The organism is Arthrobacter sp. 9V (genome assembly GCF_902506065.1).
Lineage (GTDB): Bacteria > Actinomycetota > Actinomycetes > Actinomycetales > Micrococcaceae > Arthrobacter.
Genome location: NZ_LR732912.1, coordinates 4,431,525 through 4,489,195, shown reverse-complemented (window position 1 = coordinate 4,489,195; position 57,671 = coordinate 4,431,525). Strand labels below are relative to the sequence as shown.

Sequence of the window (57,671 nt, the reverse complement as noted above, 5' to 3'; positions counted from 1 at the left end):
TTATGAACATCAGGCCTTCCCCGGAACAAATCATCCATGAGCGTCAATTTCACCCGGTCCACACCATGGCGCGCCGGGATGAGGCGTCTCTCAACGACAACGGGCAGCAGCCATCATGCTTGGCGTGGGATTCCCTGTTCGAAGGAGAACTCGTCGAAATCCTGCATAGCGGCAAGATAACCGGCGTCGGTACGGTCGATTCATTCATGTCTGACGGATCGACAGTTTGGATATGGATGAACGGCGGGCATGGTCGCGTCATGCTCCTTTCAGACGATGGCTACTGCCTGCGCCGACCTCCGAAGGGCGGCAGCACACAGGCCAGTTAAGCCGTCTGCCGCAGGCTCCTGCTCGCCTAACGACGACAAGGGCTGACCGCCTGACGTCTCGTCACACCGACTCATTGCCGACACCCAGAGCCAGCGACGGTGCCTGCCTTGAACGAAGTGTTGGCCCCCGCAAATCTGTGGCGCGCCATTCCGGTGGTGACCTGATTCGACGCGATTTGTTCCCGGACCATCCATGTGAGGGACGCTTCCTTCTCTGATCACGAGGGGAGATGACGCGGGTTAGATTAGCGCTGGTACCGGACTCCAGCCTCCGGATGGCGCACCAATTGCCGGGAATGATTCCCAGATCGTGGAGACTCCAATGACTAACGAGCAAATGACAGAAGTACGAACCACTTACGCTGAGCATGGGGGATTCAGGTTCGCCATATTGGCTCTCGACGGCGGAGGACGGCGGCCACCCACACTGGGACCTGCTTCACTGGCCAAACTCACCGGCGCCGTTCGAGCGGTCACCACCCAAACCATCGACGCACTCGCCATCATCGGTGCAGGGCGGGCCTTCTGCGCTGGCGCGGACCTCAAGAACATCACAGAAGCAACTACCGCTGACCAGGGCGCGGACCTTGCCAGGCAGGGTACGGAAGTTTTTGCCGAAATCGCGGCCCTGCCCCTCCCAACGTTTGCATTCCTCAACGGACTCGCACTGGGCGGTGGGCTAGAACTCGCCCTCCATGCGGATTACCGCACAGCGTCCGTCTTGGCCGGACCGATCGGGCTCCCCGAGGTGCGTCTAGGGCTGATTCCCGGTTGGGGAGGCATAGCCAGGACCCTGGAACTTCTCGGCCCACAAGCCGCAGCACAGATTGTGGTTTCTGACTCATTCGCCGGAAAGAACCTTTCGGCCAGCTCAGCGCACAAGCTTGGACTGGTGGACGCGATACTTCCGGCCAAAGACTTCCTCACCTCGTCCCTGAATTTTGCCGCGTCTGTACTCGCAGGAGACATCGCTCCAGTCCGCGAACAGCGCAACGAGGATTGGGACTCTTTAAACGGAGTCCGGGAGAAGCTCCACACCAGGCTCCACGGATCCGCGCCAGCACCCTACCGTGCCCTGGATCTACTTCAGGCACAGCGTCCCGGTGCCCTAAATGGCACGGGGGGCCCGTACCCCGACATGCGAGAAACGACTGCTAAGACTTTCGGGGGACTCCTAATTTCGGATGAAGCACGAGCCAGCATATATGCCCTGCAGCTGACACAGTCGCTGGGCAAGAAGCCTGCGGGACGCCCGGAGGACCGCCCGCTGCCCATACGCTCCGTAGGTGTCATTGGCGCCGGACTGATGGCCACGCAGCTGGCATTGGTGTTCGCTCAGCAGCTCAGGGTACCGGTCCTGATGACGGACGTTTCACAGGAACGGGTGGACACGGCACTCGAATCCATCGGATCCGAACTGGACAAAAAAGTTCAGTCCGGACGTTTGGACCCCAAACTGGCCGAGACCACGATCAGCCTGATCACGGGGACCACAAACAAGGCGGATTTCGGCGCTTGCGACATCGTCATCGAGGCCGTCTTTGAAGAACTGGCGCTGAAGCGTGCGGTGTTCGGCGAACTTGAGTCAATCGTACGACCCGACACACTGCTCCTGACGAACACATCCGCACTCTCAATCGAACAGATCGGCTCCGGACTCGCCCATCCCGAGCGGCTTGTCGGCCTTCATTTCTTCAACCCTGTCGCCGTGCTCCCACTGGTTGAAATCGTCGCCACACCGCAGACCGGAGACTCAGCGCTGTCCACGGCGTTTGAACTAGCAAAAGGACTCTGTAAGACCCCCGTACTAACCACTGACTCCGCCGGGTTCGTGGTCAACCGTGTCCTGACACGCCTCCTCTGCGAAGTCCTCACTCGCGTCGACGCCGGCCTGGACGCTGCTGTCATAGATCATGCCCTGGACCCCCTTGGCTTGCCCATGACACCCTTGCAGCTACTCCAGTTCATTGGGCCAACCGTCCAGCTACACATCAGCGAACGCATGAGGTCGGTATATCCGGACCGATTCGCTAGCATGGTCACACTCACCGCCGTCGTCAAGGCGGGCCTTCCGGGCCTCTTGGATGAGAACGGCGGAATATCGCCGGAAGCAGCCGCTCTTCTCCCCCCGCAGCGCCATGCTGATCCTGAGCTGGTCCGCGGTCAAATTCTAAGGGCATTGGCCGAAGAGGTTGAGCATATGCTCCGTGAGGGAGTGGTTGCAGGCCCGGAACAAATCGACCTGTGCATGATGCTCGGGGCAAACTTTCCCTTCCACACGGGCGGTCTGACGCCACTGCTGGATCGGAGCTGCGATGCTGCCTTCCACTCTGGCCTTCGAGTGCCATCACCACAACGAGCTGACTTAGAAGCGTATCAAAACCAGAGCTGACGCTATCCGCAACGGGGGCTGCCCGAACCCAGCAAGTCAAGCCCCGACAAGAATGGACTATATCCCCACATCCAGTGCGCAAATCCGGCTTGCCCGTCATCCGAAGGATGCCGGCAGGGGACGACTTCCGCATAGCAGCGATGATGCTTGATCCTGAGGCCAGGGGAAGGATTCTGCCTCTCCCACCCACCGGGGGTGACTTGGTGCGCCATGACTAAGGTTGGCGTGTTTCCCAACGCGATGGCTCTGCCTTCGAAACAGCCTGCCAGCGGATTACCGGTAGGAAACGCGTGACACGGTACTCGTGTCCCACGCCGCTAGTGCCGTCGGTGCTGCTGTGGGCATATCGTTCGCTCAGAAAGGACCTTCACGGGTTATTGGCGTGGCCGCTTCCGCAGCCAAAACGTGGCTACTGAAAGGACGTAGGGTTTCGATGAGGGCCTTAACGAGACGACCCTGCCCCTGAGCAGCTCGTGACGGCATCTACGTCTACTTCGTCAACATTGGGGGCGAGCATTTAAAGGCGGCCCTGGCGATGTTCAAGACAATCGTAGAGCGGCAATGTATGGCGCCCTCGCCAACTACAACAGAGTTAAAAGCGATCCGGAATCTAGGAACCTGACTGTCAAGACGGCCGACGCTCAAAAGGCTTCATTGTATACGACGATCAAGACCTCTACCCGAGGTTCCTTCGCGAGTTGGAACGCTGGGTTGAACAGGACCGCTTCGATTTCGATGAGACCGTCATGGACGGAGTCGAGAACTCTGTCGATGCGTTCCTCAGTCTGATGCACGGTGAAAGCGCAGGGAAAACTGTCGTCCGAATCATTCGGAAAACTCACCTGAATGAATGCCGCCGAACAGGAGGTCCGAGGCTGGGGCTTTCGAGCCGACGATTCCAGCTCGCGATCCGCCATCTGCATGCAACTACATATCCTTCGGTAGAGCGTCACTCTACTTTCTCTGGCCCAGGATTGATCACCCGCCGAGGCTTTGGGACTTGCCAAGCCCCTGCTCCAGCCGGAGCCCGCACGCAATATCGCAATGTTCTAGGCCGATAGTCGCTTCAGGTTTGTGCATCCGACCATGGCACGAGGGAAGGCGGTTGGGCGGTGCTGTTGCCAGCAATTCGGTTCACTGGAACTTTGCAACGGAATGGACCTGTCAGACGACGGAACGTGGGCAGGTGATGCTCTCGACTGGCAACTTCAGCACAAGTGGCGGGTTGGAACGGTTTTGCAGAGCGCCTCTCTCCCAGAGAACGTTGCGTCCCGCCGCGGGGCCGTGGACTCCACGGCGGGACGCCCTCATTCTTCTCAGACGGCGTTAGGAAACCTTATTGAGGGTGATGGTCTGCCAGTTTGTGTATTCCATCAGTCCGTGCAAGGAGTTCTCGCAGCCGATACCGGACTGCTTGTGGCCTCCAAAGGCCTGGTCTGGTGAGTACTGATGCACCTCGTTGATCCAGACGGTGCCGGCCTCGATTTGGCTGCCTATACGTTGGGCGGCTTCAAGGTCCTTGCTCCAGACGGTCGCTCCGAGGCCCCAGATCGTGTCATTGGCTCTGGCGATGACGTCCGCCTCGTCTTTCCATTTCAATAGTGGCAGGATCGGGCCGAATGGCTCTTCGACCACCAGCTTCGAGGATTCCGGCGGGTTGTCGACCAGGGTCACGGGAACGACCCAGCCTGTGGCGTTCTCATCAATCTGTCCCCCCAGAGCGAACGTGTGACCGTGGACGCGTGAATCCTCGAAGAACTCCTTTACCTTTTCGTACTGCTGGAGGTTCTGGATCGGGCCGATCTGGGTATCGTCCTCGGCCCCGTCACCTACTTTGACGGTGCGGGCGTAGGCAACCAGTGCATCCCGGACGGAGTCATAGACATCCTCATGGATGAAGAGCCGTTTGGTGGCCTGGCAGAACTGGGCGTTGTTCTGGAATGCGGCCCAGAACAACTGCGGCGCCACCGTCTCGGGGTCGACGTCCGGCAGAACGATCGCCGGGTCGTTTCCGCCAAGCTCCAGTGTGATGCGCTTGATGTTATCCGCCGCCGAACGCATCACGTGACGGCCGGTTTCTGTGCTGCCGGTAAACGAGATCTTGTCGAGCCCCGGGTGCGAGGTCATCCAGCGGCCCAGGTCGTCGTCGCCGGACACGACGTTGAGCACGCCGTCCGGCAAGACGCCCTGAGCAAGTTCACCCAGCCGCAGAGTTGTCAGGGGAGTAAACGGCGACGGCTTGACTACGATAGCGTTGCCAGCCATCAGTGCAGGCGCGATCTTCCAGATGGCCAGCAGGATGGGGAAGTTCCAGGGCGTGATCGCGCCGACCACACCGAGCGGTGTGTATCTGGTGATGACGCGGCGAAGCTTAGTGTCCTCGATGACCTCTTCGGGAAGTCGCTGCTTAGCGATTTCCCGCAGCCAATGGATCGAGCCTCCGACTTCCCACTCGGCGCCAGCACGCGGCTTTCCTTGCTCGCGCGTCAGGAGCGCCATGAACTCTTCAGCGCGCTCCTCAAGACGGTCTGCCAGTGCCGTAACAGCAGCCTGGCGCACCTCGACCGGTGAATTCGACCACGCGGGGAATGCCGAACGGCCGGCATCGATGGCCTCGTCGAGCTGGGCTCGTGTTGCCACGGGGACCTGTGCAAACGCTTCGCGTTTAGCCGGATTGTAGACGGGCAGGGTCAGTTGCGACACCGCCGACTTACCGTTGATTGTCATTGTGTAGCTACTGTCCAGCAGGCCCGGGCTCAACTCTGAGACGACAGAGTTCATATCAACCTCCATTGGTTGTCGTGTTCGATGAATCCACAGCGTGGGTTTCTTCACAGTAGTTCGCAGTCAAAAGGCCAACTGTTTCATTTAGGAACATCCGCACGGCGACCTGTTGATCCGGACGTCGCGAATGCCGAGGTTGGCTCATCGCCGGGGCTAGGGGCCCAGAGTCTCTGTCGCACGTCGTGGGGAAAGTTGTTCCCGCCTCAGGTTTAGTCTTAGCCATCTAAGCCCTCGCCGGCTTCGCCAAGGAACGCTGCGCTCCAATATATCCCCGCCATCACCGACGCTCTGATGGGCCGCTTGGGGGTCGCCAAGCGTTCACGACCCACCCGCACCTAGACCAGATCGACGCCCACACGGCCTATCGAGACTCTCATCGGGCGGATCGAGGAAGCGATGACGCCCTTTCGCACCGCGAAGGAAGTGCTGGCCCGACATACCGGGGTGCCCTCAAAGCGGCCCAGGGGATCATCGTCCAAACCGGTGCCGACATGGTCGTGTTCGAAACCCCAGGCCGGCTCGTGCCCTGGACCGGGTCCCGTCCCGGACCCAACGAATCCACTGGTCGGATCGGAGCTTGCGCATCCTGCACGCAACAAAATACCTTAAAGCAATCCCGGGCAGTGGCCTCTCCGCGTCCCCGGGCAGGGACAGCACTTGGGAGCCAATCAGCGGCGCATTTCCGCCCGGGCAGTGTCCGATAAAAGCCATCACAGACTCCATCCTCACTGCAGTCTCGCACATGCTCACCGACGGTGAATGCTAAACCGAACCGGCGCGGACCAACTTCACCCACCTGGACCCGATAAAGGCAAATTAACGCCATCCGGAGACCCAAACAGCTTCGGATTCGAAGTCACCATCACCCACCGCAGCCTGAATAGCCTCACTTTCACGTCAGCCGAATGAGTTGGACCAATGTATTTCAGGCTGCCGTCATAGCTTGCCTTCGGGTTGTTGCCCCGGCGCTACCTCCGGATACCTAGGGCATTCATCCTGCGGTACAGCGTGGTACGGCCAATGCCCAGGGTGGCAGCCGCGTGCATCTTATTGCCGAGACAATCGGCAAGAGCCCGCGTGATCGTATCGATTTCGGCCTGTTCCAGGGGGGTGAACCGTCTTCGGCTGGGCGCGGTCCGATATCTCTGAGGTAGGGCCCGCACCCCGATGGCTCCTTTTGCGCACTGGTCGACTGCGTGGCGGAGCACGGATACCAGCTCGGTCACGTTGCCTGGCCACGGGTGCCGTTCCAGGACGTGCAGAGTCTCCGCGCTTAGCCACGCCTGAGGTTGGAGATCGCGTACAACTTCCCGGGCGATCATGCAGATCTCATCTCGGCGATGACGCAGCGGTGGCAGATCAATGCGTTCAAGGCATCGCGACGAAACATCGAGATGCTCACGCCCCAAATTGTCATCGGGACCGCAGGTCATCACGAACCAGCCCTGGGCCTCGTCCAAGTGGCGGCCGAGCCGTCTGGCCGTCCGCGAGTCCAGAAGGTCGATGTCTTCGATGATTACGAGCTCATCGGAAACGGAGCTGGACCCTCTGTGAAGTCCGCGGGCTTCGGAACCGCTCACCTCCCTCGGGTCGAGAAGGCGCGTCGGCCGATCACCAGCAAGACGCTTCGCCAGATGACTCCGTCCGGAGCCTTGCTCGCCTCGGATCAGAACTGGCGATTGGAGGGCTCGAAGGCGTTTAATTTTCCTATCCATGGCCAATCCAGGAGCGCTTCGCCGTGGTATAACGGGCCGCACCCGCTCCCCGCCTCTTACTTCGACAAGGAGTGCGCCATCCGTACCTGGCACCACAGTGCAAAGGACTCTCAGTTCCCGCTGCTCGCCACTTTCCAGTCTCAGCTGCGTCTCGGTTGAGGCTCTGTGTTCAGCATGCAGCTCGCGTACTGTCCGCTGGAGCTCCGGGGTAAAGAGCTCGGTCGCGGCATCGTTGGCAATGGTAAGTCCGTTGCCCAAAGCGATGAGGGGGGCTTGCACCCGTGCCGACCTGGCCTGGAAGGCTGCAAAAATTCGCTGCTGCGAGGTCGGGCTGCCGGCAAGCAGCCGCAGCTCGACGTCGTGCGCCGCCCGTGCAAGCAAGGGGATCATTAAGGGGGTTGAGTTGCTTGCAAAGCAGGTAATATCCAGCACGCCTTCCAGGCGCTTGGTGACGGGATGGATGATCGGATGCCCGTAACAGCTCAAATCCTTCAAAATCTCAAGGAAGTGTTCACGTCCATTGACGGCGATGCCCTGACCGATCTCGAACACGGTGGCAAGGGAGTTCGTTCCAGTCCGGTCTTCGTCATAGCTGAACCCAGGCACGGCGAAGATCGTGTCCAGCTTGGCCGCGAGCTGAGATTGCCCGAGCCGTCGATCGACAATCACCGAACCCCGGTTCGCCAACAGGATGCTGAACCGGTCTCCCAGGAGTTGCTCGGCTATCGCATCAAGCACCGGGCGGGCGGCACGAAGCAGCCTGCTGTGCGGGTCGACCGGCGTTTGCGGTCCTTCGTCGATGAGCGAGCCCGGCGTCAGTCCGTTTTGTGAGGCTCGCCGCCAGGACTGCGCAATAGGATCCCGGAGGCCCACACGCTCATTATCCCAGTGCACAGCATCAAGCTCCAGCCGGCGAGGATTCGTTTGGCTGGAGCCCACGGAGGTTGCGCCGCGTAAGCTTGCCGCTTGATGTCGTTGGCAGCGTATCGACGAAGTGAATCGCCCTCGGCACTTTGTACGCAGCGAGACGTCCTCTTGCGAACTCAAGAAGTTGCTTGGCATCACCCCTGTGACCCGGGGCGAGAACGATGTAGGCGTGTGCTACCTCGCCCTTGAGCGCATCGGGTTCGCTGCCGACCGCGACCAGACCCACGGAGTCGTGTTCGATCATGACGCGCTCGATCTCGGCGGGGTACACGTTGTAGCCGCCGGTTAGGATCATATCCTTCAGCCGATCGATCACGAAGAATTGACCAACCGCGTTGCGGGTGGCAATGTCACCGGTATGCAGCCAGCCGTCGGCGTCGATCGTCTCGGCTGTGGCTTTGGGATTGTTGAAGTATCCCTGCATGAGAAGAGGGCCCCTGATCATCAACTCCCCCGCCTGCCCGTCCGGCACCGTCACACGTGGATCCTCTAGGCTCGCAACCCTTAACTCCGTGCCGGGCAGCGCTACCCCGATCGAGCCTCGCTCATTGGGTGCGTAAAGTGCGTGTGTGGTGCCTAACCCTGCGATTTCCGTCATCCCCCACAACTCGATCAGAGGAGCACCGCTCACTGCTTCCCAGGCATCGATCACCGCGGTAGATATGGTCTGTCCTCCAACCGTGCATCGGGTCAGTGAACTGAGGTCGGCTGCAGGAAGCTCGGGTGTGGTCAAGAACATCGCGTACACCGTCGGAACACCCTCAAACATTGTGGCGTTCCAGGCGCCGATGAGCCGGAGCGCCTCGGCAGCATCGAAGCGTTCCATGAGCACGACGGTACCGCCCGCCAGCAGGGTTGCATTGATGGCGACATTGCCATAAACATGAGGGCAGGGCAGAGCCGTGACGACTGTGTCGGCGCTTGAGCGTACGTGCATCGAAGCCGTGTAGGAACAGTTCAGCAGGAGCGAACGCTGAGACTGCATGGCGCCCTTGGGGCGCCCAGTGGTGCCTGAGGTGTAAGCAATGCAGGCAAGGCTCTCGGGGTCGACCACAGCCTGTTCGAAATGCTCCGCCGGTTGTTCGATTAATTCGTGAAAGCTTGCCCCGTGATCGTTTGCACCGTCCAAGGACAGCACCAGTCGCAAGGATGGTGTTGACGCCTGCAGATTGCCGAGTGAATGAAGACGCTCTCCCGAGGCTAGGAGCGCACTGACGCCGGCGTCCTTCACGATGAAGTCCACCTCTGAAGGGGTCAGCATCACGCTGACTGGGTTGACAACAGCCCCGGCTTTGAGGATTGCGTGATAGGAAACCACCCATTCCCAGCGGTTCTCCGAGAACAGCATCACGCGGTCTCCCGTGGCGACGCCGGCATCATGGAGGGCGGCAGCCAAATTGGTGGACGCCGTATCTAGTTCCCGGAAGGACAGTTCCCGCGTGTTCGTGACGAGCGCGAGCTTCTCCGGAAACCGGAGAGCCAGGGCCGGAAGGAGCTCCCCGAGGCCGTTCATCGGACACGGCTCTTGGTAGTGCTGAGCGAGTGGATCTCCATCGCATCTCCTTTGCTGGTCTGTACTGTATGGGCCGGGGCCGACTCTTGCTCCGGCATTGGCGGGGGACCGGTGTATACAAGTTCTGAGTGATTCCAGGCTGCGGCCTGGCTTTTCATGAAGGAATAGAAGAATTCGCCGGCCGGGGTGATTTCGATGAACTCCTCGAGCGCACCGAGCGGCTCCGCGCCGCCCACCATGAGGATTCGAGCGCCGCGTGGAGTTTCTCCGCTGAACAGCACTTCCCGTCCTGCTTTGTGGAGTGCATTGACGGTGGCATCAAAGTCGCGTACCGCGAATCCAAAATGGTGCAGTCCATACCCACGCTCGGCGGCCCATTCTGCGAAGATCGACCGGGAACCGGGCTGTGGGCAGACGAGTTCGTACATCATCTCCCCGGCATAGCCCAAAGCGATGCGCGCACCGAGAGGCGTCGGTTTGCCCCTATACACAAAATGCTCCGACTGATCAGAAGGCTCGGGCCCCAGGAACCACGGCCCCGCGCCAAAGGTTGAGGAGAAGAACGTCATCGCCTCGGCTAAATCTTTGACGACGAAGCAAAGTTGGATGAATTCGCGTCCGCGCTCACCGGGCGGGACGTTCGGAATGGGGGGCAGCTGAATAGACATGGTTCTTCCTTCTTTAATGATCGCTGCAACTACGGGGAAAGAGGAATGTTCAAGCCACCTGCAACCCATATCGGCTGGCCGGTGAGATAGGGCAAGCGGCCGGATGCGAGCGTAGCGATAGCCTGACCCACGTCACCGGGCTGGCCCCATCGAGGCACCGGAACTCGGCCCGATGTGATCCACTGGTCAAGAGCTGGTGCGCCCGCCGATGCTGTCATGGCCGTCTCTATGAACCCGGGCCGCACTTCGTGTACGAAAATGTTCTCGCTGGCAAGGCGCACCGCGAAGAGTTTGGACACCATCGACAAGGCAGCCTTCGAAATGCAATATTGCGCGCGCCCGAGCGAGACAAGTTCTGCGGAGATGGACGTAACCACGATGATGGAACGATAGTTGCCCGCGTCGGGCAGTGAGATCATCCGGTTGGCGATTGCCTGGGTTAGGAAAAAGGTTCCGCGCAGGTTGATTTGCATGACGCGGTCGAAGGCCTCGGCAGTCAGGTCGAGAACATCGGTGAGGGGTCTCGCGGCGATACCGGCGTTGTCCACGAGGCAGTCGACTCGGCCGAACGCTTTCCAGATCACATCGACCAGTTCCTTGAACGAGTCGATGTCGGAAATATCGGCCTGCACATAGGCGGTCGCGGCGCCGGCTTCCCTCAGCAGGTTCCGGATGCCCGCCACGCCATCATCGTCGGGCTGGAGGTCAACAATCACGAGGTCAAAACCTTCATGCGCCAACGCCTGCGCCGCTGCAAGTCCCAAGCCCTGTCGTCCCCCGGTCACGACCGCAACAGGGCGATCCTGAGGGTGTCCCTTATGGTTTTCGGGACGTTGCCGTGTATCCAGTTCAGACATCACGGAGGTCCATTCCTTTAGTCTCGCGCCAGGTTGCAACGACCCCGATGCCGATCAGGCACATAAGAATCACGTAGGAGTTGAAAATCCAGCCGGCGTCGACGCTGTAAAGCAAGGAGTTGAGGTATGGTGCTGTTCCTCCGAAGATGGCGACGGACAGGGAAATGAAAAATCCGAGCATCCTTGTGCGATAGCGGTTCGGTACTTGCTCTGAGATGACGGCAGGCTGTGAACCTGCGACGAAGCTCACCAGCACTAAGGCGACGCCCTGTGCCACGAATAGCGTCCAAGGTTGATCGGTGATCATGCTCATCAAGGGGAATGTGAGCACGGCGAAGCCGCCGAAGAAGATGAACGTGACGGCCTTTCGACCGATCTTGTCAGATAGCCAACCGGCGCCAGGAATAGAGGCGATGTAGATGAGCTGGGCGAAGACGCTGGCGAGGAAGGCATCAGCGGGGTTCATGTGGTGGTGGGTGATCGCGAAGACAGCAGCAAACGACGTCCACGTGTAGTAGACGACTGTCGTGCCGGCCTCATAAAGAAAGAGTTTCACTCCGACAGCCATGAGCTTTGCGGGCCTCAACCTGTCGCTTGGCTTGCTCGGGTCGGCGGCTTCGGCTGCGCGCTTTTCGACTTGTTCTTCGTAGATCTCACTTTCCATCATTCCGCGGCGAAGGAATAGCGTAACGACCGCCAGAAGGGCACCGATAAGGAAAGGAATTCTCCAGCCCCAGTCGCCGGCGTCCTCCGGGCTCACGTTCGAAGTGATGAGGGCGCCGGATAAGGTTGCCAGCAGGCCGCCGACAGCTACACAGAAGAAGACGGTGCTCGACCAAAGGCCGCGGTGTGCGGGTGGGGCGATCTCCGATACATAGGCGTATGAAGCGATCGATTCGCCACCGTGGGCCAGACCCTGCAACAGCCTTGCAATAAGAACGATGAGCGAAGCAAAACCGCCGATCATCGCGTAGCTGGGGACCAGTGCAATGATCAGGCTGCCTGCTGCCATCAGCAGCATTGTTGTGATCATTGTGCGCCGCCTACCATAAAGGTCGGCGAGGCGCCCAAAAATGATTCCTCCGAGCGGTCGAAAAACAAAGCCGACGGCGAAGATGCCGAGGGTAGCTAGAAGCGCCGAAGCCGGATCCGCTGGATCGAAAAGCGCCTTTGCGATGAATGGCGAAAAGACTGCGTAGATCGTCCAGTCGAACCACTCAAGGAGGTTGCCGAGGGCGCTGGCTCCCAGGGACCGCAAGCGGGGTCTCGGCTGCGTGATAGGGGGCGGCGCGGAGGCCGTTTCGAAGTTTGGTGTTGTTGAAGTCATCATTGACCTTTCTGTTCAGGAAGTAGGTGGGCTGTGGACGCCGCTGGCGGATCCGCCTATTCGAGTGGCGTGAAATCCGCGCGATATCGTTGTCCCCGGGTCTGCAACAGGTCCAACAGGCATGCGGGGCCCGGGTTTCGCCCACAGATCGCGAGTAAATCGTTGGAAGCCGGTCGAACCTTACGGAGTTCACTGTCGGCCTTCCTTGATGTGGCGGTGCGGCAGCAGCGGTATATCAGGGAAGTGTGATGGCAGGGTGGCGCGTTTCCGGCCGTCTGTGGCTGTTGCGATATACGGTCATTCGAAGTGCCGCCGGGGGTTCGCGACGAGCATCAGGTCGATATCGGCTGCGGAGACCCCCTTCGTCAGTAGCGCCGGGATCACGTCCTCACTGATGTGTCGATAGTTCCAGTTCGGGACGAGTTGTTGTTTGAGGTGGGGGTCAAAGAAGTCGATAAAGCATGATGCATCGTGCGAAAGGACAATGTTGTCCACGTATCCGCGGTTGATTAGTTCCACGACAGTGTCGACGCGGTCCGCCAACGACAGGAAACTGTCGAGGCCGAACCGATCCATCCCGAGCAGGGACCCAGAGTCTGCGAGGCGCGTAAGGTATTCGATATCTGTTGAGTCACCTGAATGGCCGATGATGACCTTGGAGAGGTCGACACCTTCCTCCATCAAAACGCGTTGCGCAATCAGGCCAGATCGGGTGGAGGCGTTCGTGTGGACGGTGATTGGTGCGCCCGTTTGGACGCTGGCGCGTGCGGTCGCCCGCATTACTCGTTCTACGCCAGGGGTGAGTCCCGGCTCATCGATTGCACACTTGAGAAAGCCCGCACGAACCCCTGTGTCCGCGATCCCCTCAGTGATGTCTCGAACGAACAAATCCGTGAGCGGTTCAGGTACGTCAAACATCAGGCCTGGGCCGGTGTAGTGAAACTGCATCGGAACGTCGTTGAAGGTGTAGAGACCTGTCGCGGCAATGATGTTCAGTTCTACTTGTTGGGCGATCGTCTTGATCCTGGGTAGGTACCTTCCAAGACCGAGGACTGTGGGGTCCATGATGGTGTCGATGCCGAGCTCTTTCAGCTCGGTGAGGTCAGCAACCGCCTTGGCAATCATTGCGCCTTCGTCCCAGTCCCGCTGATAATTCTCACGGTATTCTTCCCCAAGGACGAAGATGTGCTCATGCACGAGTGTGCGTCCGAGCGAGGAGGTGTCTACCTCACCTGTGACGGTGGAAACCTTTGTCATGGCCTACGTTCCTTGTTCATTCATAGGATTGTCATCCGGTTGGTTGGGAGATTCTGTGTCATTCGTGCACCTGCGCGGAACGCTGGTGCATGGCAGGCAGTCGGCGTTAGCGGGTGACGCTTCGGCGTCGGGCGAGGACCCCGACTCCTACACCGACGATAAGCAGCACGCCTTGAAACAGATACTGGAGGGAGGTGTCCGAACCAGCAATGGACATGGCATTGAAGGCCACTCCGACTGTGAGCACTCCAATGAGGGTGCCGACAATGTGGAATTTCCCGTCCCTTAGAATTGCCGACCCGAAGAATGCCGCCGCAAATGCGCTTAGGAGGAAACCGTCGCCGGCGTTGGTGGAGCCGCCGCCTGTTCGTGATGCGAGGTAGAATCCGGCAATTGCACAACTCAGTGAAGCAATGACATAGACGAAGACCCGGATCCCCTTGATTCGAATGCCGGAGAGCCGTGCCGCCTCCGCATTTCCACCGACGGCCTGGATTGCATGCCCGACAGGGGTTCGGTTGAGGACGATCCAAAGCGCAACGCCGACGCCGACCATCAGATATATCGGGATCGGTAGACCGAGAAAGCGGCCGAGGGAGAGCCCGACGAAGGCGGTGGGGTCGCTGAGACTAATCGGTATCCCTTTGGTGTAGGCAAAGCTCAATCCGACTACGATCGTTCCTACGCCCAAGGTAGCGACTAGGGAATTGATCTTGAAATGTGCGACGAGAACCCCGTTCAAGAGGCCGATAGCCGCAATTGCCGCGACCGTGATCAGCAGGGCGAGCGGGATGCCGAGCCCCTGTTTCTGCATGAGTCCAACGCAGAGAACGCCGGCAAGACTGGTCTGATACCCGATGCTGAGATCGAATTCTCCGGCTGCAAGGACGACTGTCAGCCCCATGGCGACAATGGCTGGGAGCGCGATCTGATCAAGTACATTGACCGCGTTACTCCATGTCGGAAACGCAGGTAGCGTCAACGAGAACACAATGATCAAAACAACCAGGAGCGCGATCGCCCCGTATCTTGCAAAGATTTGCCATATGTCAAGTTTGGGCACAGCAAACTCTTTGTTCGATGTTGTGGCGGTGGTCATTTCATTCCTCCGGGCTGTAGCAAAGTGTTGTTAGGGTATCGACGGTTGCTTTTTCCCCGTCGACGACGGTCGCTATGCGGCCTTCACGCATGACGGCCACGCGGTCGCAGATCTCGAGTTCCTCGAAGTCGCTTGAAATCATGAGGACGGATGTTCCGTCTTGTGTGAGGGCACGGACTAGTTCGTAAATCTCAGCCCGGGCTCCGACGTCGACGCCAACGGTCGGTTCGTCGAGGATGAGAAGGCGGGGCTTGGTCCGCAGGAATCTTGCGAGGATTACTTTTTGTTGGTTTCCGCCGCTAAGGTGGGCTACGTTCTGGCGGGTGGAGGAGCTTTTGATGGATAGTTCCTGCACATATGCGTCCGCCGCATTACTGGCTCGGGAAGCGCTAAGAATCGGAAGCCAGGGCGCCAGTCTGTTCTCGTCGAGGGTTGCAAGATTGATGTTGAAGTCAATGGATTCCTCAAGAAAAAGCGCCTCGGACCGTCGCTCTTCAGGAACGAGTACAACCCCTTGCTGGATGGAGTGGCGAGGTGATCGGGGCGAGTATGGATGCCCGTTCAGTTCCATATTTCCCCCGGAGATCGCGTCCGCTCCGGCGATTGCACGAGCCAGCTCTGTCCTGCCGGAACCAACAAGGCCGGCGAGACCGAGGATCTCGCCCTGACGAATCTCGACGGAGGCACCCGTAACCCGGCTTCCAACCTTAACGTCGTGAAGCGCGAGGACGGGTTCGGATGCGTCCTCTGAAGCGGCCGCCGGGCGTCGGAAGGTGTGCATAGCGAGCACTTCCCGACCGACGATGGATTCAGTAAGCTCGGCACGGTTCACATCCCCCTTCTCGTGTCTGCCAACGACACTTCCGTTGCGGAAGACGGTTATCTCATCCGATAGCGCGAGCACTTCATCCAGTCGATGGGAGATATAGAGGACTGCGACTCCGCTGCCGGTCAGCGCGTGGATAACCTCATACAGTTTTTCTGCCTCGGCGGCCGTGAACGATGCGGTGGGTTCGTCCATTGCGATAACCCTGGCATCCCGCATCAGCGAACGTCCCAGCGAGACCATCCACCGATCACTGACCGAGAGTTGGCTAACGTCAGTGTCCATCGGAAGGCGCGCCCCGAAGCGGTCCAACACTTCTTTGGCACGCCCACGTACGGAGGACCATCGAACCAGGCCCGCCGTTGTCGGCAAAGAGTAGCCCATTGCCATGTTCTGCAGGACGGTGAAGCCCGGTACAAGATTGAGCTCCTGGTGGATAAAGCTGAGGCCGAGACTTGCGGACACTGACGGTGAATCAATGGAAACCACATCGCCATCAATTTGAATCTCACCCGCGTCAGGATGCACAAGGCCTGCGAGAATTTTGACGAAGGTGGACTTTCCCGCGCCATTCGCGCCAACGAGTGCATGCACAGTGCCAGCCTGCAGTTCCAGGCTTGCCCTGCTTAGTGCGGGCACACCTGCATAACTTTTCACAATTCCCCTCGCCGCGATGACAGGGAGCGTAGCGGGGACGCACGGTTCTAAGTGCAATTTCCATTTCAACCTTTTCATTCAGCAGGTGTGCCCACACACTCAGCAAGCCTTCATCATTGGGTGCAAGTCGACGGTTACCGGTTCAAAACCTCTGCTGGGAACGCCCGAACTGCGTCAAGCTCCGGCCTCTCCACTGCGCGTGGGTCTGCACCGCAATGGGCAGGCACGTTCCGTTGCTGCAATCGCCGTGCTTGGGGTTCGCCCCAGGTCGGGGACGTTCGATTTCCTGGCCCCGGCGCCGGGTAGGATGACATCGGTCTGACACCGGATCTGTTGAAGATCCAGCGACGCCGCCAAGATGTGCCGGGCTGAGGCGGCGCCGCCGTTCGTGTTTAGTCCTTAAGGGCTTCCGGATGCTGGGACACGAACGCCTTGATGTTGTCCTTGGTGACCACGGTGAACGGTGCGACTTTATCTATGGTCTTGACGCCGTCGACCCCGTTCTCCAGAACCTCGGGAATCGCCTCTGCAGCGATTCGCCCCGCTCCCGTTGCGTCAATCCAAACGGTGCTGGTCTGGCTGCCGTCCTGCACTGCCCGCAGATTCACTGCTGGGCCGTCTAGTCCGTGAATCGTGACATCTGTGCGGCCGGCCGCTTTCACAGCCGCGATCACTCCTTGCGCAGGCTCATCAAAACAAGACCATATGACATTCGGTCCCGAGTTGGCCGGGTGCGCCGCCAGCCAAGCCTGGGCATATTGCTGGCCGCTCTGTACCTGGCCCGGAATCGTGACCTGTTGGAAAGTTAAATCGATGTCCGTGTTTGCGGTCGCCTCCTTCATCGCCTGACCGCGGCCGCCGCATGGTCCACCTAGGTCGTAGCCGAGCGCGAGCAGGTTGCCTCCCGACTGCAGGTCGTTCAGGACCTCCTTAGCGCTGGCCACTCCCTGGGCGTAGCCGAAGTCCCAGGTCGCCTGTACTCCGTCCGAGAGTCCTCCGCCCGCCGTCAGGACGGGGATGCCCGCAGCCTTAGCCGACAAGACGCCGGCCGCCATGGCATTGGCCGGGAACACTGTGTAGAAGATGGCATCGACCTTCTTCGCGACAAGGTTTTGAATGGCGGCGATGGCCTTGTCCGGGGCGCCCTGCGCGTCGACCAGCGTTGTATTCCAACCCTTTTTATCGGCGACTTCCTGGAAACCCACCAAAATGTTGTTGCTCGTGGAGTTGGCCTGCGAGAAGGAGACCAACCCGATCGAATATGCGCCATCTTTTTTTGAGGCTTCATCAGCCGGAGAGCTGCTGCTACAGCCGGTGAGGCCCAAGGCAGCAGCGACTACCGCGGCTGCCATGAGTTTCTTTCGAGAAAACATCTTTGTTGCCTCCTGTGAGTGTGCAGATTAGCGATGCAGATCACTGCGGCAAGAAAGGCGCCCGTGGCTCGCTAAGGTGACCAAGCTATCAAATGCTGCAATTGATTTCAATAGTTGATCTCACGGGATTGTGCCGGACCAGTGTGGCGGAACTCCTTGCGGGGAGCGTAGCGGCCTAAGTTGCCAAACCCGAAGGCCCGCTTTTACGGCACCACGGTGACTGAGCGGGCACCAACCGGGTGTCGGGTCTAAAGAACAGCGGGAACTGCTTGTCATTGGGCAGGCGGGCTGACTCCAGACGCCGGTGAACTGCGAATCGTCCATGGGTCCGTGGTAGGTACGCGAGATAGTGAACTCGTCGAGAGCAATGCTGGCCACCTGATTCCAAAGGTCTTGCCAGCGAGGATCCTACGGACTGTGATCACGTAACGCTCGCCTCCGACCGCCTCAGGGTTCTCGACTTTATCGTCGACCCGCATGCGCGCACGTGAAGGCTTGGGGCGAACGCGCCGACCGCCTCAACCTTTACGCGCTCCCGCAAGGTGGGCATCTCATGATAATTTCATAATGTGAAACCTGTTTCGAACGCCTCAAAGCAACCTACCCTTCAAACGGTGGAACGCTCGCTCTCGTTCCTCGAGTTCGTCGCGTCGAGCGACGAGCCGCCCACGGTGCAGAAGGTGGCGGATGCGCTGAGCTTGAACATCACGACCTGCTATCATCTGCTCCGCACCCTGGTCGCCCGGGGCTACATCAAGCGCTATGACAACCTCACCCTCTCGCTGGGCGAGCAGGTGGGGGTGCTCTTCCGCTCCTACCAGCAAAAGATCGACATCGACGATAGCCTGAAGGCACTGGTGGACACATTGGCGTCGAAGACCTCTGAGACCGCGTACCTCTCAGTGCTGGACGGCAAACGCGTCGTCCTTAAGGTGCTTGTCGAGGGATCGCAGCAACTGCGGGTGAGTGGGCTGTTCGTCGGGCAGTCCGGCAACGAGCATCTTCGCTCATCGGGCAAGGCGGTGCTCGCCCATTTGGACGACGAAGCCCGAGCGGCGATGCTGGCGGACGTCGTCGAGGGCCTGTCAGCCTCGGAGGCAGAATCGCTGCTGGATCGCCTCGGCTACGATCTCGACCAGACCCGCAAGCGCGGTTGGTCGATGGACGAGCAGGGCTCGGACATCGGGATCTCCAGCATCGGTGGCCCGATCTTCGATGCCCGAGGGCGCATATACGGAGCGATTGGGATCGTAACCCCGACCACGCGCATGGAGCGAATGCAGGACCACTACGTTGAGTGCGTGCGGGCTGTAGCAGCTGATGCGACCGCCCTCCTTGGCACCGCTCTGACAGCCTGATGGTGAGCCGACCGGGGCCGCTCGACCGGGTCGAGACCGGGCTACTCATCGTTGGGAGCTGGCGACCGTCCTTGTGGATGCAACCCTCGCCGTGCGCGACCCCGCGACAGAGGAGAGCATAGCCTGTGGCGGATGATGTGGTCGCTGCATTTGGCGGCCGCGCCTTCGAATTCGCGGTCGGTCGCGGTGAACAGCTCGCCGGCTAATCACGCTCGAGCAAACCCCTCGCCGAGGCCCCGCGAGGTCGCTTACGACGCAGAATTCCTGCCGTGGTTTTCGGTAGAGGCTGACGGGATCGCGGGCGTTACGGGCTCGCGCCCGCTGGCCGATCTCTGCGGACCGTTGGCGGCAGGTCCGTCGGCCTCTGCCTATTGGTCACCCTGTAAAATTTCCAACTGGCGGTGGCGACACGCCAGATTGCCCCGGTGGTCGCTGCAGGCTGCACGATGGTGCTGAAGTACGCGGAACTCTGCCCATTGCCCCGGACTTCGCTACCATTCTGCTGGAGGCAGGCTGCCATCCGGCGTGCTGAACGTCATTCAGATCACTCATCCCGGCGGGAGTCCGACCGATGTGCGACGATGGCTGGTCCAGAAAGCTCTTCACCGGCTCGATGGCCGTACGCCGCCATTTGGTGTCCCGTGCGGCCCCCAGGGGGCTGCCTACCTCAATGAAGCTCGGCGGTAACGCGCCGTTTGTCGTGTTGCCACACGGAATCGGTTCATCCTTCAGGCGGACATTACCGAAGCGTTCACGCGCGAACTGGTCCGGCCCATGGCCGAATGTGTGCGGCTGCGGGGAGCGATGCCAGGTCGATCGTGGGCCCCTGATCGACGAGGACAGCCGGAGCAAGATCGCTGCACTCGTCGGTGATGCCCGGGGTAGGGGTACTCGTGTGCTCGCATGCGGAACCGTTCCCCGCCGGCCAGGCCACTCTTACAACCCAACCGGTCCTCGTCGTCGTACGTCGCGGCGCTGCGTGCTGTGCGAGGAGATCTTGCCCAGTTTCTCCTGTCGTGACATTCCGCGAGGAGAACGTGGCTGCGGCGATCGCGAACAACACCGAGTTCGGTCTCACCGCCTACGTCTACGCAGGCAACATGGCATGCATGATGCGTATGACTGACCGGGACGCCGGCATGCTCGGGATCAACCGATGGGGTCTCGAATCCGCCGCCCGTTCGGCGGCCACAAACAGCGGGTTCAAGCGCGAAGGCGAGTGGAAGGATCAACGAATATCTCTCGATCCGTGAATCCGGAATCACATTGAGCTTCATTATTTGCAATGAAAATCATATATTGACATCACTTATTTCAGTGGCTATTGTCGAATCGCAGCCCCTCCGGGACTCACAACTACGAATGACAAGGACGTTCTTCGATGACAAACCACACACCCGCACCGGTCGTCTGTCTCCACTCCCTCTTTCTCGACCCGCGTATGTTCGACGGCCTGGCCTCAGCGGGCGATGGGCGTATCGAAGTGATCGCCCCCGAACTGCTCGGCCAGGTGTCACGCGTGCACGATGTGAGGCAGACGGTGACGATGGACCAGGTGACCGATGACGTCCTCAGGACGATCGATGAGCTCGGCCTCGAGCGCTTCTCGCTGGTCGGCCAGTCCATGGGCGGTGACGTGGCGATTCGCATCGCGGCCCGGCGCCCCGCGGCGATCGAGAAGATCGTGCTCCTGGGCTCCTCGGCCCGGGCGCAGTCACAGGAGGACCTCGGCGAGTTCGCGACGCTCCCGGACCGAATTCAGCGCGAGGGGTTCACGCCCGAGATCGTCGACATCGTTATGACCATCATGTTTGGCGCCAGCACGCTCGTGGACAGCGATCGTCTCGACATCCGCGAAACATGGCGAAGCAGGATCGCCGAGCTCTCGCCTGATCTTGTGCACGCCGTGCGCGGCGTGTTCGAGCGCGAGGGCTGCGTCGATCTGCTGCCGTCGATCAAGGCCCCGGCGCTCATTGTGTCCGGCACCGAAGATCTCGGGCGCCCCCCGGCATGGTCCGACGAGCTTTTCGACGGGATTCCGGATGCGCGCTTGCTGCGTCACAAGCACGGTCACAGCCCCATCCTCGAGCTGCCCGAGCTGGTCGTTCCACTGGTGCTGCAGTTCCTGGATCCGCGATGATCGAGACGTTCACATCGCCTGCAGCAGTCCCGCTTAGCGACGAATGGTGGGCGGCACTGGCCGAGCGCGTTAATGCCGACTCCCGCTGGCGTCTGGCCTCAAGGTACTTCGACGGGCGCATCCGGTTCGAATGGGGGACCGGGGCTGTCGTCTTCGAAGTGCGCGGCGGTCGGATCGCTGCGGTCGGCTCTGCAGCTCCGCGCGGCGACACCGTCACCCTCTCGGGCCCCCGATCGGAATGGGAGGCGCTCATCGAAGGTCGCACGGACTGGTTCAGGGCGACCACTCCGGGGCTGGGCGAACTCGTGATCTCGGGCGATGTAGTGACGGCGATGCGCAACTCAAACACCTTCTGGCTACTGTTCGAAGCACTGAGCGAGGCGCCACGCGGCTCGCGGAGTGACGACGCACCGCGATCCCCTGACCCCCTCGAGGTGACGGCCGACGTCGTCGGCCGCTACGCGCTGGTCGACGGCGTCCGCACCTACTACGAGCAGGCCGGTGACGGGCCGGTACTCCTGTGCCTACACGCAGCGGCGCAGGACACACTGATGTACCGGCATGTTCTCACCGAGCTTTCCGACGAATTCCGGGTGATCGCCTTCGATGCTCCCGGGCACGGCAAATCGTCCCCGCCAGCCGAGGGTCTTTTCACCGAGACCAGCCAGCAGGCCGATTTCACTGAGGCGTTCATCCGCACCCTCGGGCTCGAGGAGCCTGCCCTGCTCGGCTGCTCGTTCGCAGGGAACGAGGTGCTCCTCCTCGCCGCACGCAACCCCGAGGCGTATCCCGCGATCGTCTCTGCCGAGGGCGCCGACTACACACCCCGTTTCCCTGATTTCGTGCTGGACATGTTCGCCACCGACGGACACCAGCTGCTGAACGGCTGGGCGCGGTCTCTGTCGGGCCAGCGTACTCCCGAGAACCGGCTTAGCGAGGTGGTTTGGCAGATCAGCCGGAGCACCACCGACGTGATGAAGGCCGACCTCACCGCGTACGGTTCGTTCGACGAACGAGCAGTGATGGACAACATTACGGCGCCGGTGCTCCTCGTGCGCGGCGAGGACGACTGGCTCGTCACGGACGAGCAGGTCGAGCAGACTCGCTCCCGCATCGTTGGTAGTCGGATCGCACGATTGCCGGGCACTGGACACTACCCGATGTTAGAAAACCCACGCGAATTCAATGAAGTCGTTCGCGATTTCCTCCGGAAGGTAGGCAGGAGGTGATGCCACGACGGCGATGCTGGAGATCGGACGGACCGGGTGCTAGCGGTCAGAGCTGGCGAGCGGCCCGTTTCATGCGATCCCCGAACTGTTGCGTTAGCGATCTCATCCGCAGTCAGTCCCCGGGCCGTGCGTGACAGTACGATCGTGCTTTCGGTCATGCCAGGCCGGGTCCACGGCCAAGCAGACAGTCCACGACAAGCACATTGGCAGGAGTGGCAGAGCGTTCCCTTTTTATGTACGCGAGGAGGCGTTACCTCTTCAGGCGTCTACGGTCAAGTCCTGGACGTAGAAAGTCTCGGCGTGCCTGTTCGATATTGAAATCGCAGCCACGGCTTCCCGCCCAATCTGGCTATCCGGCACTTCTGCCGCACGACTCCCACGCTTGGAGAACCTATGTCCTTTTCTGACTACACCACCGCCCTCGTCACCGGGGCTTCCGCCGGGATGGGGGCCGCCATTGTGGAGAGGCTGGCCAAGAGAGGCCTGACCGTACACGCTTTGGCCCGTAACGAGGAACGCCTGGCTGACCTTGCCCAGCGCACGGGCGCCGTACCCCACGTCGTCGACCTGACCAACACTCGGCAGCTGACTGAGCACGTCGAGGAACTCGATGTCGACGTGCTCGTCAACTGTGCCGGTGTATCCCGAACCGGAAATATCCTGGACTCGTCCGAGCACGATATCGACGAACTAGTGGACGTGAACCTCCGCGGCCTTCTGCAACTCACACGGCTGGTCCTGCCCGGCATGGTCTCCCGGGACCTTGGCCACGTGGTCAACATCAGCTCCATCGCCGGCATCTACAACTTCTACGGCCACACCGTGTACCACGCCACGAAGGCCGCCGTCCACCAAATCTCCCGGCAGCTCAGGAACGACACCGTCGGCAGGCGGATCCGGGTAACGGAGATTTGCCCTGGCCGGGTGGAAACCGAAATCTTTGGACGGAACATGGGCGGCACTCCCGAGGCCATGAAAGAAGCCTGGAAGACATACTACGAAGGCTATGAGTCGCTGACCACTGACGATATGGTCAACGCCTTGGACTACGCCATTGATACGCCCCGCCATGTCAACATCGGAATGCTCGAAATCATGCCGACCTTGCAGGTGCCGGGTGGATTGGTCTTCGATCGCCGGCAACCGGCCATCGAGGAAGTTGAATAGTTCCGGTGGAACCGCACTGGACGTGGCTGATCGGCGCCGAGTATCTGTTCGAGCCCGACGTGCTCGTCGAGATCGAAGCAACCGCCATTTCGCACTAGCAACATGAGGCGTCCCGACAGGCTAACGTACCGCGGGGCACTTTAACGAAGTCCAGCAGCGATGACGGATTGCCCCTTTACTGTGGACCACGCCCTGGACACGGTGGGGCTGCCGATGACATCCCTGCGGCTCCTGCAATTCATCGGCGCGCAGGTCCAACTGCATATTTGTGATCCTCGGGGCCAACTATGCATTGCATACCGGAGGCCTGACCCCGCTGCTTGACCGGGAAACCGGCAGCAACTTTAAAACGAATCTGCGCGCAAGAGTACCCACACGGGCATAGCGACCGTGCCGAACCACTATTCCACTACTTACAGGAGAACTAATGAACGATAGCCGGGATTCAATAGGAATTGCTTTGTGCAGGGGCTGCGACGTTACCTCTGCGGGTCAGCAAGTGTCTGAGTAGACGATCAGAGCGCCACGTACAGGCGGCCTGCTTGGCCAGGCGCCCCCGACGTCAGGTTGGGGTGTGCCTCACTGTGAAGGACTGTAGCGCTTTGAAACCAGGGGCAAGGAGGGTTATCGATACGGCTGGGTTAAATGTTCGCAGCGGATAGTACAGCCCTGCCAACCGTTTTCACGGCGGAAATTCGAGCACCTCGTTCATAGGAGAGCTAGCCGAATTATGCTTTGATCTGAAGCCTAGTAAATGCACGTAGAGTAATCGAAGACTCAGGTCGTCATCGAACACTCAATTGCGTCACCGGCTCGAGTTCGTTTCAATGGAAGTTTCGAAAGACGCTTGCTTCATGAAGGCTTTCTTGCTTCCTTCTTCGGGTACGGGTGACTCAAAGCAGCTGGCGAGGTGTAGCAACTACCTGCGTTTTCCTAACGACAGCAGAGCCAGATCGCGGGCAACAGCTTTCCGGGCCTCTGCACGACCTATTTGGCCATCTCTCCTAGACTTCCTTAGACCACGTCGTGGCCAAGGGAATCTCTTCGCCGTTCTTACTGGGCGACAGCGGGTCATAAAAGACAACCTGCTGGTTTTGCTTGCCAGCGCCCACACCAAGCGGTAGAGGTACCAGGTCAAGCTGGTTGTTAGCTTCACCAAACTGTGGGAGGACACTTGGATACATCACTCCGAGGACAACCACCGCCACTTTTCGACTGGAATTGCGGCGATCGAGGCCTGAGACAGGGGGAGCGGTTGTCTTCATCAGGCTCAGGTTCGTTTCCCTTCCCACTCGCTGCATTGAAGCGCGTCTCCCTTCTCATCAGTTGAATGGGACTTCTTCGCTACCAGCTGCTTCATGACGGTACGGGGACTCCCTAGTTGTGCCACATGGCACTTCGGGGTCAACGCGAACGGTGTACTTGCCATAATCGCTTTGTATGATCAGGATTCCCTGCTTACGCTCAAGAGCGGCCGGTATGAGCCGGCAGATGGCACGGTTAAGTTTCTCGTCTTTGCTTTGGGGCTCCTCCGAAGCGAGGACTTCAAGCGCAAGAGGAAGCACCGGGCTTGGGAACAAGACGCAGCCCGTTATTGAGAAGGCAGCGCTGAATTCCGGTTCTTGCGCGTTGTAGGACACAAGTGCTCCTTTACGAGGTCGACCGTTGTGTGCGGTCGGGATTGACGTATGTCTGGTTTTGCCGAATTACACGACCTGTTTGCAGTCGCCTCGTTGGCAGAGGAAGTTCCCACCCGACTGCAAGATAGGTTGAGTTCCTCGCACTTGTCCTGAAAGGAATTCAAGGTCCGGCCGAGGGGCGTCAAGTTGGGGTGTAAATGAATTTAGGCCGGCCAGCTTACCGTCTGACCCGAGCATTGTGGTGAAATATGGGTCATCCGCGCGGACTAAGGCCGATTGTGTTGGTCGTCGCCCTGCCGCTTGTAGCTGTCGCCATTGCCCTAAAATTCGGCAGTACACCGGTAGTGTAAATTAGCTGCGCCGAACCGCGGTAAAAGGCGTCCACTAGGGGAAATAACCGGGGCAGCCCGTGAACATATCACGGCCTGCCGTGATTGAATTGGGTACTACGCCACACGTACCCCGGAAGCCAATTGCAAGGCAACGTCGACGATCATGTCTTCCTGTCCTCCGACATATCCCGCCTTGCCAATCTCCTCAAGGATCTGCCAAGCAGGCACCCCGTAGCGCTCGGAAGCCCGTTCAGCGTGAATGAGGAAGGATGAGTAAACGCCGGCGTAGCCCTGCATGATCGAGGCGCGGTCCATGATGGGCATGCGGGTGATGATGGGTTTCACCACGTCTTCGGCCGCCGCCATCACGCCATGGACGTCGACGCCGGTCTTGATATCCAGGCGTTCGAAGGCAGCGGCCAGTACTTCGGTGGGGGAGTTGCCGGCTCCTGCCCCGAGGGCGAGCAGGGTGCCGTCGATTTGCTTGGCCCCGGCGCGTGCGGCGTAGACGGAGTTCGCAACACCGAAGCTCAGGTTTTGGTGGCCATGAAAGCCTACTTGGGCGTCGCTGCCCAGTTCGCTGATCAAACCACTCACAACGACCCCTAAACCATGGAAACATGCATTAGATGCAGGAAACCTACAGGTGCAAGGGATCCGGGCGCAAATTCAAGTCCGAGCCGAGAACACTTTCTTCCTCGTCAATGCGTTCTGACCTGCGCAAACGTTGGATACGTCGCGGGACGGGAGTTCTCGCAGCTACTTCTACTCCCGTGCTTTAAACACCGATAACGGAGATTATGTCAAGTAAACCAGCGATTATTGCATCCGCTGCACAATTGCTCGCCCAACCGTCGCCTGACATGGGAAACTCTCCGTCACACATCTGCCCCGGCGTCCAGTGGAACCTGCAGCATAGCCGTCGTCGGTCTGAGACCCGAGCGGACGCTGTCGCTGGTCAACGTCGCAATTGTCCAAAGTGGTTTGGACAATTGAGCTGTCGGCCGTTTTCAGGGTTCCCGGTAGTGTTGTTGCGTGTCGATGATCGAACCGGAGCTGCCCAACGGATACAGCGGAACACTGGCCTCATTGAAGGAACTGGTGACAACAGCTCAACTGCGCGCCCAGCAAGCAGCCAGCACGGCGATGGTGGAAATGTACTGGGCCATCGGAGCTACGATCCTTCAGCGCCAAGCCCAAGAACCATGGGGTTCGAAGATCCTGCAACGCCTCGCCTCTGACATGAAGGCTTCGTTCCCGAATATGCGCGGGTTCTCCCGATCCAATTTGTTCTACATGCGCTCCTTCGCGGCCGCTTGGGACTTTACTGATCCAGACACACGGGAGCGGATCAGTGCGCTGGCCTGGGGCCACATCATCGAGCTGCTCAAGCTGAAGGACCCAGAAGTCCGTGACTGGTACGCCGGCATGGCCATTGAGCAGAAGTGGAAACTCACCGTCCTTGAACACCAGATCGCCACAGGCCTGCACAGGAGGATAGGAGCCGCACCAAACAATCTTGAGGCTCGTCTTCTGGCCGATGGCGCCGAATTGGCCCAGAACGTCGCCAAGGACCCGTTGGTTCTGGACTTCCTCGGGCTGACCAGTGAGGCCGAGGAACTGGCCATAGAAGAGGCCATGACCCAACGCATGACCCAAACCTTGGCTGAGTTCGGCCGAGGCTTCGCGTTCTATGGCCGCCAGTATCATCTGGACGTCGAGGGTGAGGACTTCTACATCGACCTACTGCTGGTGCACGTGCCCACAAACCGGTTCGTCGTTGTGGAACTAAAGGCCGGCAAGTTCCGGCCAGAGCATCTAGGGCAATTGAACTTCTACGTTGCCGCAGTCAATGACCTTGTGAAGTTTCCCGGCATGGCGCCCGCCGTTGGGATCCTGGTGTGCGGGTCGAAGCACGAACCAACGGTCCGTTACGCCCTGGACGGTTCCTCCCAGCCCATCGCCGTCACCTCCTACACCTACGAAACGCTCCCGGCCAAGGAACGCGAAGCACTCCCCTCCCCCGCAGCCATCACCGCTGCGCTGGAGCAAGGAACCGTGGGTGACCCTGGAATCACGGACGAGTAGGTTTCAGATCGTGGCTTCAACGACGTGTCCAGTTCTCCGGCACTGGTCACTGCGCTAATTGTCCAAAGCGCTTTGGACAATTGGTCCGAAAGCCTGGGGTATGCGGCGTCGCGGATCAGCTGCTGCAGCGTCGCTTTGCCGCAGATCGTGCCGGGCAAATCTGGTTGATTTTCCCCACGTATGGCAACTAGGCAGCGTTTAGGCCGACTTCCTGGCATCGGTCGTGCCACGCACAGCTTTGCCAGTCAGAGTGAGGGAACCGCTGTCGGTTGTGAAAGAAATGAGGCCGTCGTCGCGGAGCCTGGTAAGGGCGTATCGGGTTTGGGCGCGGTCCCAGTTCATCACGGCGCGGATCTCCGACCATGTGGGTCCATGGCCGCGACGTGTCCAGGAGGCACGGATCATCCCGGTGAGCTGGTCAACAGCGGCAGGGGAAAGCTCCAAGAAAGAGGTTCTAGCGTTGCGGCGCAGCCAGGCGTTTTTGCGGGATTCGTAGCGTGCGGCGACTTTCTCGATGGTAGGAACTTCATTGTTTCTGACCATGGCGTCGGCAATGAGCTGATACTTGGTCCCGGGCCGGTACCTGTCGACAACCTCTGCCAGCTCCTCCACGCGGTCGTCGGTGATCCGTTCGGGCGGGACGATGCGTTCAAGCCATTCCCGGGCGTCCCGCTGCCGCTTGGCCAGGCTTTTGCGCTTCCAGGTGCCCTTGTTCTTTGGCTTGATCGTCTGTGCGGTAGGTTCCCCATCGGCCATATCCCCAGCGTACCTTCGAAGCCCCCGCCAATCCGGCAACCCGATCCAGCGCGGGTCTTATCGCTGTAGGGCCAACGGATCTCGGACCAGGCAGCGCCGCCCTAGGAATAAGACTGGACTAGGTGACTTGAGCGAGATAATGATTCACTCCCAAATCCGCAATCCGGACCAAGATCGTAACGACGGGCCCTCCCCGCAAACGGAGGCAGATAGCGGACGTTATGTCAACCTGTAACGACTCTAAGTGCCTTCCGCGCACACCGTGACGATATGGGAAACGCGGCGCCGACCTTCGATTTTGCCTTGACGGCAGGACTATCGTGTCCCGAAGACGTCCGGTGTTGCGTGCTCGTTGGCACTCAGTTTGCAGCCCAATTTTCGATGGAGGCAATCTCGCCTAGAGCTCGAGGCGTGGGCGTAGCACGGCTCAAATGGGATATGGCCGAGTAGATGAATTTTGCAGGAAATTGCAGTGGCTTCTCTAGGATCCTCCGCGCTGTCGCATCCGCTAAGTGCTCCCAAGACAACTGCTCATGTTGATAGTTCCACTGCCAAGGAAGTTCCCCGTCCTCCACCCATCCCAGTCGTTCGAAGTCAGACACTAACGAACGCCACTGAGCCTTACTGGGGTTAAGGCCCACTGGCCGCAGCATCCAGTCAATGATCATGGGCTGCGTCCATTTGGGAATGACCACAGCTCCCTTTCGAACCATATCCAGTATCCGCTGCTGGGCGAACTCGTCCCCTCTAAGCGCAAAGACGTAAAGACTCCTAAACAGTCCCTCCGCCGTCGTTCCCAGCCATTGTTTCTTGGCTGTTCGAAGTCGACGCGATTGTGGGTTGCTCGCCACTGCCCGCGCGACGAGGCGGAACTGTGGATCTGTCATCTCATGAAGGGCAGACTGGAGATCTCCCATGAGATCCAGTATCGATTCCCCTGCCCAAACGCTCATGTGCAGAGCCCAGGCCTGACGTTGAGATTCCGTCCCCGCAGCGTCCAATTGTCGCTTCCAGAAGTCTGTTCCGTTGGGACGCATTCGGGCGAATCTGACCCGACGGGTCAGGGGGGAGGACTCATCAAAAAGTTCGCTTGCTCCACCACCCCTTTGCGACGAAGAGCGGATTCCGGCCGCAACGTTTGCGATCACATGTGCCATGAATGGTGCGCATTGATCTTCAGATGCAAGCAAGTCCACCGCGGCTTGCCAAGGGCCAAGATCGTTTGCCACCAACGGATTATCTGTTAGAGCGGACTCCAGCGCATCTAGGAGGGCTGCCAATTCTGGCGCCATGCGAGCGGAGGGTGTCAACTTCAGATCGTCTCGGAGGGAGTTACCGAAATCGCCGCTGAGGACGTTGTTCAGATAGGCAGGGCTGAGAAGAGCAGCTAAACGCGTCCATTCACCGCCAAGACCGGCGAATACGATGTTTCCCTTCAAGGCTTCCTCAACTGCTGCGAACTGGGAGGACGAGCTCACCAGCACCGCCCGGCAACCAGCAGCTACTAGTCTATGCTCGAGATCCTTTACTTCCCGCCAGCTGTCCCGTAGCCCATCTATCTCATCAATCGACAGCTTGTCCAAAACACGCAACGCCCTACCTACAGCCAGGTGTCCATCTAAATCTTCTGGAGCGACACCACGGGCCTGATCAAGCCACATGTCTATCAGTTCGTGCTCCGGGATGTGCTTTCGGACTACTCCTGCAAGTCCCAACCCCGGTGCTTGGCTCAGGCATTTGTAAGCAAACTCCCCCAGAGTCCTTCCTCCACAATCGCCGGGGAGATTAAGAGAGAAATCTGCATACCTAACCTGAGAACCAACAGATCCCACACGAATCGTGAGCTCGTCTACTGCGGCTGTGACTACCTTGCGGGTCCAGCTGGGTTGCTGATGGAAGACCCAATCACTGAGGAGATTCACGCTCAGCATGCGTACATACAGCGGCGAATTTGAGCGCACCTTTTCCAACCGCTCAATCAGCTCAATGGCCAAGCCAGGGATCTCCCCAACAGAATAAAAGCCGGCGAAGAATCTCAGCACGTTCTGCCAATAAGGATTCTCTATGAGAGCGGACAAAATCTCTGGCTTAGTCCCGGATTCCGGGCGTCCAGGCGGGCTGTAGGGGGCCGTGTGGTAGAGATGGTGCGCCGCGAAGTACTCACGTAGAGGCTGCACTTCAAACTCAAAAGTGCCTTCAACTCGACTAACGATCGCTACGATCCTTTGAACGATCCCCTGAAAGAGTTCATCTACGGTGTCTGTAGGATGATCGCGCCGCGTTAGCCAATCCCTGATAAGCATCTGCAATTCGCTCGCGGTCAGACGTCCGTCACCGCGTGACTGTTCCGCGTTGGAATGCATCTTCCACGCCAAGTAACCATGAAGATCTATGAGGAGTTGACGATTGTCCCTTACTACCGTCGTCTTCTCCGCCTCGCGATTGAAGAAGACCTCGATGTAGCTCTCGTACAGGGCGGTTCGCTGATCAGGAAGGGACTGACCTCGGACATGAATAAGTGATAGCAGGATGGTGAGCTGCATCGGGTTTCGTGCCAGATCACTCAAGTGAGGAGCCTTTATCTTCTCAGCCAGGATTCCAGTCACCTCCTGCTGTTCTTGGGGAGTGAGACTCCGAGCTGAGCCCCAGCGTCCGGCATATTCCAAAGCAAGCCTATTTGTTATGGATGAAAGGGCGATCGTCGTCCACGTAGTTCGTCCAAAGGTTGGAGAATCCGGCATAGCGCTCGGGCGTGAGGTAACAATTGCCTGCACCGAGAGCGCACCATCAGACAAACGCAGAAGGCCCTTGTCAATCTCCTTAACAACCATTGACCGTTGATCAGGAGTAGCAATCTCATCGAAGCCATCCAACACAATGACAATTGGGGTAGTTGCGGCTAACTCGTGGAGATCGCTAACAGAGAACTCTTGTCCGCCAGATAGGAAGCGGACCTCGGCGGCTATGAACGCTTCAAGTGATGCGGGCAGCCCGTGTTCGACTTCTGTAGATACCTTCCTAGGATCTAATCCGTCCAGCCACGAGGCAAGATCACGTAGATCAATTTTGAAGGGAATCCTAGTCGGCGTGAGCCGATGCGGAGCAGGAATCCGAGCGAGATCTTCTTCCCTCGCGAGGAAATGCATTCGATGGACTTGGCACAGATACTGAGCCAAAGTTGACTTACCCTGGCCGGGAGCACCCTCGACCAGGACGCGTGGAAAGCGCTCCGCTGCTGTGGGATGCAGAAGAAAACTTCCAGCAGGGAGCGCTGGGACGCCAAAATAACCGATGTCGCCATGATCGGCCCATGCCTGGATGCTCCAGTGAGCATGCTCATCCTCAGCATCATCCGTATCTCGAAGAATTTCGAAAAGCATCTTTGAGACGGCGCTGCGTGCAGCTTGCGGCATCTTTAGCTGAGGCGGAAGGTCTCCGGGAACATCGATGAACAAGTTAAGGAGGTCGCTCGCTTGCAGATCCGCCTGCTTGAACTTCACAAAGGCATCGGTTTCGTACTGCGAACGAATGTAGTCCCCTACCGCCTTTGACCGGCGTCTATTGCCTTCCCCGAACCCGGTCTCAAAGAGGCTGCGAACCACGTCAGGAGTGGCCAAGATTTCGGAGTAGAACCACTTGAGATCATAATTTCCAGAGAGGCGAGCATCAAGATCATCGCGCCACAGAACTTGAAAAGGTATATCGAAATGCTCATCAAGAAAGTCATTAACCTTGTCCAGTAGGCCAACATCTGCCTTTCCCGTGGTCGGAACGTTGGTTATCAGACGATATTCCTCTGCTCCCCGAGCCACAAGTCTGTCAATATTGTCCTTTTCACCAAGCACTGCCTTCTTAATCCAAGAGAAATAATCCTCATTAGCATTAATCTGACGTTTGAACTTAACCTGCATGACGATGGAGTTTTGGCTGTTCTTACCTGGTGCAGTACCGTCCCGGCCACCGTCAGCTTGACCCACGGGGAACACTTGGTAGCCCGGATATTCTTTCACCAGCAGCGCTGAGCAGAAGGCTTGGAATCGATCCGGCGTGAACCGCTCGTAGATGTAGTCCCCCATGGACGCTCCGTCTCCTTGATATAGAGGGTGATCCCACGATTATCCACTGAATCAGCAGCACCTTGGCACGCGGCGCCTGACGAAGAGTCTCGCGTTGCACGATAGGTGATCGCCGTCCTCTGCACGACAGCCCGGACCGGGCACGGCGCAAACGTGACACTTGCGGAGTTAGCAACTCTAGACGTGAAATTACGAAATATGGAAAGCGACGACGGATGGGACGCCAACGAGGCCTGATAAGCGGCACAATCGCGGATTCACTTTTGATGCCAGCCGGCAACCCAGGCTCGTCGCGCAATCAACCGCGGGTGGGTCGCCAGGATGGTGCAGGCGGCCGGAGTGCTGCAATTTGCACATCATTCGTGAACCTGAGTGGCTCGCCGTCCTGCTGCGCCGTAAGGTAGAACATACGTGTGGATGTCGCGTTTGTGGGTGTACCTGTGACCTGCTGAAACACTCCATTTCCCCATTGGCCTGGGCTCTATCATCCTCTTCAAATTACGTTGCTTGAGCCGCAAACGGAGATTGTGTCAAGTAGTACTCTGCGTATCTCGTGAGTTGAATCATCCGGGTCCTCTCCGGCGGAGTTCCGCGCCATTGGGTGCGACTGCACATCTTATTCGGCTTCAGGCTTACGGCCTTCTACGCGTTCTCTACCACAAGCGGAATGATCGGGGTTCGCCCAACTTCTGCATGACTGACTGTGACCACTCGGTAAGAGACTCAACGATCTGAGTTTTCAGGAAATCATCCGCTGTTCGGAAATCGCCCGAATCGCTTTGACCCAGCAAAACCTCGAGCCGGTCCAGATGAGAGGCAGATTGGCCCATAAACCCCGCTACCGCGGGTATTTCTCGACACGCAAACTCCGAGTTTTCCACCGCCAGGCGGACTGTTCTGAGGTCGGAACTTCGTGGTATCGGGGCTGTCGGTTGAATGATGAACCCGTCCCTCAGCTGCCCGGCCTGTTCCCGCACTACAACCTGAGTGTCCCAGCAGCGTTGAATCCGCTCCCGTTCCGCGGCGTCGGCATCAATTCTTAGTGGTACGAGGACGCCAATCAGCAGGCCGGAAATCACAAATCCCAAAAATGAGGAGACAACGGAGGTTCTCCTGCTCTTGAGATCAACCCATAGACCTGGCCAAAACCTCTGTCGGCGGGTAAGAATGTTGACCTCAGCGGGCTTTACACTTGCTTTCATTGAAGCGGACCGCGAACTTGGACCTTGAGAACCGAAAGTTTAGACCCATTGTTTGTGTGAGCATACATTTCAGGATACCTATAAATCTGACCATTCGTTGTGAAGTCGTGCCCAGGAACATCCTTAATCATAATTGAAAACTTAATGTAGCATGCTCCTCCTGGACTGTAACTACCAATATTTAGCTGCCCAGGAAGCAGCATGTTGGCAGTTTGTTCCGATACAGATTTATATTTTCCATTTGTTGCACTGTTTGCAATTCTCATGCTGTTGGATACGAGTTCCATTCCATCCGGGAGGTTTAGATCCATTACAACATCGTTTTGGAGCGTGGTTCCGGTATTTTTATATTCGCCACGCATTTCTATCGTTTCTCCCACACGAGCCGCAACGCTGAGCGACAGCGCGTCGCTCTTGGGGGATGCGCCCAGGCTTGCGACAGTGAAGTTTGGCTGATCCAGAATGAAATCGAAAGTTATGTATCCTGCGCACGCTGCATCCTCGCCAACCAATTGCCCATCCAGTTGGTTGCAGCCGAGTGGCGTCCCTGTCGTGTAGAGATCGTCCGGAAGCGTCAAGCCGCTGACCCGCCCCTTCGAATGAACGACAGCACTGCCGGGAACGTATCTCAGGGCAACTTCCGACGACGGATTGTCTAGCCTGATAACAGCACTGTCCCAAACCTCGTGAGGATTCGAGTTTGAGGCGGCAAGGAAAGCATTTAGCTCCCCCACCCCTTTGATCGAGCCTGGGGCCATAACTCGAACCGTGGTGTTCGTAGACGGAGCGACTACCTGTGATGAGGCAGCATTTTTATACATAACAATGGCCGTGTATGTCTCCCCAACCGCCACCACTAGTTCATCTGTATATTCCGAATTTGGCGCTTCCTTGTTTTTCACCTGTACGAAGTTCCGCTCATCTCCCCAAGAACTTCCGATGAGTGAGTTCAAAGTGACGTAATCGGCCAGAGCATCTGCGGCAAAGGTAGGTCTATCCGGCCCCCAACCGCCTAGTCCTTTCGATTCCTCGACGTTGTCATCAGCGGGGCTACTCTGTGCCGAATCCGACGACTCGGCTTGCGGAGCCTGGGCAGTGCATGATGGCACCAGGGCGATCAAGAGGAGGAACATGATGTAACGAATAATTTTCATCATCGAAGATCTCCCAAGTTAGTGGCAGTGCCTAGACAAAGAGTAGATCGTGGAGCACTAGCATGGGCGCGCGAACGGAAGACGTTTCACTTTTGGGTGCCATTGTTACGTAGTAGGCTTGTGCCCAAGGGGACGTCTTCATGCGGTCCAAGTCCAAGAGCAATGCTTCCATATGCCGCTCTCCGCCCCTTGTTCGTATACCCTCAGAATCTCCATTCTGCTCAGATTCGTATTGGATGGGTGCGCATTGGTCGATAAACGTTCTCAGGAGAACTTGAAATCGTTAGTCTGGATTGGGCGACCCGATTGGTCTCGCGACCAGTCAGCCGTGTCTTTTGGAAGCCTCATCGTAGCTGCGGGTGCGCTACTACTCTCGCTGGTCATCGGGGTGCAGAACTGGAATGCAGCTAAGAGCGCCTCGGATGGATCAGCTCAGCAGCTGGCCGAGCAAAAACGAGCAAATGACATCAACAGCGACATGCTTGACAGAATCAACCAGTCCGCTTTGAGCGGAGCGAATCCTGACCCCACTGATCAGACGGCAACGCCACAATCCACGGGATGCTCAAGCGGTGGAACCCCCATCCCCGTTGGCTGGGGTCCAAGCCGACCCATATTCACTGATACAGCAACGCCACAATATGCGCTCTTTAACTCCGTGCGTGACAATCCACACCTAGGAGATGAAAGAAGCTTCTACGCCATAAAGGACGCTAGCGACGTCGATGGCTTGTGGAGAAAGCATGTGAAGGTTGAAAAAGGACACACATATTTCATTCGTATTTATGTGAGAAACGATGCCGGTGATACGCGGGCAACGGCCACGGGAACGACGGTTATGGCGAATCTTCCTACATGCACAGGCACGTCCATCGCAAGCAACGCCTGGATCAGATCAAATGACGCCTTCCCGAACGAACTCTGGGACGGTGTCTCTATGCTTTCCGATACCCTATTTAATGTGGCCTATGTAGACGGTTCCGCAGCCGTCTACAATTCGGGAAGTAGTCCATTCAAGCTCACCTCAACAGACTTTCTTGAGCTGGAAGGGCAGAAGATAGGCTCTGACAGCTTGGACGGTGTCGTGCGGCCCGGCTATGGCAACGTCGTCTACATAGTGTTTGAAGTAAGGCCGCAATTCGCTTCCTAAGCAAGTTTGTGCAGGCAAGTTCGGGCTCCAGCCGCTCACGTCAGGAGTCGTCCGCTCTCGTTTCATTCATCAGCTGCTCGATGTCGGGGCAGGTAGGACAGTCATGCTTCCACGGCGCCTTGAGTTACAGAGAGCTGCGTGACGACGCCGACTTTTCACGCTCCTGCCTCCGCTCGAGTGTTCAGCAATGGGCACAATCGATGATTCCCGGACGTTCGTCCCCAACCAGCTCAAAACTGTAAAGGAAGGGGTTGGCCACCTCGCGGTCTCCCCTTTCGTCAGGCGCCTCCAGCCCAAGATGCGCGGTGGATTTCCGCCAGATTTCCCGGTGTCTGCTTTCCCCTAGTACGCTCAATTTAACTTCCGCCGTTCTGGAAGCATCTCGTAAAGGTGCGGCATGGATTTCGGAATAGTTGCGCGGGTCATCGCTCTGGTGACCGTATCCCGCCAGAGCTGGTCCGTGAGGCAACAGCTGCCACAGGCGGATACCCCTTCCTGATCCAACTCATCGGCTACTTCCTCTGGAGAGAAGCGGAGAAGAACAACGGACACCTCTCCCCCGCAGCAGTCGGCAGAGCCGTAACCGCCCGAATCCGACGCAACGAAGGCGTCATCATCGGAGCAGCCCTCGCGGCCGACTCAGCCAAGGACCGCGAGTTCCTCCATGCCGTGTCCATCGACGACGGACCCTCAACGGCAGCCGATATCATCCACCGCACAGGATCCCGGCTAGCCCTCATCGCGAAATACAGGAACCGCTTCCTTGACGCCGGACTTATCGAATCGTCCGGACACGGCAAAGTTGACTACGCTCTTCCCGGCCTTCGAGAGTACCTACGCAAGAACCCCGACTCCTAGCTTTAGCCACAGGGCTATGGGCGAAGTCGGGGCTTCCCGCGCCGCACTCCCCCAGGACGTAATACTGAGCCGTACGGTGGCGGTGTCGGAAGTGCTTGGGCTGATACCTTCGAGCAAAGCCGTCTTGGACGCTGCTGGCATCACACACCACTCGAAGCCCACCAAACATAGCCGGCCGCGCGCTGGGACGGCCGGCGAATGGCTTTCGAGTTGCTCACCAGCTTTAACTTGTTCGAACCACTACCTGGACGGGCCAAGTTGACGTACTCCTCGGCGACCGGCCGACTCTCCCTTTGGATTGAGCTCCCAGCCTTCACGTTTTCTGTACGGACGACGGCTCTCACCTTTGAAAATGCCGGGTTCTGCGGTGATCCATCACGTCGGCGCCCAAGTCAATCCCGTTCGTTAGTTTCTCTCGGCTTCAACCTATGGACAGGGACTGACAACACAGGCCGACACCACTAGCTGCTACCGGCTGGGGTTCCCGGTGCCGAAATTGGCGAAGCCCCGGTCAAATAGCGGTTGACCGAAGCTTCGGTGGCATTATGCCCACCCCAAGCTTGAGGTTGGCTGTGAGGACACTCGACCACCGTGGGTACGTCTGCCTTGAGTTCGCGTCCCTGGTCGTGCTGGTTTGTCGGGCGTGGGCCGCTTTGGGTTCGGCCTGCTGCCCAGATTGGATGAGCTTACGGGTGTGCGCTCTTGTGCCGTCCTGTGGAACCGGGTCAGCCATCCAGGGTGGCGATGAAGGCTGTGAATCCGTCGTCTGTGGAAGGCTCGGACTTGGGCCGGGGGTCCTTGTGCGTGGGGATGCACGCCGAAAGACCCCAGTTGCTTTTGGTGATCCGCGCCATGGCGGGCCACAGGATCCGTTCGTGCCAGTACGCGGGGGCATCTTTGGGGGTGTGGTGGCCGTAGTAGGCTGCCCGCCAGGCGATCCACACGCCGATAAGTTCTTCCAAAACGGGGCCGTGGCGGTACCAGCAGCCTAAGATCCTGGAATCGGTCGTGACACCGTAGCGGCCGTTGTACCAGTCAACCCATTGACGCAGTTCTGTGAGGAGGGCTGCTCTGCCGGGGCCGTCCAGTTCCTTACAGTTCCAGGGCGCCGGCTTCTCGGCGGGCGGCGTCTGGAGAAGATCCCCGACCAGTCCAACTAGGCCGTCGACGTCTGCGCGGAGCTGGCCCAGCTGGTCGTCATGGTCCAGGACTAGTTCCTCGACGGAGGGCAATACGCCGTCGCCGTCAACGCCAGCCGGAGCGTTGCCGGGTGCCCCGGCTTGGTTGCCTGCACTGGTGTCTTCCGGTGCAGGGTCCTCGTCCGGTAAGGGGATGTCGGCGTAGAGGTCTTCGCTCATGCGGTGATCCGGCGGGTTAGGGCCTCGGCGGCATGTTTGTCCTTTTTGATCTGCTCGACGTCATCGCGTTCCCAGTACGGGGTCAGTTCCACGACGGCCGGGCGGACGTTGGTGTAGTGCATGAAGGCCTTGCCTTGTTCCAGTTGCTGGATCTTGTGGGCGCGGATTGCAGGGCGTTCCTCTTCGCTGGTGGTCTTGGACGAACCGCCCTTGCCCCGTGACGTGGAAACACGCTGATGGGTGGTCGGTCCGGCGGCTTTGGCGATGGTTTCGAGTTCGGCCATTTCTTCCAGGCCGGGAAGGAACAGTCGAAGGGAGGATGTCCCGCGGATCGCTTTGGCCCCGTCGTCTCCCCAGCGGGCGCGGTTCTGGGCGAATGATTGGCTGAATCCGATGATGCGGATACCGCGGCCGCCGGAGTCCGAAAGGGCACCGGCCATCTTCGGAAACGCTGCAACGTTGGGTGCTTCATCCAGAACCATCGTGAACACCGGCCACAAACGACCGCCGGCGCGGGTCTGGGAGATCTTCTGGGCTTTACGAAAGACGTGGTCCGCGAACATCGTCACCAACGGAGCGACCGGGGAATCTTCCCCGTCCGTGAGCAGATACAGGGTATTTGCCCCGGTCAGGAAGTCGTCCACGTTGAACCCCTGGTCCTCGGCAGGGGTGAGGAATTTCAGGGCCTTAGGCGAGGACAGAGGCTCCAGCAGCCCGGCAAGGGTCTCCTGGATCGAGTCCACCGTTTCGCCTGCACGGGAGGAAGTCAGCGCCTGAAGGCGTTCAGCGAACGCGGCAGGTGCCCCATGTTCACGGAGAATTTCCAAAGGTTCGGGATCCGCGAAGTTGTTGGACCAGCGCACGACGTCCTCGATGGTGCCGCCATCGAGCGCCGCGGCGTGCAAGAACCGGCCCAGGATGGCTGCGGCCTTGGAGTTGAACCAGTCCCCGTTCTTCACGTTCCCCATCGGCTGGGCGCCTGCCCAAGCTTTACCTCGGGCGAGAGCTTCATCCGGGTCTTCACAACCGGCCACAGGGCTCCAGCTAATCGTGTCGGGCCACCCGGAAATGTCCTGTAAGTCAAAGACCCGCGCGCGGCCGTGCCGCTTGCGCGTCACCGCCGTGTACATCAACAGGTCGTTTTTCGTGGACGTCGCCAGCACCGGGCCCGGGGCATCCAATACGATTCCGACAGCGATATAGAGGGTCTTTCCTGAGCGTTGCGGTGCGTAGACCCACATGGAATCTTCGTGCTGGACGTAGAGGACTTTGCCGTCGAGTTTGAACGCAGGGACGATGATGTCCGCTTCGGTCGCATCTTCGGGCAGGTGGAGTGACTGCCGGGCTTTGGCCAAGGCTGCCTTCTTGCCCATCCGGGGCTCGAGGTCCTTGTACCGGGGCAGGCCGTCGTCCTTCGGCTTGTTGCCCCCGAGCACGACGGTTAGGAACGCGATGCCCAGGAAAGCGACCAAGGCGAGGACGATCAGGATGTATGTCGCCGCTTGCGGCCATGCGAAGGTGCCGTGTTTGAACCGGGCCACCAATTCCGTGAAGTTGGTCCAGGGCATCCCGGTTGGTGTCAGGAGCTCACCGAGGAATGCTGAGACCCAGGCGAGGCCCGTCAGCACGACAACGAAGCCGGCGAGGCCCATCTTCATCAGGGTGTCTGTTGAGGTTTGCTTGCTCATGCCGGGATGACCTCCATGGCTTCGTCGGTGGATTCTTCGGTGAACGCGATGGTGGAGGTGGATTTCATGGCACCGTCCGTGTCGGTCAGTTCGACTTCGAGGGGGCTGCGTACGTGGATGGCTTCGAAGGGGTCGTATTGGTCGATTTTGAACAGGCAGGTGCCCTTGACCAGTTTGGTGATCACTTCGGCCGTCCCGACGGGGAGGGTGAACATTTCTTCGCACGCCAGGGCGTCGGCGCTCTTTTGCTGCTTGTAGAGCAGGACGGTGCCGCATTCTTTGAGCATGGAGATCGCCGGGCTGTCTGCCGGGATGTCGGAGATATGGTGGAACGCGAACTGGCAGGACAGGGACAGGGCGCGAGAGAGTTTGGTGTTGCGGCGGGTCACCGTGGTCACCGACCCTTGGACGGTGTGCCAAGCTTCTTCAATCAGCAGCACCGTCGGGACTGCTTCTTCCTGCCGGTAGAGGGTGTTGGCCAACCAAGTGTTGATGATCGTCATGACGATCGGCAGCGCCGGACCATCTTCTGGAAGCAGCGAGACGTCAAAGACTGTCAGGCCAGCGTTGAGCTGAATGTCCGAACTGGTTTCCCCGTCGATCAGGCCTGCGAGGTCATCTTCGATCATGCGTTCAAGCTCGAAGGCCGGATCCTGACCCCACTCGCGCAGTTCCTCCACCGTGAGGTTCGTGGCCTTCGCGGCGTCTGCGTTAGGCGCGTAGAGGGCTTTAAGGACGTGCCCGATGTGCGCGACTTCCCCGGCCTTCTTCGCATCCGTCAAAGCCTGCCGGTGCGCCATACGTACCGCCTTGCCTTCCTTGGGCGTCATCGGCCGGCGAAGGGCTTCTTCCATGACAGCACGGACCAGCATCGACTGACCGGCCGGGGTGCGGAACGCTTCGGCGCTGTCGTGGGTTTCCTCATTCAGGCGGGCAGCGATACGGGGATCGAGGATGTTGATCCGGGATCCACCGCCACCAATGCTGAACCGCACCGGAGCGACGCCGAGCTTCCGCGCAAGGGGTGTGTACTCGCCGCCGCCGACGTCCTTCTGGTACTTCTTATCGATGACCACGACGCGGCGGCCGAGGATCAGCTGACGCAGCACACCCCAAGTCTTCATGGCCGAGGACTTCCCCTGGCCAAGGTCACCGATGTAGCAGACGTTCGGGGATTCGAGGGTGTCACCGTAGGCGGTGAACGGGTCGTGGACGATCATCCACCCGGACCCGGCGTCGACGCCGAACACCAGACCGCGGTGCGACGTCGGAGGGGAGGCAATCGCCATGTGGGAGAACTCCATCTGCCGTGTCGAGGACGCGATGCCCGGCGCTGCCGGGTCATAGAACCCCAGCTTCGACGCGAACGCCCACTTGCGATCGTGATGCCACCGTGTCTGGGCGTTCGCTTTGGCCTCGGCCAGCTCACGCTCCTTGGCTTCCTTCTTCTCAGCCCTCTTCACAGCCTTCTTCGTCAGCGGCTTCTTAGGGCGCAAACCATCGGCCGTGGTGTCCGCTGCTTCCAGCTCAAGCTTCCCGGCACGGACCTGGGCCTTGAGGGACCGCTTGGATTTGCTGGCCACAGCCCAAGGCAGACTGAGACGCTTGACATCGTTCGTGGTGCTCATCGGATTCCCCTCGTGAACGGCATGGTGGCGATCAGGGCAAGGTCGTTGCGGTGATCCAACCAATCAATGAACTCGATACCGGCATCGGAGGCAGCTGCCTCAACAATGTCGGTAGTGGACAGAATCTCGTTCGCGTCCTCCACCGCGAAAGAGATATACAGCCCGTAAGCCGCGCCGTGATGGCCGGAACCGGGCTTCAGATCCAGGAGGCGCTGGGTGGAGGCACCCATCAACACTTCTTCGGTGCCGTCGGTGACGACACCGGACTTGGCCACCTCGTTCCCCTTTGCCCGGTCCATCGCGGCATCCGAGCGGGCCTTGGACCGGGCACTGCGCGCATCTTCAAGCTCCATGACCATTGACACTGAGTGCACGACCGCGGGCTGGATGCCGCTAATGATCGCTTCCAACGCCTCGACCGGGATGGGTGCGGGACTGAATGCAGGGGCCGGCACGTAGCCGGTGCGGATGTGCCAGTGGTCATTCACTACCACCGAGATGGGCGACGCTGCGCCGTCCAGGTGCTGCCAGCAGTCCATCAGGTTGGCGCCGTCGTAGTCGTCAATGTCGAAGTCCGGGTCCTGCAAGTGACGCAGCAGCGCGGCCATGGCCTCAGGTCCAAGGGGCCGCGAGTTCGTGATCGAACCCATCATGGACGCCTGGGCCATGGCTGAGCGGATTTCCTGATAGATCGCCTGACCGATAGCTTCATCCCCTGCCCCGTACGCTTCCGCGCGGCGGTAGAGTGCCGGGGAGCCGGGGATCCGGAACGTCTCGTAGGTACGGTGCTGTTCGGACCGTGAACGGGTCGTCTCGCACAGGTCACCGTAGGACTCCAAGAGGATCCGTGGAACATTCTGTGCGACGCGTTTTTTGACCCACAGCAGGTGGTCGGCCGAGTCCATCGGCACGGCGCGGGCGAGGGTCTGGACATGGGTGACCAGGGACTGTCGGCGGGCCAACCGGGCGAGGTACTGGCCACGGGCGACGTGTCCTGATTCTTTCCGGTATTCCTCCCGGATTCCCGAGGAAGAACCCATGACTTCCATCGTGGCCGTGTAGTAGGACTTCTTGACCTTGCCCTGATGCCGGAAGATGACCAGCGGACCTTCCGGGGTATCGATGGAGAAGTGGCGGACGGTGCCGACCATGAGCGGGGCGTTGTCCTTGTGCCGGATCGGTACCTCGATCATGCCGTTCGCATCGGCGCGGTCACGGTCCTTTTTCCCGGCTTTGATCATCCGCGTCTGTGGACGGTCCTTGACCGGGACGTAGACCAGGGACTTGTTCTTGGCCCGGATCTTCTTGTGTCGGAGTTCAACGAAGAGAGCGCCCAGGGAGCGGTGGCCGGAGAGCTTGTTGGGTGTGGTCAGGATGACCCCTGCCAGAACCAGCACCACGGCGCTGATCCACGCCACGACATTGCTGCCACCGGCGAGCACGATCAACAATCCGGTACCGACGGCCACTGACAGACCGATCCATTCCGGTGCCGTCCGGTTTCCGCCGAACAGGCCACGGCTCTGGACCTCGCCGCCGACAACAACCATTCTTCCCATGACTACCTACTCCTTGCCGTACTTCTCTTACCGGCCACTGATGTGGTCGGTATCCGGAGCCATCGAACGCGCTGAGCGCTGGCCGCGCATGGAGGCCTGACGCGCCGCTTCCCGGCCCGCCAGCAGGAACGCCGTCGCGCCACCGGCTACGACCTTCGCCGATCCCCGTCCCACTGCCCCGGCCCCGGTCTTCAACGTCTGTGCTGCCTTTGCACCGCCGGTTCCGGCGCGGTCGGCTTTTTGCAACTCCCCGATCGTGCGGGTCTCCGGATGTCCCTGTCCTTGCGCCCGACCGCCTTGATGGTCCTGACCCGAGGGTGCAGCACCCTGCTCGGTAGGAACCCTGGAGGCCGCACTGCGGCGTCCTGAGACTCCCGAACCGTTCGATCCCAGCCCTGAACCGCCCTGACCTTCTGATTGCGTTGCCACCGACGAGGGGCCCTTCGTGGCGGCCCCGCCCCCGTAAAGACTCCCGCTCCGTCCGCCCGTAGCACCGGACTGTACCTGTGCGGTCCGGCGCTGCCTGATCGCCGAGGAAATCGCAGCGCCCGCGCCGGCGACCATGGCCGGCCCGGCGATCGACTGACGGCCCTCACCCAGGCTGGTCGAGGATGACGGCAGGATCGGGACGTACTTGTAAAGCATCGGCAGGGCGAAAGCCAGAACACACATCGCGGCCGCGGCCAGGAACACCGATGTCGCGTTCACCATGCCATCGTCCACGCCCTCGCCGCTAAACGCCGGACGTGAGGCGATATAGCTGAACACCGCTCCCATGAGAAGCAGCAGCAACGGCTTTGACAGGGAAATCCCGAGCCACAGCGCTCCGATCTTGCCCACGCGTTCGCGGTACTTCGGGTGGATCATGAACCCGACCATCAGTGCGATGCCCAAGCCCAGCAGGTATAGGGCCAACGGCTGGAGCGCGAGCAGCCCAAGCATGGCCCAGGCAGCGATGAACAGCAGCCCGAACAGCAAGACCGCCGCCAAGGGACCGAACGCACCGCTGGATTCGTACGACGCGAACCGGGAAATGGCGACCCCGAAGTCCGTGACCCTGCTGGAAGTCCAGAATGTGATCCCTTCAGTCAGCCCTGTCATCCATCCGTTGATCACGTAGCCGATAGCCGGCCCGAACAGCACCAGGAGCATGGACAACGGCCCGTACCAAAGCAAAGACGTCCGGGCGGAGTCCATATCGATCTCTTCGTTCGCAACGTCCTTCCAGAGCTTGAAATACATCAAGCCCATGACCAGGATCCCGATCCCGGCGAACACAGCCCACGTGGCACGGAAGGCGTCATCAATCTCGAATACCGAGATCTTCAAGAGGTTGTTCAGCACCTCGTCGGTGGACTTCACGCCCTCTGCCTTGACGGTGTTGGCGAACTTCTCAAACCCGTCCTTCGCGTTGGCGATGAACGCCACGGTATCGACCGTGCCCAGGACAACCTGACCGCCCGGCATTGCCGAGATGGTCGTCCGCATCACCACACCGGCAATCGGAGCGTACTTCTCCCACAGCGCTGAAGCCACGCAATAGGACACCGCCGCGTTAGGAGCCCCGGTTGTGGAAAGGCCACTGCAGAAACGAGGCTGTGTTCCGTCGTAGTCCAAGGACTGTTCGGGGGTGGTGAGAAATGCTCCGAAGGCCTTGGCAGCAGTGTTCTCACAGTTGCTTCCGCCCATAGTTCCGTAGAAGACCACGTTGCTGCACGCCTTCTTACCGTGCTCAAGGTTCAAGCGGTCCCTGATACCGTTCCGTTGTGCTTCCGGCAGCCCTGCAAGGCGTTTGAGCTGGTCCGCGTTTAGCTTCTCAGTCGTGTTTACTTCGTCTGCTGCCTCAGCGGGTCCAGCGAAAACGACGCCGAAGCCAAGGAACAGCGCCAGCAGGGCTGCGACGAGGCGTAACGCCCGGCTAGCGCTTAGCGTTTGCATACTCGACCCACCCCTCCTTGCTCTTGCCCTCGAAGACCCAGTTCACTAGCGACTCGTCCAGAACCGGGATGGCACCCGTTGGGCCTTTAGGGTCTTGCCCTCCAGGCCCTGCATCCTTGACCCTGCCTCCGAACGACGGGTCGTCGGCTTTCGGCGTAGCGTCCGTAATTTTCCAGTCGCCATCCCATCCGAGCTGCATCGTGACAGTTCCGAAGCTTGCCAACGGGACGCTGTCAGTTCGGCCATCAAGAGAGCCGGTGAAGACCTGGACCACGGCCTTCTTCTTTTCTTCGCAGCCCGCCAGCCGGTACATGCCCCCAGCACTAACGTCGGATCGCTGTATCCATCCACCTTCAAACGCTCCAGGAGGCTGCTCTTTCAGTCCGGCCAGGGTGTCCCCAGCCAAGGTGGCCGTAGCAAACCATGGACCAGTTTCTGAGAGCTCCTTCAGCGTCTTCTTCTGTTGGGCCCAAGTGGTGACGTTGACGTCCCTGAGAAGGTGGGTATAGTTGGCGGCTGCTTGGGCGGCTGAGTCGCAGCTGCCGTTGTAGCCGGTGATGGTCTTGCCGTCACTGGCGGTTTTAGTCCCGCCTTCACCGATCTTGATCCCGGAGACAGGGAACCCGAACTTCCCGGACGCCTGCAGAGAGCTGGGGTCATCCGGCTTGGCCGCCGGTGCCGGTGGGTTCAGCAGGACGACGGCAACAGCGATGACCAGGATCACCGCCCCCAAGGCTGTGAGGAGTTTCCAGTGTTTCCGCATGGGCTAGGCTCCTGCAGCCGTGGCGAGGGCCAGGATGCCGCCGATGATAACGCTGGCTCCTGCTGCTGCACCGAAGGCGATGCCGGTCTTCTTGGCCCCGGCTGCGCCGTCTTCAAGGTCGTCGGAGTGGCCGCGATTGCGGGCGATTCCCCACTTCATGAGGTTCCAAATGAACGCCCCGGCCAGAAGAATCAGAGCAAGAGCCCAGAGTGCGCCGAGGACCATTTGGACGGCTCCTTCGAATTTCACGCCGAGGACGTCAATGCTGGGTGTTACGCCGTCCAGCGGGTTGTCGATCAGGGGCACAGCTGTGCGGATGGTGATTTCGTTGCTGATGGTGCTGAACATGTTTTTCCTGCTCCTTAGAAGTTGGTGGTCTTGGTAGATGTGGTGCGGTCAATGGCAAGGAGCCCTTCAGCGATTTCCGCTGAGGCACGTTCGAAGGCCCGGCGGGCCGGGTCACCGACGAGCTGCCAGTCGATGATCGAGCCGGTATCCAGCGCACCGTCATAAGGGATGTCGATCAGGACCCGGACCGCGGAGGCCAGGTTCTGGCGAAGCTCTGCCTGCTCGGCTGCGGAGACTTTCGCTCCGCCGCCCTGGGTGACCAGGACTACGGCGTTGCTCACCAGGTCTTTGTAGTGCGGGTTGCCGGTTCGCTCGGACATGGATTCGAGCTGTTCGATCATCCGCAGGGCGGAGACGACAGCGTTGCGCTTCAGCGTTGTGGGGATCACCAGCTGGTCGGTGACCTCGATCGAGGCGAGCCAGTTCGCTGAGCGGGTGTTGTTCCCGGTGTCCACGATGATGGTGTCGTAGAAACGGCTGACCACCGTGTGGATGCGGTTGAACTCATCGGCACCAATGGACTTCATCCGGTCCGCGTCCTCGTCCGCGACCAACACGGAGAACTGGTTGTTCCCCTGATGACGGGTGTAGTAAGACAGCTCACCCTTTCGGGCGGTGACGGTCTCGAAAGACTCCAGGACGTTCAACAGATCCCAGACAGTGCGGGTGGAATCGTTTGCGTTGGTGCGGACGCCGGCGGTGCCCATCATTTCGTTGTTGTCCCACACCAGCGTCTGCTGACCTGAGTGGATCCCGAACGTGGAGCCCAGCCCGACGCTGCACATCGTCTTGCCCACCCCACCCAGGGGCTGGGCGACCATGATCTGCATCGGACGGGAGTACACCCGCTGGATCGCGGACAAGTCCGCCCGGCGCGCCAACTCGGCCGCGCCCACCTTCGGACGGATCAGACCGAAGCTGACCGCCCGCAGGAATGCCTGCCAGCCGGAGGCCGGCGGCAACTGGTCGTTCACGTTCTCCTTGCGCAACACAGCTGCGCTGCGGCGGCCACTGACCAGCGGAGCTTCGCGGTGATCAACTACCGTTTCAGCCTTCGGTTCGGCTGCAGCCGGTTCGGAGTCCGGTACGGCGTGGATGATCGTGGCCGGATCCGTTGCAATTGCTTCGGGTTCGGTGTCGATCAGGCTGATGGGTGCGCGGCTCTTCCGTTCGCTCCCTTGCCAGTTCGTGCTCATCGGATGGTTCCTCTCGCTCGGTTCAGGTTCGGTCGTTGGGTTCATGACGTCGGTTCTTGCGGGGAGATCGCTGTGACCAGCCAGGGCTGCTGCTGCCCGGACCGGTGCAGGAGCATCGTCCAGCGGCCCGCATCCGTGGAGAACGTTGCGGTAACCGTCAGCGGGTTGCCGGCATCCCGGCTGATGGCCGGCCCGTCCGTGACTTTGCGGCTGGGCACCCTGGCCGGGTCGATGTACTTCGCATCCTCGGCATATTCCGGTGCGAGATGCGGGGCGAGGTCCGCGAACCACGCTGTCTCCGGAACATCGGGACGGGCAAACAGGCCCATAACCTTGGCAGCGGTGTCCTTAACCGACTTCTCCGCGGCGGCATCCCACGTCACCTCGGGGACGCCGTAGTGCTCATCGGCGCCGTGGTCGTGGCCGTCGTCGGCATGGTGGCTCTCCTGGCCGGCCTGTCCTGTGTTCACCGTGGGGGTCGAACCGGTCGCGGGTTCGGTGCTGGCGTTTCCGGCGCAGGCACTCAAGGAGAGCGCGGCGGCAAGTGCGGCTGTGAGTGCGAGGTGCTTGCGCATCAGAGAAGGCCTTTCTCTTTCATGATCGGGGCCGGGTCGATGGTGGGATTGATCGGGACCATGGGGTTGGGCAAGGCGCCGGCGAAGAACTCCATGTGGAGGTGGCGGCCGGTGACGTTGCCCGTTGCGCCTTCGGTGCCCAACGGTGTTCCGGCGGCCACGGTGTCGCCTTCCTTGACCTTCACCGACCCGGCTTCCATGTGGTACATGCCGATCGTGAGCTTTCCATCCACGGTCTGCCCGGTCACGCCGGTGCCGAACAGGCCATCAAGATTGCGGACCTTGACGATCTTCATATCCGTCAGGGCAACGATCGTTCCCGGCCCTCCGGGATGAAAGAAGTCAATGCCGTAGTGGAAGTTGGCCAGCACTCCCCCGGCAGTGCCGGGAGGTGCAGGACGGGGACCGTAGCCGCTGCTGTTGATCGCCCCTTCCATGGGCTTGACCCAGTTACCGGCCAAGTCCCCGACAACCTGGTTGCCTTCAGCCGGGCACACACCAGAAGGGTCCACCGCTGCGCCGGACTCTCCACCCAAGGCTTTGAAAACTTCCGTCGCCTGTGCCCGGAACTTCGTGTAATGGTTCGGATCAGCGTTCCGCTGCGTCCGGTGGATAGCGATGGTCGGCTCCATGGTTTTCCAACCTTGGACGCGCTGAAGGGCCTTGAAGAAATTCGTCGCCGAAATGGTGGGATCCATCCGGTCCGCATACGATCCCCACGCACCGTTGGCACGCTGCTGGAACAAACCACGAGAATCCGGGCCTGCCCCGTCACCGTAGTCAACGACGCGGAGTGTGGACTCACCGATTGCGGTTTGTATCCCGATCAGCTGCGCCGCGACCGGGAGCTTTAGTGACTTGGCGGCGTTCATGATCGCCTGGGCGTTCTTCATCTGCTCGGCATCAAACCCGGCCACTCCCCCGGCAGGGGCAGGACCAGCAGCCACACCGGCAGGTGCCGCGCACGATGATGCCGCCTGCGCCGGATCACTGTCATCCAGAACAACAGTCACCAAACCAGCCGTCAGCAGGGCAACGATCGAGGCACCGGTAATGACTTTACGAGTGGTCATCGCTCCACCACCGAGCGGTGCCTGCGGCAGTTAGGCAGTGGCGCGTTTAACGGCCGCTGTGTACCGAATGGCAGCATGTTCTTCAAAACCTGTCCCTCCCCCATGGGCATTGCTTCTTGTCTACTGCCAGCTACTGGCAATCAAGTCCGCGCTGCCGTGCCATTTCTTCTCTTGCTCCAACCAAGATGCTTGTCACATCGTCAGCATGAGACGCATCTCGTCCTTCGGCAGGATCCCCTTCGAAGGACGTTGCGCCTCTTTCTTTCGAGTAAGGCCTACAACTTGACTGTAGCTCAAAGTTAATCATTTAGCGATACACTTGGATCTGCGACTCAGAGCTATCCGAATAATCGGGCAAGATAGACGCATGCCGCGCCTCATCCAGCCCAATCATCCGCAGGAGGTTGAGGCAGCCATCGAAGTTCTCGGAAATCGAGCCCACGCGGCCATACTGCGTTACCTGCATCAGAACGGCCCCTGCACCACCGGCGAAATCCTCAAGGGTATTGTCCTGGACGACAACAGGAAGCTGACCCGACCCAGTCTTCAACACCACCTGGAAGCCCTCGAAGCTTCCGGTGTCGTCACGGCCGACTTTCCCGCAGGTCAACGGCATGGCAAGCGCGTGAAGTACGAGGCCAATATTGATGCCGTGGAGTTCGAGATGCTTCCTGCCTATGTCAACTACCTCCGCGGTAGATGAACGCCGCAGTCATAACAAGCCTTGTCAAATAGCAATACCTTCTTGTTTCACTAAGCACGTTACATGCCTGTAGTGAACATGTGCAACGCTTGTAGTGAGCATGTTCTACGCCGTCACCAGGCAGTAAGGGACGTTACGATGTCTGGGTCCCCTTTCCCCTTGATCCGCCTTGGAGGACGAAGACCCAATGCTGACGAAACGGCGCATCCTGAGCTGCCTGGCGTTCCTTGTGCCGGCCGCAGGACTATCCGGGTTCGCCGTCGTCATGGCTCGGAAAATCGTCAAGCGAGGCCCAAAGGACTACCGCCGGGCAGAGATGGTGGACGGCGGACGTCGCGTCCGCATTGACTTGGACGACTACACCAAAGCCCCAGGTGACTTCGGCGTGTTCGACCCAGTGACGGCCAAATACACGCGCGTCGGTGAGGTCACCCTGATCGACGAGGAACAAAAATTCGTAGAAAGGCTGCTCGATCAGTCAAGCTCTACGCCGGGAGGTCTGGGCCCAATCGTCGATTGGACCCCCGACGTTTTCTTCGAGCCCGCTGCCGTCCGCGGTCACTATCAAGAGGTGGATGTCCCCACCGAGTACGGCGCGGCGCCGGCATGGCTATTTGAGGCCGCAAATCAGGACGTGTGGGTGATCCATATCCATGGCAGCTGGACGGACCGCTCGATCATGTTCCGAGACGTCCATGCATTCAGCTCCTTGGGATTCACATCTCTGGTTCCCACTTTTCGCAGTGACGTCGAGGTCAGCCCGCCCCAGGCGGAATCGAGTCACCTGGGGCAAACGGAATGGCGTGACGTGGAAAGTGCCGTGTCCTACGCCGTTGCTCAGGGAGCCAAGCGCGTCATCCTCTCCGGCTGGTCCATGGGTGGGACCATGGCCCTGCTCACGGCAGAGCGCAGCGCCCACCGGGACAGGATCATCGGGCTCGTCCTGGTGGGTCCCGTCACCAGCTGGCGGAAAGCCATTACAGCAGGAGCAGTGCGGGCCCGGGTGCCGGCGGTTGGTGTCGGCCTTGTTATGCGCCTGTTGGGTTCCCCCTTGTTCGCGAGGATGCTCGGGCTGGAAGAACCGATTGATTTCGATGCGCTCGATTGGGTGGACGTAGCCAACAGGGTGGATGTCCCTACCCTGGTCTTGCACTCGACCGCTGATCAAGAGGTTCCTTGGGAGATCTCGGCCGCGTTCCAACGCGCGAATCCGGCCACCGTCACCTTGATATCACTACCCGAGGCTCACCACACCCAGGAGTGGAACGCCTCGCCTTCTACCTTCACCAAGGAACTGACCAGGTGGGTCAGGGACACGATCTTGACCGATCAGAGCTAGGTCCGTGCGTCGAGCTTGGCTTCGATGTGGCTGATCCTGCCTTGAACAGAATCCGGGAAGTCCATCAAGTTCACCCGCTCGTAGTTGTGCAGAACAATGAGGCTTTTGTAGACGCCGTTTTCGAGCGTTTCGTTGAAGAGATCCCAGGCCGGACTGACTCGTGACCGATCGGCACGGACGCGCATCCTCAACGCGGTCAGCCACAGGGCATCGATCATCCAGAGACGCAATCTGGGCAGCTGCTTCGACAGGAAGAGAATCAACCATCCCGCGGCGGTCACTGAAAGGCCTACATAGAAAAGACGGTCAAACCAGGCGCCGATATCCCGGGCTAGGGCGTCCCAGGGCGAGAAATAGAACAGCACCACGTATGTGATGTGGCACGAAACGGCGACCGCAACCACCAGCAGGCCCGCTGAGAATGTGGCGTACAGTCCCTTGGCTTTGTGCCGAAGCATGTAGATGATCCTGAGGACGGTGAACAACAGCGCCAGCATGTACATGCCGCTGTACACGGCGGTAGCGAGCTGGTCCATGCGGGTATCAATGAAGTCCGCGGCCGTTGGAGCTTTGTCCTGGATCAGGGCGAAGCTGGCAACCATGATGGGAATGCTCAGCAACGGCGCGTAGTAGGTCCATCTGATCATGGGTACGTTCGCCAGACGCCGCACGCTGTCATTGAAGAAGAAGATTGCCAAGAGCGCGAAGGCAGCCTGGAGCAGGTTCGTCACATTGATGCCACCGAGGTAGCGGTCAATATCCTCCAACGGTGTAACCGTTCCCAAAACATAGAGTGCCGCGAGCCCGAAGATCGATGCCACCCACGAGGCCCGGGATTCCGCGACCTTGACCACCGAGGGGATCCGAAGGAGGCATAGGGCGCTCAGCAGCCCAAAGAGCAACAGTTTCATGGTTTATCAGAGGAAAGGATCAAGATCGGACGAGCTGCGTGAACGTGTCTTCTTCGACATCTCGAACGCGAAATCCTCCACCCACCGCTCGACAGGGTGGTTCGGAACCGACCGGCAGGTGATGCTAATCGCGTCCGCGGTTTCCCTCAGCATTTCTCCAGAGAGATCCGGCAGGGCAAGGGCTACCTGAAGGCTCTCCAGGTAGATGTGTCCGAGCTCGTGATAGATGCAGTGGAGCTTGTACTGCTGGGAATTTTGCGGCGGGAAATACACGTTGATGCGATCTTCAAATTCGGCCTTGAATGCCGTCAGTGAACCCCAGGACTCGTTGTACTCGATCAGATTGATCGGTTTCTCGCAGATCACGGTCAGGCGTTCGACGACTTCCGCCATCGATGTCGTGCCGTCACCGCACAACTCCCGAACCTTGTCCTGGACAGGTGGGAGGGTCATTCATCCTCACCGTTCATCGACGAGTCGATAATCCTCGTGATCATCCTCAGTGTTTCCGGTGACGTCGCGCCCAGGTTTCTCGCGGCAAAGTTCTTCACCTTGAGCTTGCGCATCTGCACAAGGAACTCCATCCGTGCTTCTACCTCGGGAGGAGTCTCACTGTTGAGGTCAACGAGATAGCTTGCCGGCACTCCAAAAACGAACTCCGCGACGCCCTTCAGAAGTTCCTGATCGGTCACCAGGCTGCCCGTGCCATTGATCAAATATGACCACCGTGTCCGCGACAGGTGGATCCCGTTGGCAGAAAGTGATTCCTCCACGTGATTGTACGTAAGCGCCGCGTTGTTGTCTGACTCCCAGATATCCACCAAGATGCCCATTCGATCCGCCAGGCGCTCCTTCTTCTGCTGTTGCGTAAGGAACACGCTACGACCCCCATTTGCCATCTCAAAGCTCCTTCAGCCAAGGTCAGCTGCTTATGATGCGACTGCTACAGAGCAGGCGGACAGCCAACATCAGATTTTACCTGATGACACTCGTAGCATATAGGCCATGAGTTAGAACCGGGTTGTACATGTGCGAAGCACGTAGGTAGGCTGTCGCGTACTTGATTTCTTGGGGGAATCAAGTCGCCACATGCCGCGGGATGTGAACGTCTGCAACTTGTCTGAAGCCGGGTTAGGGTGATGCGAACATGGACCTATCAAAGCGTTTGCGGACGCTTGAAATTAGATATGCCACGCTCAGCCCCCTTTTCTGTCCCAAGGGCTCCGCGGCGACACGCCCAACGCGGGTCTGCATCGCATGTTGTCCATAATCGGGCGCGCTGACGCTGCATGGAGACCTCCATGCAGATGGTTCCGCCATTAGACCCTGTTTCTGTTTCAACACGCCGGAGGGTGTTTCTGTTTCAATGCCACTGCCGGAAGACGCGCGATGGTAGTTTCAGTTTCAGAGAAGGCCGGTTGTATAGCAGCCGCCTACTTAGGGCCAGGTGGCACTTGGTTCGACCAATCTATTGAAGTAGCGGCGGCCTCCGCAGCCGAGTTCAAAGGACAGGGATGATGGCTCCAGTTACACGTACAGGCAGACGCTCCAAAGGCGACCGCAAATTCGTCGGATTCCGCATCGCAACACCTAAAGCGGATGCAATGGACCAGATTGCTAAGGCAGAGGGCTACCAGTACGTAAGCGACTGGCTGTCAGATTTGGTTGAAGAACGCCTGGCCAATACCAAGCTGCACGCAGTTCCCCAGCAGGAGGAGTTCCCGCTTGGGCGCTTAGCCTCATAACGAGGAAGGCCCGCATTAGGCGGGCCTTCGAAGCTAGTGACTTACATTCTGGATTGCTTCCCGGCGCTCAGACTGTAAGTCGTGAAGGTTGATCTTTTCAGATTCACCTTTGTCTTGCTATAAAACCGGTCTTGGCGGGCCGGCCCTTTGTTGTCCCTCTGACAGGACCTCCTCGAAAGGATTGCTCTCATCGTACAACAGCACGCTCGCGTGCTGCCAGCAGTCGTACCCGCTGGCGTGTCTCGCGACCATTCCCCGACCGCTGCCGCCGCGCAGGCGTGGGCCTCACTGGCGCCTCTTCTCGCAGGTCAACCCCGTATTCGCATATCCCGAGACGGCGGTAAGACCTATCCCCAAAAGCACGAGCGCGCTCTGACTGAGACGCTCCCCACGTTTCCTGCGGCAGTTCGGATCTTCGGGAAAGACGGCAGCTGCTCTGCCCTCTTCCTGGATTTCGACTCCTCTATTGCAGGTATCGACTGGGTGGAAGCAGACGTGAAGTCCCTCCAATCGTGGCTGCACAGCTGTGGCGCTCGGTGGATTGAAGATCACTCGCCCAATGGCGGCCGACACGTCTACATACCACTGGAGAAAAGGGTTTCCTTTTCAGAGGCACGCGATGTTGTCGAGGCACTCGGCTCTCGCTACCGGACATTGGATAAATCTCCGCACCAGAACCTTCTTCACGGTTGCATGCGTACACCAGGATCACCTCACAAGCGCGGCGGCCACCAGGTACTCGCCATGAGCCTCAGCATGGCGTACGACATTGCAAAACGCCCAAACACGGTTCGGGTCTGGGACTCAATACGCCAAGACTTGAGCGATGAAATCGCCAGTGTACGGGCCTTGAGGCTGGAACAGCCGCTTTCCTGGGAAAACAGAGACCCGGACGCACCGCAGACGATCGGACGGATGTCCAGGCTAATGCAGCAGATGGCGCTGTCGGGTCTGTACGACGCGAACCGGTACGCCTCGGACTCGGAAGCCCGTCAGGCTGTCTTGACCGCAGCGGCCGCCGCTGGAATGAAACTTGTCGAGGTTCAACGACGGTTCCTCCAAGGCGTCTGGCCCGGACTCGCATCGTTCTACGCCCGCTACGCTCCCCATCACCGGCTCCCCTCCCTGAAGCGGGACTGGAACAACGCGATCGACTACCTACGAAAAAACCAAGGCCCAAGGACTGGGAATAACAATGCCCGCAAATCCCCCACAAGCCGGCCAAATACACAGCCCCTACTAGGAACACCCTCAAACCCAGATTCGAGTAGTGAGCACCGTTACCTGCGATCTTGGAGAAACGCCCTGTCCCTGAGAGAGCCTGCATACGCCAGCTCCCGCACCGGCCTGGCACGTCGGATGGTGTTAAGAGCGTTGGGCGCGGCCGCCCACATGACAGCGTCTCGATTTGTTGAGTTTGGTGATCGATCAATCGCGGTGGCGACTGGACTGGATCACACAACTGTGGGCGCTCACTTGCGGGCTTTGCGTGCTGAGAATGACCCGCTGGTGACGTTGGTAGAACGTGGCCGGGGAACTAAAGGTGATCTGTACATGCTGACGATCCCCGAAGGACTTCGCTCAGCAGCAGAGGATCTAACCTGGCGAAAGGGAAAGATTCATTCGCTCAGGCCGGTTTTCAGGGAGCTGGGTTTGCCGGCGGCATTCGTTTACGAAGCCTTGGAGAGCACGCCAGGGCTCACAACGACGGAATTGGTCGCTCAGACAAAGCTGTCCAGAACCGCCGTTGGCGAAAGCCTCGAGGTCCTGGCAGCATGGAATATGATCTCAAGGAATGGCGCCCGATCTTGGGTGATCGTAGCTGCGACCTCCCTCCAGGAGCTCGCAGAATGCTTTGGTGTGGTGGAAGCTGTAGCTGCCCAACTCCAGAGATATCGCATTGAACGAATAGTGTGGCGGGAGTGGCTTTCAAAGAACGTGAACACAGTAGCGGAGCTCCTCTCCCCCACAGATGATTACCCTTGGGAAGCCTTCGAGGGGCCACCTGATGAATGGACCCTAGCTGATATGGCCTTCACCAGGGGGGTGTAAGCAGCTGCCGGATGATCCTGGCAACTGAGAAAGGCGGGGCTTCCTAAGGCATCATAGTCGTCAAGTTTATGCCACAGTTAGCGCCATAAGCCACATTGGAATGCTGCTATGAATCGCTCGGTCCAGGTTTCCGGGAATACGAGTCGCTGACCTGCGAACTCACTTGGCGTAGAAGTAAGGTACCCGCCATCCGTACGGTCTTCCCGGCCACGGATGACTGAGTCGGCGTTGCCTATGACGCCACCGAAGGGGCAAGCACTCCCCTACCCGGCCGGTACTGCTCGGACACCGGCAGTAGCCTCAGCGCGTGTTCTATTGTTTGGGTGGAGCTGGAAAGTCTGCGCATGAAGGGTCGCGAGTGACACCCTCTAGTTTTTAGCCGACTGTCCAGGAGTCCTTGATGACTACCTTTGCTAGATCTGCCGTAACCGTCGCGAAGGCCGAGCCTGACATGCTTGCCTGGACCGGTTCTTGCAGGTGCAGGTCGAGGAAGCTGGCGTTTGCGACTCTGAAGTGGAAGAACGCTGGCCGCCCTCGACAATCACGCACACTTTTTGTGTGCAGAGTGAGGAACACTGGGCAGTACCGAGTAGGAATGGCGTGTTTCGGCACGCTGCACAGCTATGGCTCTAGCCATGGTCCGTCTTTCAGGAGCCTGGTGTTAGGATTTCCACCGCTCATGAGCTGATTGTCTGCTGACTTCTAGCGCGTGTCCGATTCGGGCCCAGGAGACGCCCGCAGATCGCGCCGACTGCACTCCCCTGCTCACGCGCGCCTCTGCTATCTTCAACACTCGGAATGCGGCCTGCAGTTCGGAAATTGCTGAAGCGGGAATTGCATGGGCTGTCCACTCAAGGCGCATGGTGTCCTCAACAATGACGGATGGCACGGCCACACCAAGAAGGGGTACAAAAGCACGGCGCTTTGAAAGGCTAGCTTCTGAGGATGTCGGAACTCGTTTCCAGAAGGGACCGAACCAGCCGCAGGCACATAGTGAACGCCAGCCTACAACTCTGTCATCTGAGATAATCTCTTGGTCAGCGTGAACTGGATGTCGTGGGAAACTGCCCGAGATACCTTGAACCGAAGGGCTGCCCGTTCTGATGTCTCCTGTGATGCGCCCGTCTGGAGCAACGGCGCCTGGCCATCCTTCGTGAATCCCATCCTGCATATCCCAGTTCATACGTCTGCGCCCCTCTATGTTCCGGCGTGGTTTCGACTTGAGTCTGCCTCAGATGATGTCAGGAAATCCTGACATCAGAATACTGCAGCAGCTCTTAGAACTGTCTTGGGTGGGGCAATTACTCGGTCGATGTAGCCGGGTAATTGCTGGCCATGGACCCGCTTCTGGACCTTCAACGGGAGTTGTGGACTGAAGGCGCACCACCGGTAGCAGTTTGATACTAATTCAATATTGAAGTGATATCAGGTCGATGCAGGTACATGGCCTCTCCCCCATCGCTACCTTTGCTTGTGCAGGCGAGGTCCTGGCCATGGCGGCTACTGGCCGCAACCTGATAGTAGTTCGAAAGTGATATCAAAATGCTATCGCGGCGGTACTGGTTTGATACCGTCCTTCCTCTTGTTTCCTTGGTGTGGGGCCCATCGGAGGAGTATTGAACTACTAGCTTTTCGATAGTGCTTTGATAGCACTTTCAAAGTGCTAGCTGTTCCATACCAAGGTCGGCAGGTGGGTGGCAACGGGAGGAGGTTCCGGGATCTCGATCTGATAGCGATTTGATACCACCTCGAAAGTGATATCAAAATGCTATCGCGGCGGTACTGGTTTGATACCGTCCTTCCTCTTGTTTCCTTGGTGTGGGGCCCATCGGAGGAGTATTGAACTACTAGCTTTTCGATAGTGCTTTGATAGCACTTTCAAAGTGCTAGCTGTTCCATACCAAGGTCGGCAGGTGGGTGG

Annotated in this window: 45 protein-coding genes; 15 read left to right on the top strand and 30 right to left on the bottom strand. The window is 59.3% G+C overall.

The window, feature by feature from the left end; genetic code table 11:
* Positions 1 to 2: 2 nt before the first annotated feature.
* Together BACI9J_RS20625 and BACI9J_RS20620 are read left to right on the top strand one after the other, a co-directional pair.
* Entirely contained in the window at positions 3 to 329 is a 327-nt protein-coding gene (locus tag BACI9J_RS20625) for a hypothetical protein (protein WP_159736007.1), read from the top strand.
* 322 nt (positions 330 to 651) lie between these two features.
* Positions 652 to 2,721, top strand: a complete 2,070-nt coding sequence (locus BACI9J_RS20620; RefSeq protein WP_159736006.1) for a 3-hydroxyacyl-CoA dehydrogenase NAD-binding domain-containing protein — start codon at positions 652 to 654, stop codon at positions 2,719 to 2,721.
* 641 nt (positions 2,722 to 3,362) lie between these two features.
* Here the strand turns inward: BACI9J_RS20620 and BACI9J_RS20615 are convergent.
* From BACI9J_RS20615 to BACI9J_RS20565, 11 genes are all read right to left on the bottom strand, one after another.
* Positions 3,363 to 3,644, bottom strand: a complete 282-nt coding sequence (locus BACI9J_RS20615; RefSeq protein ID WP_159736005.1) for a hypothetical protein — start codon at positions 3,642 to 3,644, stop codon at positions 3,363 to 3,365.
* A 403-nt stretch (positions 3,645 to 4,047) separates the two neighbouring features.
* Positions 4,048 to 5,502 carry an aldehyde dehydrogenase family protein gene (locus tag BACI9J_RS20610; protein ID WP_159736004.1) on the bottom strand — a complete coding sequence of 485 codons (1,455 nt, stop codon included), beginning with the start codon at positions 5,500 to 5,502 and terminating at the stop codon, positions 4,048 to 4,050.
* Between the two features lie 971 nt (positions 5,503 to 6,473).
* Positions 6,474 to 8,093, bottom strand: coding sequence for a sigma-54-dependent Fis family transcriptional regulator (locus BACI9J_RS20605; protein WP_159736003.1), 1,620 nt, complete (start codon positions 8,091 to 8,093; stop codon positions 6,474 to 6,476).
* Between the two features lie 25 nt (positions 8,094 to 8,118).
* Complete coding sequence (locus BACI9J_RS20600; RefSeq protein ID WP_159736002.1) at positions 8,119 to 9,660, bottom strand: class I adenylate-forming enzyme family protein; 1,542 nt, start codon at positions 9,658 to 9,660, stop codon at positions 8,119 to 8,121.
* Positions 9,657 to 10,328: a VOC family protein gene (locus tag BACI9J_RS20595; RefSeq protein ID WP_159736001.1), complete on the bottom strand. Its 672-nt coding sequence runs from the start codon at positions 10,326 to 10,328 to the stop codon at positions 9,657 to 9,659. Before BACI9J_RS20595 ends, BACI9J_RS20600 begins: the two co-directional genes overlap by 4 nt.
* Before the next feature lie 29 nt (positions 10,329 to 10,357).
* Positions 10,358 to 11,185: a 3-ketoacyl-ACP reductase gene (locus tag BACI9J_RS20590; protein ID WP_159736000.1), complete on the bottom strand. Its 828-nt coding sequence runs from the start codon at positions 11,183 to 11,185 to the stop codon at positions 10,358 to 10,360.
* Entirely contained in the window at positions 11,178 to 12,512 is a 1,335-nt protein-coding gene (locus tag BACI9J_RS20585; RefSeq protein ID WP_159736582.1) for an MFS transporter, read from the bottom strand. The genes BACI9J_RS20590 and BACI9J_RS20585 overlap by 8 nt, the downstream gene beginning before the upstream one ends.
* Positions 12,513 to 12,809: 297 nt before the next feature.
* Positions 12,810 to 13,769 (bottom strand): phosphotriesterase family protein, encoded by a 960-nt coding sequence (locus BACI9J_RS20580; RefSeq protein ID WP_159735999.1) that lies wholly within the window; start codon positions 13,767 to 13,769, stop codon positions 12,810 to 12,812.
* 106 nt (positions 13,770 to 13,875) lie between these two features.
* Positions 13,876 to 14,868 (bottom strand): ABC transporter permease, encoded by a 993-nt coding sequence (locus tag BACI9J_RS20575; RefSeq protein WP_159735998.1) that lies wholly within the window; start codon positions 14,866 to 14,868, stop codon positions 13,876 to 13,878.
* Position 14,869: 1 nt separating this feature from the next.
* Positions 14,870 to 16,429, bottom strand: a complete 1,560-nt coding sequence (locus BACI9J_RS20570) for a sugar ABC transporter ATP-binding protein (protein ID WP_268891984.1) — start codon at positions 16,427 to 16,429, stop codon at positions 14,870 to 14,872.
* A gap of 314 nt (positions 16,430 to 16,743) precedes the next feature.
* Positions 16,744 to 17,676, bottom strand: coding sequence for a sugar ABC transporter substrate-binding protein (locus BACI9J_RS20565; RefSeq protein WP_159735996.1), 933 nt, complete (start codon positions 17,674 to 17,676; stop codon positions 16,744 to 16,746).
* 662 nt (positions 17,677 to 18,338) lie between these two features.
* Between BACI9J_RS20565 and BACI9J_RS20560 the strand changes: the two genes are divergently transcribed.
* The 6 genes from BACI9J_RS20560 to BACI9J_RS20540 all read left to right on the top strand — a co-directional run bounded on the left by BACI9J_RS20560 (position 18,339) and on the right by BACI9J_RS20540 (position 23,618).
* Positions 18,339 to 19,082 (top strand): IclR family transcriptional regulator, encoded by a 744-nt coding sequence (locus tag BACI9J_RS20560; RefSeq protein WP_159735995.1) that lies wholly within the window; start codon positions 18,339 to 18,341, stop codon positions 19,080 to 19,082.
* A 395-nt stretch (positions 19,083 to 19,477) separates the two neighbouring features.
* A complete protein-coding gene (locus BACI9J_RS24795) occupies positions 19,478 to 19,756 on the top strand; it encodes a hypothetical protein (protein WP_442858663.1) in 279 nt (92 codons plus the stop codon).
* 198 nt (positions 19,757 to 19,954) lie between these two features.
* Positions 19,955 to 20,335: an aldehyde dehydrogenase family protein gene (locus BACI9J_RS24670; protein WP_268892002.1), complete on the top strand. Its 381-nt coding sequence runs from the start codon at positions 19,955 to 19,957 to the stop codon at positions 20,333 to 20,335.
* A 128-nt stretch (positions 20,336 to 20,463) separates the two neighbouring features.
* Positions 20,464 to 21,222 (top strand): alpha/beta fold hydrolase, encoded by a 759-nt coding sequence (locus BACI9J_RS20550; RefSeq protein ID WP_159735993.1) that lies wholly within the window; start codon positions 20,464 to 20,466, stop codon positions 21,220 to 21,222.
* Positions 21,219 to 22,451 (top strand): alpha/beta fold hydrolase, encoded by a 1,233-nt coding sequence (locus tag BACI9J_RS20545; RefSeq protein ID WP_159735992.1) that lies wholly within the window; start codon positions 21,219 to 21,221, stop codon positions 22,449 to 22,451. The genes BACI9J_RS20550 and BACI9J_RS20545 overlap by 4 nt, the downstream gene beginning before the upstream one ends.
* 393 nt (positions 22,452 to 22,844) lie before the next feature.
* Entirely contained in the window at positions 22,845 to 23,618 is a 774-nt protein-coding gene (locus BACI9J_RS20540) for an SDR family oxidoreductase (protein WP_159735991.1), read from the top strand.
* A gap of 1,004 nt (positions 23,619 to 24,622) precedes the next feature.
* Here BACI9J_RS20540 and BACI9J_RS20535 read toward each other — a convergent pair.
* The 3 genes from BACI9J_RS20535 to BACI9J_RS20525 all read right to left on the bottom strand — a co-directional run bounded on the left by BACI9J_RS20535 (position 24,623) and on the right by BACI9J_RS20525 (position 26,187).
* A complete protein-coding gene (locus BACI9J_RS20535; RefSeq protein WP_159735990.1) occupies positions 24,623 to 24,883 on the bottom strand; it encodes a hypothetical protein in 261 nt (86 codons plus the stop codon).
* Between the two features lie 57 nt (positions 24,884 to 24,940).
* A complete protein-coding gene (locus BACI9J_RS20530) occupies positions 24,941 to 25,258 on the bottom strand; it encodes a hypothetical protein (RefSeq protein ID WP_159735989.1) in 318 nt (105 codons plus the stop codon).
* A gap of 446 nt (positions 25,259 to 25,704) precedes the next feature.
* Positions 25,705 to 26,187, bottom strand: coding sequence for a hypothetical protein (locus BACI9J_RS20525; RefSeq protein WP_236558793.1), 483 nt, complete (start codon positions 26,185 to 26,187; stop codon positions 25,705 to 25,707).
* 444 nt (positions 26,188 to 26,631) lie between these two features.
* Here BACI9J_RS20525 and BACI9J_RS20520 point away from each other — a divergent pair, with 444 nt between their 5' ends.
* Positions 26,632 to 27,678, top strand: coding sequence for a PDDEXK nuclease domain-containing protein (locus BACI9J_RS20520; RefSeq protein WP_442858662.1), 1,047 nt, complete (start codon positions 26,632 to 26,634; stop codon positions 27,676 to 27,678).
* A 198-nt stretch (positions 27,679 to 27,876) separates the two neighbouring features.
* On the opposite strand, the gene BACI9J_RS20515 is transcribed toward BACI9J_RS20520, so the two are convergent.
* The 3 genes from BACI9J_RS20515 to BACI9J_RS20505 all read right to left on the bottom strand — a co-directional run bounded on the left by BACI9J_RS20515 (position 27,877) and on the right by BACI9J_RS20505 (position 34,869).
* The gene (locus BACI9J_RS20515) at positions 27,877 to 28,434 is read right to left on the bottom strand and encodes a hypothetical protein (protein ID WP_159735987.1); all 558 of its coding nucleotides are present in this window, start codon (positions 28,432 to 28,434) and stop codon (positions 27,877 to 27,879) included.
* 359 nt (positions 28,435 to 28,793) lie between these two features.
* Complete coding sequence (locus BACI9J_RS20510; protein ID WP_159735986.1) at positions 28,794 to 32,510, bottom strand: NACHT domain-containing protein; 3,717 nt, start codon at positions 32,508 to 32,510, stop codon at positions 28,794 to 28,796.
* 1,198 nt (positions 32,511 to 33,708) lie between these two features.
* Positions 33,709 to 34,869 (bottom strand): hypothetical protein, encoded by a 1,161-nt coding sequence (locus BACI9J_RS20505; protein ID WP_159735985.1) that lies wholly within the window; start codon positions 34,867 to 34,869, stop codon positions 33,709 to 33,711.
* Between the two features lie 325 nt (positions 34,870 to 35,194).
* Between BACI9J_RS20505 and BACI9J_RS20500 the strand changes: the two genes are divergently transcribed.
* Entirely contained in the window at positions 35,195 to 36,016 is an 822-nt protein-coding gene (locus BACI9J_RS20500; RefSeq protein WP_159735984.1) for a hypothetical protein, read from the top strand.
* 390 nt (positions 36,017 to 36,406) lie between these two features.
* Positions 36,407 to 36,874: a hypothetical protein gene (locus tag BACI9J_RS20495; protein ID WP_159735983.1), complete on the top strand. Its 468-nt coding sequence runs from the start codon at positions 36,407 to 36,409 to the stop codon at positions 36,872 to 36,874.
* A 725-nt stretch (positions 36,875 to 37,599) separates the two neighbouring features.
* On the opposite strand, the gene BACI9J_RS20490 is transcribed toward BACI9J_RS20495, so the two are convergent.
* The 10 genes from BACI9J_RS20490 to BACI9J_RS20445 are packed head-to-tail and all read right to left on the bottom strand — an operon-like array spanning position 37,600 to position 49,000.
* Positions 37,600 to 38,232: a hypothetical protein gene (locus BACI9J_RS20490; RefSeq protein WP_159735982.1), complete on the bottom strand. Its 633-nt coding sequence runs from the start codon at positions 38,230 to 38,232 to the stop codon at positions 37,600 to 37,602.
* Positions 38,229 to 39,920 carry a type IV secretory system conjugative DNA transfer family protein gene (locus tag BACI9J_RS20485; RefSeq protein ID WP_159735981.1) on the bottom strand — a complete coding sequence of 564 codons (1,692 nt, stop codon included), beginning with the start codon at positions 39,918 to 39,920 and terminating at the stop codon, positions 38,229 to 38,231. The genes BACI9J_RS20490 and BACI9J_RS20485 overlap by 4 nt, the downstream gene beginning before the upstream one ends.
* The gene (locus BACI9J_RS20480) at positions 39,917 to 41,548 is read right to left on the bottom strand and encodes an ATP-binding protein (RefSeq protein ID WP_159735980.1); all 1,632 of its coding nucleotides are present in this window, start codon (positions 41,546 to 41,548) and stop codon (positions 39,917 to 39,919) included. The genes BACI9J_RS20485 and BACI9J_RS20480 overlap by 4 nt, the downstream gene beginning before the upstream one ends.
* Positions 41,545 to 43,107 (bottom strand): hypothetical protein, encoded by a 1,563-nt coding sequence (locus BACI9J_RS20475; protein WP_159735979.1) that lies wholly within the window; start codon positions 43,105 to 43,107, stop codon positions 41,545 to 41,547. The genes BACI9J_RS20480 and BACI9J_RS20475 overlap by 4 nt, the downstream gene beginning before the upstream one ends.
* A 27-nt stretch (positions 43,108 to 43,134) precedes the next feature.
* On the bottom strand, positions 43,135 to 45,045 hold the full coding sequence (locus BACI9J_RS20470) for a hypothetical protein (protein ID WP_236558792.1): 1,911 nt from the start codon (positions 45,043 to 45,045) through the stop codon (positions 43,135 to 43,137).
* Positions 45,026 to 45,808: a hypothetical protein gene (locus BACI9J_RS20465; protein ID WP_159735978.1), complete on the bottom strand. Its 783-nt coding sequence runs from the start codon at positions 45,806 to 45,808 to the stop codon at positions 45,026 to 45,028. The genes BACI9J_RS20470 and BACI9J_RS20465 overlap by 20 nt, the downstream gene beginning before the upstream one ends.
* Positions 45,809 to 45,811: 3 nt before the next feature.
* Positions 45,812 to 46,156, bottom strand: a complete 345-nt coding sequence (locus BACI9J_RS20460; protein ID WP_159735977.1) for a hypothetical protein — start codon at positions 46,154 to 46,156, stop codon at positions 45,812 to 45,814.
* A gap of 14 nt (positions 46,157 to 46,170) precedes the next feature.
* Positions 46,171 to 47,352, bottom strand: coding sequence for a MinD/ParA family ATP-binding protein (locus tag BACI9J_RS20455; RefSeq protein ID WP_159735976.1), 1,182 nt, complete (start codon positions 47,350 to 47,352; stop codon positions 46,171 to 46,173).
* Between the two features lie 41 nt (positions 47,353 to 47,393).
* Positions 47,394 to 47,927: a hypothetical protein gene (locus BACI9J_RS20450; RefSeq protein WP_159735975.1), complete on the bottom strand. Its 534-nt coding sequence runs from the start codon at positions 47,925 to 47,927 to the stop codon at positions 47,394 to 47,396.
* Positions 47,927 to 49,000 carry a M23 family metallopeptidase gene (locus BACI9J_RS20445; protein WP_159735974.1) on the bottom strand — a complete coding sequence of 358 codons (1,074 nt, stop codon included), beginning with the start codon at positions 48,998 to 49,000 and terminating at the stop codon, positions 47,927 to 47,929. Before BACI9J_RS20445 ends, BACI9J_RS20450 begins: the two co-directional genes overlap by 1 nt.
* Positions 49,001 to 49,367: 367 nt before the next feature.
* Here BACI9J_RS20445 and BACI9J_RS20440 point away from each other — a divergent pair, with 367 nt between their 5' ends.
* Positions 49,368 to 49,703 carry an ArsR/SmtB family transcription factor gene (locus BACI9J_RS20440; protein ID WP_159735973.1) on the top strand — a complete coding sequence of 112 codons (336 nt, stop codon included), beginning with the start codon at positions 49,368 to 49,370 and terminating at the stop codon, positions 49,701 to 49,703.
* A gap of 187 nt (positions 49,704 to 49,890) precedes the next feature.
* Positions 49,891 to 51,042 (top strand): alpha/beta hydrolase family protein, encoded by a 1,152-nt coding sequence (locus BACI9J_RS20435; protein ID WP_159735972.1) that lies wholly within the window; start codon positions 49,891 to 49,893, stop codon positions 51,040 to 51,042.
* Here the strand turns inward: BACI9J_RS20435 and BACI9J_RS20430 are convergent.
* Genes BACI9J_RS20430 through BACI9J_RS20420 form a run of 3 tightly spaced genes read right to left on the bottom strand, consistent with a single transcriptional unit; the run spans position 51,039 to position 52,852 of the window.
* Complete coding sequence (locus tag BACI9J_RS20430) at positions 51,039 to 51,953, bottom strand: hypothetical protein (RefSeq protein ID WP_236558791.1); 915 nt, start codon at positions 51,951 to 51,953, stop codon at positions 51,039 to 51,041. The genes BACI9J_RS20435 and BACI9J_RS20430 overlap by 4 nt on opposite strands.
* A gap of 6 nt (positions 51,954 to 51,959) precedes the next feature.
* The gene (locus BACI9J_RS20425) at positions 51,960 to 52,406 is read right to left on the bottom strand and encodes a hypothetical protein (RefSeq protein WP_159735971.1); all 447 of its coding nucleotides are present in this window, start codon (positions 52,404 to 52,406) and stop codon (positions 51,960 to 51,962) included.
* Positions 52,403 to 52,852: a hypothetical protein gene (locus BACI9J_RS20420; protein ID WP_159735970.1), complete on the bottom strand. Its 450-nt coding sequence runs from the start codon at positions 52,850 to 52,852 to the stop codon at positions 52,403 to 52,405. The genes BACI9J_RS20425 and BACI9J_RS20420 overlap by 4 nt, the downstream gene beginning before the upstream one ends.
* A gap of 618 nt (positions 52,853 to 53,470) precedes the next feature.
* Here BACI9J_RS20420 and BACI9J_RS20415 point away from each other — a divergent pair.
* The gene (locus BACI9J_RS20415) at positions 53,471 to 53,698 is read left to right on the top strand and encodes a hypothetical protein (RefSeq protein ID WP_079581835.1); all 228 of its coding nucleotides are present in this window, start codon (positions 53,471 to 53,473) and stop codon (positions 53,696 to 53,698) included.
* A gap of 210 nt (positions 53,699 to 53,908) precedes the next feature.
* On the top strand, positions 53,909 to 55,750 hold the full coding sequence (locus BACI9J_RS20410) for a MarR family transcriptional regulator (RefSeq protein WP_442858652.1): 1,842 nt from the start codon (positions 53,909 to 53,911) through the stop codon (positions 55,748 to 55,750).
* The last annotated feature ends 1,921 nt before the right edge of the window (positions 55,751 to 57,671 follow it).

What these genes read in the sequence shown, in the direction of transcription:
- BACI9J_RS20625 (WP_159736007.1), top strand. Translation starts at nt 3, where the DNA reads ATGAACATCAGGCCTTCCCCGGAACAAATCATCCATGAGCGTCAATTT.
- BACI9J_RS20620 (WP_159736006.1), top strand. Translation starts at nt 652, where the DNA reads ATGACTAACGAGCAAATGACAGAAGTACGAACCACTTACGCTGAGCAT.
- BACI9J_RS20615 (WP_159736005.1), bottom strand. Translation starts at nt 3,644, where the DNA reads ATGCAGATGGCGGATCGCGAGCTGGAATCGTCGGCTCGAAAGCCCCAG.
- BACI9J_RS20610 (WP_159736004.1), bottom strand. Translation starts at nt 5,502, where the DNA reads ATGAACTCTGTCGTCTCAGAGTTGAGCCCGGGCCTGCTGGACAGTAGC.
- BACI9J_RS20600 (WP_159736002.1), bottom strand. Translation starts at nt 9,660, where the DNA reads ATGAACGGCCTCGGGGAGCTCCTTCCGGCCCTGGCTCTCCGGTTTCCG.
- BACI9J_RS20595 (WP_159736001.1), bottom strand. Translation starts at nt 10,328, where the DNA reads ATGTCTATTCAGCTGCCCCCCATTCCGAACGTCCCGCCCGGTGAGCGC.
- BACI9J_RS20590 (WP_159736000.1), bottom strand. Translation starts at nt 11,185, where the DNA reads ATGTCTGAACTGGATACACGGCAACGTCCCGAAAACCATAAGGGACAC.
- BACI9J_RS20585 (WP_159736582.1), bottom strand. Translation starts at nt 12,512, where the DNA reads ATGACTTCAACAACACCAAACTTCGAAACGGCCTCCGCGCCGCCCCCT.
- BACI9J_RS20580 (WP_159735999.1), bottom strand. Translation starts at nt 13,769, where the DNA reads ATGACAAAGGTTTCCACCGTCACAGGTGAGGTAGACACCTCCTCGCTC.
- BACI9J_RS20575 (WP_159735998.1), bottom strand. Translation starts at nt 14,868, where the DNA reads ATGACCACCGCCACAACATCGAACAAAGAGTTTGCTGTGCCCAAACTT.
- BACI9J_RS20570 (WP_268891984.1), bottom strand. Translation starts at nt 16,429, where the DNA reads ATGAAAAGGTTGAAATGGAAATTGCACTTAGAACCGTGCGTCCCCGCT.
- BACI9J_RS24670 (WP_268892002.1), top strand. Translation starts at nt 19,955, where the DNA reads ATGCCCGGGGTAGGGGTACTCGTGTGCTCGCATGCGGAACCGTTCCCC.
- BACI9J_RS20550 (WP_159735993.1), top strand. Translation starts at nt 20,464, where the DNA reads ATGACAAACCACACACCCGCACCGGTCGTCTGTCTCCACTCCCTCTTT.
- BACI9J_RS20545 (WP_159735992.1), top strand. Translation starts at nt 21,219, where the DNA reads ATGATCGAGACGTTCACATCGCCTGCAGCAGTCCCGCTTAGCGACGAA.
- BACI9J_RS20540 (WP_159735991.1), top strand. Translation starts at nt 22,845, where the DNA reads ATGTCCTTTTCTGACTACACCACCGCCCTCGTCACCGGGGCTTCCGCC.
- BACI9J_RS20535 (WP_159735990.1), bottom strand. Translation starts at nt 24,883, where the DNA reads ATGAAGACAACCGCTCCCCCTGTCTCAGGCCTCGATCGCCGCAATTCC.
- BACI9J_RS20520 (WP_442858662.1), top strand. Translation starts at nt 26,632, where the DNA reads ATGATCGAACCGGAGCTGCCCAACGGATACAGCGGAACACTGGCCTCA.
- BACI9J_RS20515 (WP_159735987.1), bottom strand. Translation starts at nt 28,434, where the DNA reads ATGGCCGATGGGGAACCTACCGCACAGACGATCAAGCCAAAGAACAAG.
- BACI9J_RS20510 (WP_159735986.1), bottom strand. Translation starts at nt 32,510, where the DNA reads ATGGGGGACTACATCTACGAGCGGTTCACGCCGGATCGATTCCAAGCC.
- BACI9J_RS20505 (WP_159735985.1), bottom strand. Translation starts at nt 34,869, where the DNA reads ATGATGAAAATTATTCGTTACATCATGTTCCTCCTCTTGATCGCCCTG.
- BACI9J_RS20490 (WP_159735982.1), bottom strand. Translation starts at nt 38,232, where the DNA reads ATGAGCGAAGACCTCTACGCCGACATCCCCTTACCGGACGAGGACCCT.
- BACI9J_RS20485 (WP_159735981.1), bottom strand. Translation starts at nt 39,920, where the DNA reads ATGAGCAAGCAAACCTCAACAGACACCCTGATGAAGATGGGCCTCGCC.
- BACI9J_RS20480 (WP_159735980.1), bottom strand. Translation starts at nt 41,548, where the DNA reads ATGAGCACCACGAACGATGTCAAGCGTCTCAGTCTGCCTTGGGCTGTG.
- BACI9J_RS20475 (WP_159735979.1), bottom strand. Translation starts at nt 43,107, where the DNA reads ATGGGAAGAATGGTTGTTGTCGGCGGCGAGGTCCAGAGCCGTGGCCTG.
- BACI9J_RS20470 (WP_236558792.1), bottom strand. Translation starts at nt 45,045, where the DNA reads ATGCAAACGCTAAGCGCTAGCCGGGCGTTACGCCTCGTCGCAGCCCTG.
- BACI9J_RS20465 (WP_159735978.1), bottom strand. Translation starts at nt 45,808, where the DNA reads ATGCGGAAACACTGGAAACTCCTCACAGCCTTGGGGGCGGTGATCCTG.
- BACI9J_RS20460 (WP_159735977.1), bottom strand. Translation starts at nt 46,156, where the DNA reads ATGTTCAGCACCATCAGCAACGAAATCACCATCCGCACAGCTGTGCCC.
- BACI9J_RS20455 (WP_159735976.1), bottom strand. Translation starts at nt 47,352, where the DNA reads ATGAGCACGAACTGGCAAGGGAGCGAACGGAAGAGCCGCGCACCCATC.
- BACI9J_RS20450 (WP_159735975.1), bottom strand. Translation starts at nt 47,927, where the DNA reads ATGCGCAAGCACCTCGCACTCACAGCCGCACTTGCCGCCGCGCTCTCC.
- BACI9J_RS20445 (WP_159735974.1), bottom strand. Translation starts at nt 49,000, where the DNA reads ATGACCACTCGTAAAGTCATTACCGGTGCCTCGATCGTTGCCCTGCTG.
- BACI9J_RS20440 (WP_159735973.1), top strand. Translation starts at nt 49,368, where the DNA reads ATGCCGCGCCTCATCCAGCCCAATCATCCGCAGGAGGTTGAGGCAGCC.
- BACI9J_RS20435 (WP_159735972.1), top strand. Translation starts at nt 49,891, where the DNA reads ATGCTGACGAAACGGCGCATCCTGAGCTGCCTGGCGTTCCTTGTGCCG.
- BACI9J_RS20430 (WP_236558791.1), bottom strand. Translation starts at nt 51,953, where the DNA reads ATGAAACTGTTGCTCTTTGGGCTGCTGAGCGCCCTATGCCTCCTTCGG.
- BACI9J_RS20425 (WP_159735971.1), bottom strand. Translation starts at nt 52,406, where the DNA reads ATGACCCTCCCACCTGTCCAGGACAAGGTTCGGGAGTTGTGCGGTGAC.
- BACI9J_RS20420 (WP_159735970.1), bottom strand. Translation starts at nt 52,852, where the DNA reads ATGGCAAATGGGGGTCGTAGCGTGTTCCTTACGCAACAGCAGAAGAAG.
- BACI9J_RS20415 (WP_079581835.1), top strand. Translation starts at nt 53,471, where the DNA reads ATGGCTCCAGTTACACGTACAGGCAGACGCTCCAAAGGCGACCGCAAA.